This is a genomic window from Paraburkholderia sp. WC7.3g (genome assembly GCF_050436345.1).
In the GTDB taxonomy this organism is placed as follows: Bacteria; Pseudomonadota; Gammaproteobacteria; order Burkholderiales; family Burkholderiaceae; genus Paraburkholderia; species Paraburkholderia podalyriae.
On sequence record NZ_JBNDMA010000002.1, the window covers coordinates 3,153,779 to 3,211,449 of the forward strand.

Genomic DNA, 57,671 nt, shown 5'->3' on the forward strand with positions numbered 1-57,671 from the left:
GTTGCGTGCGACTTCAAGTGCGGCTTCGATCGCGACGATCCGCGCTGGGCGCGTCTTGGCCTGCCGCCTCATCTGTTCGCCGCCGATTACTCGGATTTTGAGCAGGAGATCAACCAGCTTCGTACCCACCAGGGCCAGAGCGATGTGTACGTCATCAACGATAACGGAACCATCCTCGCTCCGACCTTCGGCGGCGGCGCCAACTCGCTCGTCACCGAAATGCTGGGCGACGCCGCGATCATCTCGTCGGATTTCGGCGGCAATCCGCCTTACGCGAAGATGAAGGAAGTGGCGCGCATCTGTTTCAGGCACTGGCTCGAACAGGCGAACGTGCTCTTCATCATCGGCGGCAAGTCCAATAACACGGACATCTACGAGACGCTGCGCGCCATGGCCGACGCCCTGCGCGAGCACTTCAGCGAGCACGGACCGACGCCGCTCTATGTCGTGCTGGGCCGTGGAGGTCCGAACCTCGTGCGGGGCATGTCGGCGCTGAGGGACACATGCGACTCGCTGGGCCTGCCTTATCGGCTGTTCGGCTTCGACTCTGACATCAGCGAAGTGATTCAGTACGCACGCCGGGCGGACGCCTGGATGCGCGCCGGCGGCCGCGCCGAGATCGCTGCAAGGATCGGCGCGTCGGCGAGGCAAACCGAAACGGCTCGTGCCTGAGGAGATCGACATGTACAAGCAAGGCAGCAATACGTTCAAGTATTTCGTTGGCGTCGACTCACTCGCACAGATCGCCACGCGCGAGGATCGCGTGTGCGTGCTCAATATCCTGGGCGGTGAATCGTCGGACGTGACGCCCGTGAGTCACGCATTCTCGGGCGGTAACGTCGTATTCGGCACGGCGCCGGGCAAGGGCGGGCAAGTGCTCGCGACGCCGGCCGGCGATATCCCCGTGTACAACAACGTCCGTGAGGGGCTGCAGGCGGGACACCGGTTCAACTGCGGCGTCGTTTACCTGCCGCCGTCCGCGGCCCGCGACGGCGTCGCTGAACTGATTCGCGTGAATCCCGAGTTGCGGAAGATTTTCATCATCACCGAAAAGATCGCGGTCCACGACGCCCGCGAAATTCGCGCGATGGGCCAGCAGGCGGGCATCGACATCTTCGGCGCGAACGGGCTCGGCGTCGCCGATTCGTGGAATCGCGTGAGGATCGGCGGAGCGCTCGGCGGCGACAATCCTGACGATTCGTTGCGCAAGGGCTCGATCGCGATCTTCTCCAACTCCGGCGGCTTCAGCACGACGATTGCGCAATACCTGCGCATGGGTGGCTGGGGCACATCGACGGTCATCTCGAGCGGCAAGGACGTCTATATCCACTATGCCGCGCCGGAATTCGCGTTCGCACTCGCCAACGATGTGCGCAGCAAGGCTGCGGTACTTTACTGCGAACCGGGTGGCTATTACGAGGCCGATGCGGTCTTCACGAAGCCAGTCGTCGCGTGCGTCGTGGGACGGTGGAAGAGCCGCCTCACGCGGGCAGTCGGTCACGCCGGCGCGATGGCCGGCGGCAACGACGATGCGCAAGCCAAGGAACGCTGGTTCATGCAGAAGTTCGGCGTCGAGCGCCTCTTCACGCCGGATGATCCATGCTGCTCGACGAAGGGTGCCGTGGTGACGAACATCGCGCACATCCCGGCCGCGCTGAGCGCCGTGATGCGCGCCAACGCGACGATGCCCGATTTCGAGTCGGAGGGCAGTCTCGCACTCAAGCCGTGGTTCGGCTCCGATCAGGGCATCGCGCTGCCGGACGGCCTCGCCATTCCGGTCGTGGAAGCTATTGCGCCGTATAACGAGCAGGTCCATCAGGTCAATCGCCAGATCGGCGTGATCGCTCCGCGCCAGGCGCTCAAAGACGCATCGGGCGCGTCGCAGATGGACGCGAAGACGCAAGTGAGCAGCCTGCACGGCGCGTCGATGCTGGAGGCCGCGACGCGTTCGCTCGAAGCGAACGTCGGCCTTGCCCTGCTGCACGAATTCGGCGGCGAGAATGACGAAAAACTCATCGATGTCGCGATCGCCGCATTCGTCAATCTGCACGGCAGGCCGGAACTCGCGGCGGCGCAGGCAGCACGCGAAGCGGACAACGCCCCGAATGCAATTCTCGCGGCTGCGGCGTCGATCGTCGGGCCGAAACGTCAGCGCGCGGCGCGGGACGTCACCAAGTGGCTGATCGATCGTTTTGCGGCCGCTGGTCTTGCCGACGCGCTGAATGAAACCTTCGACGTCGCACGCATCGACGCAAGCGGCTGTGAACAGTGCTTCGCCGACTCTCACGATCCGCTCGCCGAAGCAATGCTCGCGGGACTCGCCGCGCGCGGCGCGAAATCGGCGTTCGTCCGCTGGCTGACGTCGCAGCCCGCTCACCCGACCGGCGACGCGGTGCTGGCCGCGATCACGACGACGCTGGCGTGGGGCCCGCTGATGCGCAAGCGTATCTCGCGCGTGACCGCCGAAAGCCTGCCCTGGTGGAGCATGCTATTTGGGACGCTCATCGGTGCATCGGCCGATGCGTCGCGGCATGGCCCGGACGGTTTCTGCGGCTTCTCCACCGACGAATTGCTGAACGAGCGCTGTCTCACCGAAATCGGCTTCGCCGCGCTGCTCAACCTGAGGCCCGGCCCCGACGACCTGTTCGCCTTCAAAACGCTCGTCGGCCTGCTGCTCACCAACGGTCCGGGTGCGATCTCGGCGCAGGGGGCGAAGGGCGCGGTATCCGCCGACGGTCCGGAAGGCCCCGAGCGCGTGCAGCTCAACAAGGCGCTTGTCGGCTTTCTCTCGCATACCGGCTACACGCACGGCGGGAACGGGTACGAGGGCATCGCGTTCCTGATTGATGCTTTCAAGGAAACCGCGCTGGACGATCCGTCGAAGCCCGGCCACGGCGTGGACCTGCGCTCGCTCGCCGAGCGCTCCGTCGAGCGATACGCGCAGTACAAGGCGCGGCAGAAGCATGCGGGCAGCCTCGACATCGCGAAGCTTCCGGGCGTGAATCATCCGGTGTTCAAGGACAGACCGGTCAACCACGACCCGCGCGAGGTGTTCATTGCGGACCTGTGCGAAAAGCGTGGGGAATACAACGTGTTCCATGCGTTCTATCGCGAGCTGGTGCAAGCGTTGTTCGAGGCAGGCGTCTCGCGCAACGTCTATTGCGTCAATGTCGATGCGGTGATCGCCGCATTGCTGCTGAAGATGCTGTGGCAGCCGCTGCGACGCGGTGAATTGAGCGAGTCCGATCTGGAGACTGCCGCGTTCACGATCTTCCTTTATCCGCGCATGCTCGGCTGCGCGGCGGAAATCGACGATCACCTCAACCGCGGACGCAACATGGACACGCGCACGCCCGCGTCCCAGTGCCGCTTCGTGGCCTGAGCACGGGTCTTACCGGCGCGGGGCAAGGCAACCACGTGGCTGCTGTGCTTTAGGGCCGTTGCGGGCTTTCCCCCGCGTCCATTGATAACCAGCGGACATCGATCGTTCCGAAGACAACGTTCGCTCGAAATGCCGCACGCGGATTGCGTGCTCGAGCTTGTCGAAAGGGCGGCTCAGCGCCGGCCACAAGATGCTGACCGCCTCGACGGCCTTTCGGAAGCCGCCCAACTATACGACGGCTCGAAACGCCTGCAAATCATTCAGGTCGAAGTTGACGCCCACAGGCCATCCTCTGCGTAGTACAGCGGCTATTGTGGATGGTGCAGGCCAAAGTGCCCATCGGGACCGACGTTGGACAGCGCCGACAGTTGCTGCTGGACCGAATTGCGAACGTCCGTATTCGGCGGGCCAAGCGGCCATTCATGCTCGAGATGTGGGAGTCAAGTCGGGCTGCGCCGCAGCAGCAGGCAGGAGCAGGCGTTCTGAATTTCAAACGGACGGCCGAGGCGCCCAGCCCGTTACACTACCACCTTGGTATTACGTGGCTAGTCTGCGCCGGCAGGCTGGCGTGGCATAGGGCTTGAGTAAATGAATCACCACACCCCAGATCGTATATCAATACGTATATTGTTATCTGAATAAAATACAATATTCGTTTTAAATCAATACATTACGCCATTTATGAAAATCGCCACCTGGAACGTCAACTCCCTCAAGGTCCGCCAGCAACACGTGATCGACTGGCTCGCGAGCAGCGGCACGGACGTGCTGTGCCTGCAGGAACTCAAGCTCCCCGACGAAAAATTTCCGCGCGCCGAGCTCGAGGCGGTCGGCTATCGCAGCTGGTACGCGGGTCAGAAAACCTATAACGGTGTCGGCATTCTGGTGCGCGAAGGGTTGAACGTCGACGAAAGCAGCATCGTGCGCAACATCCCCGGTTTCGAGGATCCGCAGCAGCGCGTGATCGCGGCGACCATCGACGGCGTGCGCATCGTCTGCGCGTATTTCCCGAACGGCCAGGCGCCCGGCACCGACAAGTTCGCCTACAAGCTGCGCTGGCTCGACGCGCTGCACGACTGGCTCGCCACCGAGATGACGCTGCATCCGAAGTTCGCGTTGCTCGGCGACTACAACATCGCGCCCGACGATCGCGACGTGCACGATCCGAAGGCGTGGGAAGGTCAGAATCTCGTGTCGCCCGAGGAACGCGCGGCGTTCGTGCGGCTGATCGGCCTCGGCCTGCTCGACGCGTTCCGCCAGTTCGAGCAGCAGGAAAAAATCTATTCGTGGTGGGACTACCGGATGATGGCGTTTCGTCGCAACGCGGGGCTGCGCATCGATCACATCCTGCTGTCGAAGGCATTGGCCGACATCTGCTCGGCGTGCGACATCGACAAGGTGCCGCGCAAGTGGGATCAGCCTTCCGATCACGCGCCGGTGTTCGCGCAGCTCGGTTGATCCACCCCGCAGCGAGGCAGCGCTGCCTCGCCCGCGGATCGCTTCAAGCGCCGCCCAGCACACCCCACAGGAAGCCGAATACCATCGCATCATGCTCGGCCTGCTCCAGCTCATCGGAGCCGCCGTGTCCGCCTTCGGTGTTCTCCCGATACCACACCTGTTGCGCGCCCAGCGCCTGCATGCGCGCGGCCATTTTGCGCGCGTGGCCGGGATGCACGCGATCGTCGGCGGTCGACGTCGTGAATACCACCGGCGGATACGCGACGCCCGCCGCGAGGTTGTGATAGGGCGAATAGGCGGCAAGCGCGCGCGCTTCATCGGGTTCGTCCGGGTCGCCGTATTCGTCGATCCACGACGCGCCCGCATGCAACAGGTGATAGCGGCTCATATCGAGCAACGGCACCTCGCACACGACCGCGCCGAATAGCTCCGGCCGCTGCACCATGCAGGCGGCCACCAGCAGACCGCCGTTGCTGCCGCCCTGAATGCCGAGCTGCGCGGCGCTCGTCACGCCGGTCGCGATCAGCGCTTCGGCGACCGCGATGAAATCATCGAACGCGCGCTGGCGATGCTCGCCCTGCGCCGCCGTGTGCCAGCGCGTGCCGAACTCGCCGCCGCCGCGAATATGCGCGACTACATACACGCCGCCGCGTTCGAGCCAGCCGATGCCCTGCCCCGTTAGATAGCTCGGCAGCAGCGGAATCGCGAAGCCGCCGTAGCCGCTCAGCAGACATTGACGCGTCGGTTTTTCAGCGCCCGGCGATGACGACGCTTCGCCGGGCCCGATCACTGTGTACGGTACGCGCGTGCCATCGGCCGATACCGCATGCCCGCGGGTCACGACAACGCGACTCGCGTCGAACTGCGTCGGCCAACGGTCGAGCAACTCCCATTCGGCGGACCCCTCAGGCGCGAGATCGGAGAGCCAATAGGCGGGCGGTTGCAGATAATCGTCGGTGTCGACGAACACTTCGTCGTTCAGCGTCGCCTCGACCGGCGACACGTCGACCTGCGCATCGTCGCGCGACGCGAACACCCGCTCGCGCCACCGCCATGTGCTGTCCTCGCGCTGCGACGGCGTCCAGATCAGGGTCTTGCCGCGCACGTCGTCGAGATACGACACGATCAGATGATGGCGTGTATGCGACCACTCGCAGGCCGAGGTCAGCGGTGTCGGCGTGAAGAGCGGCGTCACGTCGCGCTCACCGCGCAAAAACGCATCCTCGCGAATCGCGAGCAGCGCACCGCCCGGATAGCGCGCGAGATTGCCGTGCCACTCGCATTCCCAGTCGAGCCGCGGCTCGAGCAACAGCCAACCCTGCCACGCCCCCACCGCGACGTGCGGCGGCACTTCGTAACGATGCCAGGCATCGCTAGCGTCGTCGAGGTAATACGTGTGGGAATCGAAAAAGTCGACACTGCTCGTCACCGTATGCCGGCGATCGACCGGATCGTAATGCGCTTCCACGCCGATGTCGCCAAACTCGCCACGGAACACGACGGGCGCATCGGCGAGCGCGGTGCCGCGCGTCCAGCGCCGCACGTCGCGCGGATAGCCGGAACGCGTCAGCGTCTTGCGCCCATTGTCCCAGCCGACGTACAGCGTATCGCGATCGATCCACGACACCGTGTGCTTGCCCGCCTTCGCAATCACGAAGCCATCGTCGACGAAACGCCGCGCGTCGAGATCGAACTCGCGCGCGACGAGCGCGTCGGAGCCGCCCGGCGACATCGTGATCAGCGCGCGGTCGCCGTCCGGATAAAGGATGTCGAGATCGGCGCACACCCACGGCGTGCCTTCGGCCGCGCCGAGCGCGTCGAAGTCGAGCAGGTTCTGCCACACCGGCACGCCGCTGCGCCATGCGGCCCACGCGGTGCGTCGCCAGATGCCGCGTGGATTGCGCTCGTCCTGCCACAGATCGTAGGCCCAGTCTTTCCAGCGATCCGGAATCACGGGACGCTCGCGCGGCAGATAGGCATCGGCGAGCCGGCGTCTGAGCGTGTCGAACGACGCGCCGCTGCACCACGCGGCGCGTGTGCGCGCATTCTGCGCGTCGACCCACGCGAGTGCGTCAGCGTCGTCCAGTGCTTCGAGCGACAGGAAGGGATCGGGGGAAAGCGGCCACTCGAACGTGGCGGGAGAAGCGGAAGAAGCAGGCATCGTTGGCTGTCGGATCGGAACAGCGTTGATTATGCCTTGTGCGCGCCGATTGCCGGTTTGGTGCGGGGGCTCGGTGCAAAAGCGACGAAGGCGGCCTGAGCCGCCCTCGCCTGCCATCCAGCATCGTTCGACCCGAGCGCATCAAGGCTCGATATTGAGTTCCTGAATCTTGCGCGTAATCGTATTGCGCCCGATGCCGAGCCGCTCGGCCGCCTCGACTTTGCGGCCGCGGGTGAAGTCGAGCGCCTCGCGGATCACGGCCGCTTCGAAGCGGCGCGCAAGCTCGTCCATCACGTCGGCCGCGTTCTCGCGCAGCATCCGCGCGACCTCGGTGCGCAAGCCGCCTTCCCACGCGCTCAGCGCGGTCGCGACCGATACACCGGCCGCAGCCCCAGGATGCACGACCGTACCGCCGCTCACGCCAGCGAGCGGCGCGCTACCTGCGAATCCGACGTTGTTCGTCGCAGTGGCGTCCGCCGTCGCGCTGATAGCGGCACCGGCACCGAGCTCGCTCGCGCCGACCTGCGCGGGACCGAGGTCGGGCGGCAGATCCTTGATCTCGATCGTCTGCGCGGGCGCCATCACCGTGAGCCAGTTCGCGAGGTTCTCGAGCTGCCGTACGTTGCCCGGAAACGGCAGCGACGCGAGATAGGCGAGCGCCTCGTCGGACACGCGCTTCGATTCGACGCCGAGATCGCGTGCGCTCTTCTGCAGGAAATGCCGTGTGAGCAGCGCGATGTCCTCGCTGCGCTCGCGCAACGCGGGCAAGCGTAGACGGATCACGTTCAGACGGTGATACAGGTCCTCGCGAAATAGCCCCTGCCGCACGCGCGATTCGAGATTCTGGTGCGTCGCCGCGATCACCCGCACATTCGCGCGCAACGGATTGTGGCCGCCCACGCGATAGAACTGGCCGTCCGACAGCACGCGCAACAGGCGCGTCTGCAGATCGAACGGCATGTCGCCGATTTCGTCGAGAAAGAGCGTGCCGTTCTCGGCCTGCTCGAAGCGTCCCTGGCGCAACGCCTGCGCGCCGGTGAACGCGCCGCGCTCGTGACCGAACAGTTCGGACTCGAGCAGATCTTTCGGAATCGCGGCCGTGTTCAACGCGATGAAGGGACCGTTCGCGCGTGGGCTATGTCGGTGCAACGCACGCGCGACCAGTTCCTTCCCGGTGCCTGATTCGCCGGTAATGAGCACGGTCGCCGCCGAATGCGACAGGCGGCCAATCGCGCGAAACATGTCCTGCATCGCGGGCGCCTGACCGAGCATCTCGGGCGCTTCGGCGACGCGCTCATCCCACGTCTGCTCGCCCCGCATGCTTTCGTCGACCGCGCGGCGAATCAGCTCGACGGCCTTGTCGACGTCGAATGGCTTCGCGAGATACTCGAACGCGCCGCCCTGGAATGCCGCGACCGCGCTATCGAGATCGGAGAACGCGGTCATGATGATGACCGGCAAGCCCGGCACCTTGTCACGTACGGTTTGCAGCAGCTCCAGCCCGGAACCGCCGGGCATGCGGATATCGGAAACCAGCACCTGCGGGCTGTCGTGATCGAGCGCGGCCGACGCTTCGCGTACGTTCGCGAAGCTGCGCGTCGCGAGGTTCTCGCGCGCCAGCGCTTTCTCGAGCACCCAGCGAATTGATTGGTCGTCGTCTACTATCCAGATCGGCTTCATATAGTTCGGTCAGAAGTCTTGAGGTGCTTGTGGTCTCTATCAGTCGATCAGTCGAGCGGCAGCAGAATCTGAAACTCGGTATGGCCCGGCCGGCTGTCCACCTCGATCAGACCATCGTGCTGCTGCACGAAGGTCTGCGCTAGCGTGAGACCGAGACCGCTGCCGTCCTCGCGCCCCGACACGAGCGGATAGAAAATGCGGTCGCGAATCTCATCGGGAATGCCTGGGCCGTTGTCGATGATATGCAAGTCCAGTGCCAGCTTGCACAGGCGTTTCGAAATGGTGACTTTGCGCGCGATGCGCGTGCGCAGTTCGATGCGCGCATCGCCCCGCGAAATCCGCTCGCGCAACGCCTCGGCGGCATTGCGCACGATGTTCAGCAGCGCCTGGATGAGCTGCTCCTTGTCGCCGCGCAGATCCGGCACGCTGACGTCGTAGTCGCGCTCGATCGTCAGGCCGCGCGGAAACTCCGCGAGAATCAGCTGACGCACGCGCTCGCACACCTCGTGAATATTCACGTCGCCGACGATGTGCGGATGCCGGTGCGGTTCGAGCAGGCGGTCGACCAGCGTCTGCAGCCGGTCCGATTCCTTGATGATGACCTGGGTGTACTCGCGCAACTCGTCGCGCTCACGCTCGCCGAGTTCGAACTCGAGCAGCTGGGCGGCGCCGCGAATGCCGCCGAGCGGATTCTTGATTTCGTGCGCGAGATTGCGGATCAGATGCTTGTTGACCGCCGTCAGGTCGTTGATGCGCTCTTCGCGGTCGGTGCGCAGATGCCGCTCGTTCTCGAACAGTTCGAGCAACACGTAGTCCTGCGCGCTTTCCAGAAAGCCAACGATCGCATGCGCGTGCAGCGGCTCGTGGCCCGGGCGCTCGAGCACGGCGTCCAGATGCGTCGCATGAAAACGGTGCGCGGCAATCGCGGTGATCGTCGCGACCAGTTCGTCCGCGTTCGAAAAGATGTCTGGCCACGCCATCTGCGTGAGTTGCCTGCGCGACATCGCGAGCATCGACTCCGCCGACGGATTCGCGAACGCGACGCGCAGCGTGCGCTTGTCGAGCACCAGCACGACGGTCGGCAGCGCCTCGAAGCCGGGCAGCAAGCCGGAACTCACGAGCTGCATGTCGTCCGACAGCGTCTGTTCGTGTCCTTTCCTTGCCTTGATCAGATTCTTCAGAACCATCTTGCAGTCTGGCCGGTAGGAAATGGTGGTAAATCAGGCGTGCTGCTTTTTTATGCCTGGCCGAATGGCATATTGCCCGCGCGCGACCGGCCGTACGTGCGGCCTAACAAAAAAGGGACGGCGCCGCCGTCCCTTCGTGACCGATCGCGAGCGTCGGGCAAAGCGCTTCGCCGGGTGAAGGGCGAAGCGCCATGGCCGCTTACAGCGAGTAGTACATTTCGAATTCGATCGGGTGCACCGACTGACGATAACGCTGCAGTTCCGTCGTCTTCAGTTCGATGTACGCGTCGAGCATCGCATCCGTGAACACGCCGCCGCGCGTCAGGAACTCGCGGTCCGCGTCGAGCGAGTCGAGAGCCTGGTCGAGTCCCGCGCACACGGTCGGGATCTTTGCATCCTCTTCCGGCGGCAGGTCGTACAGGTTCTTGTCGGCGGCTTCGCCCGGGTGAATCTTGTTCTGCACGCCGTCCAGACCCGCCATCATCAGCGCAGAGAAGCACAGGTACGGATTCGCCAGCGGATCCGGGAAACGCGTTTCGATACGGCGGCCCTTCGGGCTCGACACGTGCGGAATACGGATCGATGCCGAACGGTTGCGAGCCGAGTAAGCGAGCTTGACCGGTGCTTCGAAGTGCGGCACGAGACGCTTGTACGAGTTCGTACCCGGGTTCGTGATCGCGTTCAGCGCGCGAGCGTGCTTGATGATGCCGCCAATGTAGAACAGCGCGAATTCCGACAGACCTGCGTAGCCGTTGCCCGCGAACAGGTTCTGGCCGTCCTTCCAGATCGACTGGTGAACGTGCATGCCCGAACCGTTATCGCCGACGACCGGCTTCGGCATGAACGTCGCCGTCTTGCCGTACGTGTGCGCGACGTTGTGGATGACGTACTTCATCTGCTGGAGCCAGTCGGCGCGCTGCACGAGCGTCGAGAACTTGGTGCCGATTTCGTTCTGGCCCTGACCCGCCACTTCGTGGTGGTGCACTTCGACCGGAATGCCGATCTGTTCGAGCAGCAGACACATTTCCGAGCGGATGTCCTGGAACGAGTCGACCGGCGCGACCGGGAAGTAGCCGCCCTTGGTGCCCGGACGGTGGCCGGTGTTGCCGCCTTCGAATTCCTTCGCCGACGACCACGGTGCTTCTTCCGAACCGATCTTGATGAAGCAGCCCGACTGGTCCGTGCTCCACTGGACCGAATCGAAAATGAAGAATTCCGGTTCCGGACCGAAGTACGCGGTGTCGCCGAGGCCCGAGTTCTTCAGGTACGCTTCGGCGCGCTTCGCGAGCGAGCGCGGGTCGCGTTCGTAGCCCTTGCCGTCAGCCGGTTCGACGACGTCGCAGGTCAGCACGAGGGTCGATTCTTCGTAGAACGGGTCGATGAACGCCGTGTTCGCGTCCGGGACCAGCAACATGTCCGATGCTTCGATGCCCTTCCAGCCGGCAATCGACGAACCGTCAAACGCATGGCCGCTTTCGAACTTGTCTTCATCGAATGCCGACACCGGCACCGAAACGTGTTGCTCCTTGCCGCGCGTGTCGGTGAAACGGAAGTCGACAAACTTGACGTCTTCGTCTTTGACGAGTTGAATGACGTCGGCCACGGATTTACTCATAACCTATCTCCTGATTAACGAATTCGGCGGGTTCAGCCGCCGCCCAATCTAGCTGACCCGTCCCGGCACGTCCACTCAAACGGCGTCGCAGGGCGGAACATTCTGCCGGGACAAATCGATCGGCACCAATAAAGCAGATAGTGTGCCACCTACTATCGAATCTGCCAATCCACGCACACCCGTTGCTGCGCTTACGATTGCGGGCCGCGCGCGGAGCGCGGGAGACTCGCGAAAAAATGCGCAAGTCGTCTGACGCACCAGTTTCGTGCATTCACTGATTTGGAAATCGCGATGGTTTCCATTCTGGTGCATGTCGAACAAAATGCACCATATTTGCGCATCGAAGTTTGAACGGCGCCCATCGACATCCCCGGCGCCATCCAGTCTACAGGTCTGCACGGTGCCTGCCGCGCGCTAGAATGGTCATTTGGTCCGAAGGAGATTGACCTCATGAGCACGCTCGAACAGCTTTACGCGAAGGCGGACGCCCGCCGCACCGAGAACCAACTGCCCTACGCGGGCGCGGTATCGCCGGCCGAGGCGTTCGAACTGCTGGAACTCGATCCGCGCACGCGTCTCGTCGACGTGCGAACCCGTGCCGAGCTCGACTGGGTCGGCCGGCCGGTGATCGGTGATGGCCAATACGCGCACGTCGAATGGACGCGCTATCCGGGCGCGGTGCCCAATCAGGAGTTCATGCAGCAACTCGCGCAGGTGGCCTCGCCCGACACGCCGGTGCTGTTCTTGTGCCGCAGCGCCGCGCGCTCGAAGCTCGCCGCGATCGCCGCGACCCAGGCCGGCTTCACGAAGGCGTACGACCTGCTGGAAGGCTTCGAAGGCGACAAGGACGGCCAGGGGCATCGGAAGACGGTGTCAGGATGGTGTTTTCGTGGCTTGCCGTGGATCGGCGCCTGATGGCGGTTCCGAGCCCGGCCCCCAGATGCGCAAGCCCGCGGGAGCGGGGCTGAAGCAGGCTGATTGAAACGGCGCGCGCATCGTGGCTTGCCGTGGATCGGCGCCTGATGGCGGTTCCGAGCCCGGCCCCCAGATGCGCAAGCCCGCGGGAGCGGGGCTGAAGCAGGCTGATTGAAACGGCGCGCGCCGAGCACGCATTGATTGCATCCTCGGCGCGGGTTGTGACACGGCGATGTCGCGGCTCGCGCCAGCCTGGCCTCCAGGCGCGGGCCGCTTGCGTCGTCGGGCGCCGCGTGCCCGGCGCCCCATCGGTTCAGGGCGCGGCCGACATTCCGAACACGTGCAACTTGCCCGCGCTGACCTGTTTCGGCAGCGTGACGCTCGCCACAAGGTTGCCCGGCGTCAGCGGCACGGTCTGCGCGAACAGATAGGTCTTGACGCCGTCGTTGCTGCCGCCGCCGGCATTGCGATACGTCGTCGTCAACGCGATCGGGTCCGCCGGCGCCGCACCGCCGCCATTGAGCGTCCGGTGTCGAACGACAGCGTGACCGAACCAGTCACGCCCGTTTGCGTGTTCGTGTAGGTCGTATCGAGCACCAGCGTCGACGACCCCTGAGCCGGATACGTGAAGCGGCCGAAGCCGGTGCGCAGCGTCGCCGTCAACTCGACCTTGATCGGGTTGTCGAGCAACACGGAATAAGCGCCGGCTGCCGCCATCTCGTTCGCGTAGCTGAACGCTTGCGCGAGCGGCCCCGCGGCATCGCGCGTCGGCATAACAGGGAATTCTCCGTCGTTGCCGGAGCAACCCGCGCCGCTCATATGCGCGAGACTGACGCTCTGGATCGAGCCGATGTCGTAGTAGCAACCGGCCGGCGAACCGGGCTCCGCGCTGTTGGAAGGAGCCGGCGTGGTGTTCGTATCGGGCGCCCATTTCACCATGCCGTTCGGCAGACCCGCCGCTGGCACGACGCTGTCGGCTTGACCTGCGTGAACCGGATTGGGCGAGGCGCTCGCCAGCGTGCCGATTAATGGATTGACGTATTGAGTCAGGCGCAGGCTTGCGTTGTTGGCCGCGGAAGTTTGCGCGTTATCGTTCGTTGCATTGGCGACCGACCCGTTGGAATTGGCATTTGCATTGCTCTGAGTCGCACCACTATCCAATTATTGGATTAATTGAAGTAATGGAATAGACCGGGTCTGGAAAAGCACCCGGTTATGCATAATGAAGCTGGTTTAGCGAAAAGCGGAAAATGACCTGAATGCCGCCGATCAGTTGGCGTCCATCGAGATTCAGAAGAAAGCGGCGGTTAGTTGCGCGGCTTACCCGTGGCCGCTGCCGCGGCTTCCAGCTCGACGATATCGCCGCCGAGCAGATGCACTCCCTCGCGCAGCTTCACGAACGCTGCGGCGACCGCTTCCGGCTCACCCTTCACGCCGAGATCGATGTGATGCCGCGCATACACGCCGCCGCGCTCCGCATCCCCGACGCTCGGCAGGCTGAACACCCGCACGCCCGGAAAATCGCGCTCGATTTTCTCCATCAGCGGCGTCACGCGTGACTCCGGCAACTCGAACACGAGCAGCGACTTCTCCGCGTGCGGCGTCGTGTGATGCAGATGCGCGTACTGCGTGTCGAGGACCCACTCGATCATCGGCCAGGCCATCACCGGAAAGCCCGGCACGAAATGGTGCTGGCGAATCGAAAAGCCCGGAATCTTGTTGTAGCCGTTCGGAATGATGTCGGCGCCCTGCGGGTACGTGCCCATATTCAGGCGATGCCGGTTTTCCGGCGAGTTCAGGTCGAGCGGCGCCGGCGCGTTCGCCGGATGCATGTCGCGGATGCGCTGCTGGATCAGCTTCGCGGCCTCCGGATGCAACTGGAGCGGCACGCCAAGCGCGGCCGCCGCGCACTGGCGCGTGTGGTCGTCCGGCGTTGCGCCGATGCCGCCCGTCGAGAAAACGATGTCGCCCGACGCAAACGTGCGCCGCAGCGTCGCCGTGATGCGTTCCGGATCGTCACCGATGTACTCCGCCCAGCCGAGCGACAAGCCACGCGCGCCGAGCAACTCGATGACCTTCGGCAGATGCTTGTCGACGCGTCTGCCCGACAGGATTTCATCGCCGATGATGATGACGCCAAATGCCATTGCCGCCTCTTTCGTTTGATCAATAGGAAACCGGCGCGACCTCGCGCGCGCCGCCAGGCGCTTGCGCCCGCATGCGCTGCAACGCGCGCAGGCAGTAGTTGCCGAACCATAGCGCCGAGAACACGAGGATGAACGCGTAAATCCAGATCGTCACCGTCGTGATCACCGGGAACAGCACAATCAGCCATACCGACGACGCCCACAGCAGCGTCGGCACCGAACCAAGCAGCCCGCTCACGATACCGATCAGCAGCAGCGGCAACCGGTGGCGCCGCAGCAGTTCGCGCCGCTCGTCGCGCGTCGCGTGCAACGCGAGCGCGTCGTAGGTCATCACGCGATACGTGAGCCAGCCCCACAGCAGCGGCGGAATCAGCGCGAAGAACGGCGGCACGAGCCACAGCGGCAACGTGACGATCAGCAGCACGACACACATCAGCGTGGTCCATAGCGCCTGACCGAGGCTACCGTACCACGTTCCGCCGCGGCGCATCTCCAGCCCGGCGAACTGGCGCGCCGCGAGAAAGCGGATCACGGCCGGCATCGACAGCATGGCGATCAGCAGCAGCACCGTGACGACGATCAGCGGAATCGCCATCGCGATCACGATGAACGGCGCGATGACCGCGTGCAGCGCCGAAAAACCGAGCACGTCGAACAGATGATAAAGCGTGGCGGTGAAAGACCAGTCGTCGAGCCACGTACGGGTCGCGCCGGTCAGCGTCTGCCAGAAGAACCACAGGAGTACGCCCCAGCCGACCGTCGCGACGATAAACGGTTTGAAGGTCAGCCAGAGCATGCGCGGATGCAACGCGCTTGCGAGCGCGCGCCCGAACGAGCGCAACAGATCATTCATGCGAGCCAATGCCTGCGAACGAAACGATGGACGGGAAATAGCGCCGCGCGCCGGCCACGTATGCTGGGGCACTGGAGCGCGCACGAACGTGCACAGCATAAACCAGCGGACGCGCCGCCAGCGGAAGTGGACGGCCCGGCAGAGTGCGCGCTCGGATGATCCAGAAAGGACCCGGAACGGACTCGGAACGGACTCGAAAGAGACTCGAAACGGACTCAAACGGCAGCGGTGTCGTTGCCGGGTGCGCGGCGCTTCGGCACAAGACGACGCGCGATGCGCACGAATGCGAACCAGTGCTGCGCCCAGAAGCCGTCGCCATATCGGCGGCCTTCAAGCTGATCGCCGATACCGGTCGGCTCCATGTCGCGGCTCCACGACACGCTGTGGAACAGCATGTCCCACCACGGGAACAGCACGCCGAAATTGCAGCCGTACTTGAGTCCTTGATGACCGTAGCCGATCGCATGGTGACGGCGGTGGAACGTCGGGCTGACGAGCAGCCGCTCACCGAGCCAGCCATAGTACAGGCGGATGTTCGCGTGCTGCACGCTTTGGGCGAGGTTCGTGATCGCGACCAGCACGACGAACTGCGATGGCGGAACACCGATCGCGAGCGCGATCACCGCGAAGAACGACGCCTGCAGTAGATCGTCGAGCAGGTGATTACGGTCGTCGGACCACAGCGACATCTGCCGCTGACTATGGTGTACCGCATGCAGTTCCCACCATACGCCGATACGGTGCTGCCAACGGTGATACCAATAGCCTGCGAAGTCGAGCACGAGCACATACATGACGAACGTGACGAGCGGCTGCGTGGTCACGCCGGGCCACAGGTTGTCAAAATTCAGGTTGGCGATGCCGTGAAGCCGCAACCAGCCTTGCACGTTGTCGAAGAGCGGCTGCAGCGCGAAGAAAAAGAACAGATTCAGAATGCCAAGCTTGGCGATCCACGTGTACAGCACGTCGACGCGCACGGCCTTGCGGTTCTCCCATTGCTCGACCGGGCGCAACGCCTCGAGCGGACGCAGGATCGCGTACATCGCGAGCACCTCGAGCACACCGACGATGACCCAGTACAAGCTGTCGTAGGTGTCCTCGTCGTAGTCCATCAGATTGAAACGGAACAGCAGCGGCTGCACCACGTCGACGTACAGCCATGTCTGCACGGCTGAAACGAAGCTGTCGAGTGAGGAGAAAATCAGATGGAACATGATGCTGGCCTGTTACTTCATCCATGATGACCCGCGGCGCCCTAGCCCTACCCTGTTGCCCCTCAGGCACTCTCGGGCGCCCTCGGGCCCTTGGGGCCCTCAAGCACCGTTCGGCGCGGTGACCGGCGCGCGGTTGAAGAAATAGATGCCGTGCGGCGAGCGGCCCACCGCAATCGTCTGGATCAGTTTGCGCGTGTTGAGGTCGATGATGCCAATGTGCTTCGCGAAGCGGAACGTAACCCACAGATAGCGTTTGTCGGCGGAAAGTTCCATGTCGTCCGGTCCTGGCATCAGGCCGGTGATGTCGCCGACGTTGGTCAGCGCGTCTTCGTCGATGATGCTGATCGTGCTAGCTACGCGGTTCGACACCGCGACGTGCTTGCCGTCCGCGAGTGAGCGGAAGTTGTGCGCGCCCTTGCCCGTGTGAATCGTCTTGACGACCTTCTGGTTGCGCCAGTCGACCACGGCGACGTAGTCCTCGCCGGTCATGCCGACGAGCAGGTACTTTTCGCCCGGTGTCATCCAGAGACCCGCTGGCACCTTGCCGACCTTCATCTTCCATTTGACGGATTGCGTGGGCAGGTCGATGGCGGCGAGCTCGCCCGATACCTGTAGCGTGACGAACACCGTCTTGCTGTCGTTCGTGAACGCCATGTGGCTTGGCATGACCGCGAGCGGCAGCCGCGCAGCCAGCGTCATCTGGTTTTTCTGGCCGTCGTAGTGATAGATGTCGAGGCGGTCGAGCCGCAGGCCCGTAGTGACGAGCCACTTGCGATCCGGCGAAAAACCGATTTGATAGGGATCTTCGATGTTCTCGACCCAACGTTGCGTCTGCCCCGTTTTCGGATCGACGAACATCAGGTTGTTCGACACCGAATTGGCGACGATCAGCGAGGAATTGTCCGGCGTGGCCATCAGGTGATGCGGTTCCTTGCCCGTTGGCACGGTGCCGACGACCTGGCGGCTGTTCTCGTCGATCAGGCTCAGCGTGGCCTCGCCGGAGTTGAGCACGATCACGTTATTGGCGCGCGCCGCCGGAGAAAAAAAACCTGCGGCGACGACCAGCGCCACAGTTGCGGCGAACGTGGCAGTCAAGCCGGGAAGAAAAAATTTACGCATGAAAACTCGCTTCGAGAACAATCCTCATTGTAGAACGTTTGCCGGCCCGAGCGGTTGACGTAAGTCCCCGCGCGACGTCAGAAAAATGACGGGTGCATGAAGTGTGGCTGCATGCGGGAAAGTTCGTCTTGCGCACCCAGTTTCATGTTCGCGCTGCGCGTTTCGAGTGAGCAATCATCGAGCGAGCAATCAACGTGTTCTCCCCATCAGGATCAATCATGCACCTGTCACACGTTAAAATCGCGCAAATCATTAGCGAAAACAATAGGAATTATTCCTTTTTTCTTATCAATAAAAAGTTACCCGTATTAATATATTTTTTAGCTCGATTGAATTTCGGAGTTCGCTGATATCCGAATCGAACGCGGACATCGGAGAATTCTCCTTACGCACCGCCCCTCCCGCGCTTCTTACGCGAAATCCGAGCGTACAACGCCGGGGCCGGCGCGCGCTCGACCAAATAACGCAGGTCTTCCCAACGACTGGTGTTTTTATATTTTCAAATTTTCAAACCATCCGGCAATGACATCTCGTTAATGTCGGATTACGCGCTGCGTACCATCAACCACAATATTGCGGAGAATCATTAATTGATGAAAAACAATATTTCGATAATTTGCCGTGCACCGTCTCAAATCAAAATCGCGGCGCCCCGAACGGCCTGCCTGCAAGTACACCGCGCTTGCGCGCGCCAGAAAAGCATCGCCCGCGCGGTTCGAGGTACCGCGGGCGTGGCTATAGCGGCGGCACTTTACGTCACCGAAGCGACCGGAGCCGGCGTCGATTCCGTCGAGGTAGGCACGGCCAGCGCGCCCGGCGACGTCGCGGTCGCGATAGGCGCACAGGCCACCGCGAGCGGCAACTCATCGCTGGCGCTGGGCTCGCAGGCGACCGCGCAAAAGATCGACGCGATCGCGGTAGGAGCGAACGCCAGGGCGCAGGGCGACGGCGCCGTCGCGATAGGGCCCTCCACTTCCGCACGAGGCGAAGGTGCGAGCGCCTTAGGGCCCTACGCGAACGCGCAGGCGGACCGCGCGACTGCGATCGGCCTCAACGCGTCGGCGCTCGGCGTCGACTCGGTCGCGTCGGGAGCCGGTTCAATAGCGGCTAGCTCGGCCGCCTCCGCGTTCGGCTCTCAGTCCACGGCTTCCAGCATCGGATCAACCGCGCTCGGCTATGTCGCGCAGGCCGGCGGCACCAACTCGCTTGCCGCGGGAGCATGGGCGTCGGCGCTGGCGGACTCGAGCGTCGCGCTTGGCAGTAATGCTCTCGTCAGCGGCGTCGGCGCCATCGCACTCGGCGTAGCCGCGCAGGCGAGCGGCGCCTATGCGAGCGCAATCGGATTCGGCGCAACGGCCGTGGGCGCCGGTGCGATCGCGCTCGGCACCAACGCGAATGCGAGCGCCGACAATAGCGTCGCGCTGGGCGCCGCTTCCAGCACCACGACAGACCTGTCGCAAAGCGCGTTTGCGCCGGCGGGAACGGGCGCCACGCCGATCGCAGCGGCCAGCGCGTCAGGCGAAGTCTCACTCGGCTCGGCGAATAACGAGCGTCGCCTGACCAACGTCGCCGCGGGCGCGGCGCTCACCGACGCGGTAAACGTGAGCCAGTTGAGCGCGGTCGACGGCAAGGTCGATGCGCTTGCTCAAAGCAGCGCGCTGCATTACTTCGACGCTGCTGACCCGGCCGACGGCTCGAACGACGCGCTCGCAGACGGCACGCACGCACTCGCCGCGGGCAGCAACGCCAGCGCCGTGGGCACCAACGCATCCGCCTTCGGCACCAGCGCCAAAGCGAACGGGACTGACTCGACCGCGATCGGCGCGGGCGCCGTCGCCGGCACGGCCAACACGACTTCGTTGGGCGCATCAGCGTCGGCCTACGGCACCGGGGCGACGGCGCTCGGTGCCAACGCCACGGCGAATGGCGTCGGCGCGCTCGCGCTCGGCTCCGGCGCCAGTGCGGCCGCCGACAACGCGCTTTCGCTCGGTTATAACTCGAGCGCACTAGCCGCAAACTCCGTCGCGCTCGGTCAGGGTTCGATCGCCGATCGCGCAGGGACCGTGTCGGTCGGTTCAGCGGGCAACGAGCGTCAGATCACCAACGTGGCAGCCGGAACCGCCGACACCGACGCGGTCAACGTCGCGCAACTGAAAGTAGTGAGCGACCAGAGCAGCGCGACCGCGGCGAAACTCGACGGCGCGGTCATGTACGACAAGAACGCCGACGGCAGCATCAACCGGAACAGCGTTACGCTCGACGGCGACCCAACGGAGGGTACCGTCATCCACAACGTCGCGGACGGCGCAGTGGCGTCCGACGCGGTCAACCTCGGTCAACTGAACGCGGCGCTCGAAGGCGCGATCAATAATGCGGCGATCGGTTCGCCCGACGCGTTGTTCAGTGCGGCAGGCGATAGCGCGAGTGAAAGCGCGCAGGCGACCGGCGTGCACGCGATCGCGGCCGGAGCGAACGCGCAGGCGGGCGGCGCCAACGCCATTGCGGTCGGAGCGAATGCACAAGCGAGCGGCGCCAATGCGGCAGGCATCGGCGCGAACGCCGTCGCCAGCGGCAACAACGCCACGGCGCTCGGCGCCGCAGCCAGCGCGAGCGCCGACAACTCGGTGGCCTTAGGCCAGGGTTCCGTCGCGGACCGCGCGAACACAGTGTCGGTTGGCGCCGCAGGCCAGGAACGGCAGATCGCCAACGTCGCGGCCGGCGTGCGAGGCACCGACGCGGTCAACGTCAATCAGCTTCAGCAAAGTGTGAGTGACGCGATCAGCGACGTGAACCACTATACCGACGACCAGATCCGCTCGGCCCGCCGGGATAGCTATGGGGGCACGGCATCGGCGCTCGCGATGGCGGGCTTGCCGCAAGCGGTCATGCCGGGACACGGTATGGTCGCGATGGCGGGCGGCACGTACGGCGGCCAATCTGCGCTCGCGATCAGCGTGTCGCAGTTGTCGGACACCGGCAAATGGATCTACAAGGTCCAGGGCAGCACCGACTCGCGCGGGCAGTTCGGCGCATCGATCGGCGCGGGGATGCATTGGTGAAGTCAGCTGAAGCGATCGTGTCGGACAGCGACCGGCCGCGACGTTGCGCAGCGAACGCTCGGTGCACCGCGCGCATCGGTGCGCCGGCCGCTCGTCGCCCGCCGTGCACGCGTAGTGTCCAGCGTCCGCGAATGAGCGGCCTGAGCGGCCTGAGCGGCCTGACTTTAGCGCTGCATCGACTCCCACACCTTTTGCAGGCGCTTCACCGAAACCGGCATCGGGGTGCGCAGCTCCTGCGCAAACAGCGAGACGCGCAACTCCTCGAGCAGCCAGCGGAATTCCGCGAGCCGTGGATCCACGACGCCCCCGCGCTGCGACACCGCCCGCTGGTAGTGCTGCAGCAGCGGCTGGAATTCGGCGAACTGCCGCGCGTCGCGCATGGCGTCAGCGCGCAGCTTGTCGATACGCAGCGCCATCCCCTTCAGATAACGCGGGAAATGTGCGAGCTGGGCATACGGCGTATCGACGACAAAACGCTTGCCGATCAGCCCATCGAGCTGACTCTGCAGATCGGCGTACGCGGCCGCGAACGGCTTCGCCTGCAGCAGCTTCTTCGTCAGGCTCGCGTATTCGCCGAGGATCTGCCCGACCAGCCGCGAGATTTCCTGCGCGAGCAACGTGAGGCGGCTACGCCCTTCGTCACGTCGGGTATGGAAGCTCGCATCGTCGTCGGGCAGCGGATCCTGCAGACACGCCCGGTCGAGTGCGGTGTCGATCAGCTGATCGCGCAGTTCTTCCTGCGTGCCGCGCGGCATGAACTGCATTGCCATCTCGCGCAGGCACGGCAGATTCTTCTCCAAATACTTGATCGGCTCCTTCAACTGCAGCGCGAAAAGCCGACGCAAGCCCGCCCGATGAATCCGTGCGGCTTCCTCCGGCGAATCGAACACCTCGACGTCGCAATGCGTGCCGCGATCCACCAGCGCTGGGTATCCGAACAGCGTCTGACCGCCGCGGCGAATTTCGAGCAACTCGGGCAGCTTGCCGAAATTCCACGTGGTCAGGTTTTCGTACAGCGCGGTGGCCGGTGCGGCATCCGGCGTCGCGGACCGTGGAGCCGCTGCGCCCTTGCCGCGCGACGCGCCGCTCGGGGCCAGATCCGCGGACTGCGCAGGTGTCGCGACGCCGCCGCCCGCATCGGCCAACGCGGCGCCCGCCGCGCCCGAGACGAGCTTCTGGAAGTGCTGCTGCGCCTGAGCGCCGAGCTCGGCGCGCAGTTGCGACAGATTGCGCCCCATCGCGAGTTGCCGGCCATGTTCGTCGATGACCTTGAAGTTCATGAACAGATGCGCGGGCAGCGTCTCGAGCTTGAAGTCGGACTGCTTCATCGCGACCTGGGTCTGCTCACGCACGTCGGCGATCAGCGCCTCGAGCAGGCCCCCTACTCCAAAGCGCTGCGCGTTGTGCCGTTCAGCGAAGCCCGCCGCGTACTCGGGCAGCGGCACGCAATGCCGACGCAGCTTCTGCGGCAGCGACTTCAGCAGCAGCTGCGCCTTTTCCTTCAGCATCCCCGGCACGAGCCACTCACAACGGCGCGCGTCGACCTGGTTCAGCGCAAACAGCGGCATCGCGAGCGTCACGCCGTCGCGTGGGGTGCCCGGCTCGAAGTGATAGGTCAGCGCCATCTCGATGCCCGCCATCGTCAGCCGCTTCGGGAACAGATCGGTCGTGACACCCGCCGCTTCGTGCCGCATCAGATCGTCGCGGGACAAATACAACAGCCGCAGCTTGTCTTCCGCCTGGCCGCTCCTTTTGACCTCGTCGCGGTACCAGCGCTCGAACGACGCGCCGGTATGGATGCCGTCCGGCAGCGCCTGATCGTAGAACGCGTAGATCAATTCGTCGTCGACCAGCACGTCCTGGCGGCGCGACTTGTGCTCGAGCTGCTCGATGTCGGCGAGCAGCTTGCGGTTATGCGCGAAGAACGCAAGCTTCGTGTCGAACTCGCCATCGACGAGCGCACCGCGAATGAACAGCTCGCGCGCCCGCGCCGGGTCCCGCTTGCCAAACGCCACCCGCCGCCGGTGATAGATCGGCAGGCCGTACAGCATCGCGCGCTCGAACGCGGACACCTGCGCCGCGCGCTTCTCCCAATGTGGCTCGGACAGCGACTTCTTCAGCAGATGCGCGCCGACCTTCTCGACCCACTCCGGCTCGATTTTAGCGATACAGCGCGCGTACAGCCGGCTCGTTTCGACGAGCTCGGCAGCCATCACCCACTTGCCCGCTTTTTTCACGAGCGCCGAACCGGGCCACAGATAGAACTTGATGCCGCGCGCGCCGAGGTAGTACGGTTCGTCGTCGGCCTTCAGGCCGAGGTTGCCGAGCAGACCGGTCAGCAGCGCAAGATGGATCTGCTCGAACGTCGCCTCCGCTTCGTTCAGCCGCCAGCCGTGCTCGCGCACCACGGTCAGCAGTTGCGAATGGACGTCGCGCCACTCGCGCAGCCGCAGCTGCGACAGGAAATTCTTGCGGCACTCGTCCTGCAGTTGCCGGTTCGATTTCTTGTGCGCGATCGCTTCGTCGAACCAGTTCCAGATCTTCAGCCACTGCAGGAATTCGGAGCGCTCGTCGGCGAAACGGCGATGTGCCTGGTCGGCCTGCTCCTGCGCTTCGATCGGGCGATCGCGCGGGTCCTGCACGGACAGCGCACTCGCGATGACCAGCACTTCCTTCAGCGCCTGCTGGTCACGGGCGGCGAGAATCATGCGGCCGACTCGCGGATCGAGCGGCAATCGCGCGAGTTCGCGGCCGAGCGGCGTCAACTGATTGTCGTCGTCGACGGCGCCGAGCTCGTTGAGCAACTGATAGCCGTCGGAAATCGCACGGCCCGGCGGCGGCTCGATAAACGGGAACGTTTCGATCGCCGTCAGATGCAGCGACTTCATGCGCAGAATCACCGAGGCGAGCGACGAACGCAGAATTTCCGGATCGGTGAAGCGCGCGCGGCCCTGGAAGTCGCTCTCCTCGTACAGACGAATGCAGATGCCATCAGCGACCCGGCCGCAGCGCCCCGCGCGCTGGTTCGCGGCGGCCTGAGAAATCGACTCGACCTGCAACTGCTCGACCTTATTGCGATACGAGTAGCGCTTCACGCGCGCGAGACCGGTGTCGACCACGTAGCGGATGCCGGGGACCGTCAGCGAAGTTTCGGCGACGTTGGTCGCGAGCACGATGCGGCGCGCGTTCGACGCACGGAACACGCGCTCCTGCTCAGCGGCCGAGAGCCGCGCGAACAGCGGCAGAATCTCCGTATGGGGCGGATGATGTTTGCGCAGCGCCTCGGCCGCGTCGCGAATCTCTCGCTCGCCGGGCAGGAACACCAGTACGTCGCCGGGGCCTTCGCGGCACAGTTCGTCGACGGCGTCGACGATTGCCTCCATCAGATCGCGATCGGTCTCGCGCTGCGTCTTCGTGCGCTCGCGGCCAGACGACGTTGCACCCGAGGTCCCTTGCGCCGCCTTGACCGCCGGGCTGTCCTCGACGACCGGACGGTAACGCATCTCGACCGGATAGAGCCGCCCGCTGACTTCGATGACCGGGGCGGGCTTGTCGTCGCTGCCGAAGTGGCGCGCGAAACGGTCGGCGTCGATCGTCGCCGAGGTCACGATCAACTTCAGGTCGGGGCGCTTCCGAAGAATCTCCTTCAGGTAGCCAAGCAGAAAATCGATGTTCAGGCTGCGCTCGTGCGCTTCGTCGATGATCAGCGTGTCATATGCGTTCAGCAGCGGATCGGTCTGCGTTTCGGCAAGCAGAATGCCGTCGGTCATCAGCTTGACCGATGCGCCGGGCGCGAGGTTATCGTTAAAGCGCACCTTGTAGCCGACCACGTCGCCGAACGGCGTGCCGAGCTCCTCGGCGATACGGCGCCCGGTCGCCGACGCGGCGATCCGGCGCGGCTGCGTATGGCCGATCAGACCATTGCCGCCGGCACCGAGACCACGGCCGAGCGCGAGGCAGATTTTCGGCAGCTGCGTAGTCTTGCCCGAGCCGGTTTCACCCGACACGATCACGACCTGATTCTCCGCGATCGCCCGCCCAATCTCGTCGCGACGACCGGAGACAGGAAGCGCTTCGGGGAAGGTGATCGGCGGAATCGGATTCGGCTCGACGACCCGCGACTGCCGCGGTTCGCGCCGCGCGCCGCGCGCGCCCGCGTGCTCTTCGCGACCTTCGCGACCTTCACCGCCCCGTTCCGGCGGCATGTTTCGCGCAGATGCGTCCGCCCCCCGACGCGCGTCGCGCGCCTTGTCGGGTCTCGCATCCTGCGCTGGGCGGCGCATCGTATCGCCGGGCTTGGCCGGCTCGCCGGCGGGCGCCGGTTTCTCGTTCGCCCGAGCGGGACTTTTGGGTACATTCGACATGGGGGCGCATTATAATCCCCGGCATGAATTCCCAAACCGACCTCGTCCCTGCGCCCGCGAGCGTTCCGGCCCCCGCCGACTCGCCGGAACCACTGGCCCAGCACGCGCAATTCGTCGACTGGATGCGTTCAGTCGCTCCGTATATCCACGCGTTCCGAAACAAGACCTTCGTGGTCGGTTTCGGCGGCGAAGTGGTGCATCAGGGGCTACTGAATGCGCTCGTGTCCGACATCGCGCTGCTGCAAGCAATGGGCATCCAGATCGTGCTGGTGCATGGCTCGCGCCCACAGGTTGAGGAGCAGATGAGCCTGCACGGCGTCGAATCGGAGTTTTCGCACGGCATGCGCATCACCGATGCGCGCGCGCTCGAGTCCGCGAAGGAAGCGGCCGGCGAAGTGCGTCTCGACATCGAGGCCGCGATCAGCCAGGGTTTGCCGAACACACCAATGGCGCACGCGCACATCAGCGTCGTGTCGGGCAACTTCGTGACGGCGCGCCCGGTCGGCATTCTCGACGGCGTCGACTTCCAGCACACGGGCCTCGTGCGCAAGATCGACGCGGATTCGATCCGCCACTCGCTCGCGAGCCGCAAGCTCGTGCTGCTGTCGCCGCTCGGCTTCTCGCCCACCGGCGAAGCGTTCAATCTGTCGATGGAGGACGTGGCCTCGGCCGCGGCGATCGCGCTGCGCGCCGACAAGATCGTGTTCCTGACCGAAACGCCGGGCCTGATGGAAACCGGCGAAAGTGCCACCGAGCTGATCCGCGAACTGTCGCTCGACGACGCCTACAAGCTGCACGAAAGCGGCGAAGTCACCGGCGACGCCGCGTTTTACCTTAAGCATTCAATCCGCGCCTGTCGCGGCGGCGTGCCGCGCGCGCACATCATCCCGTACGCGCTTGACGGCAGCCTGCTGCTCGAACTATTCCTGCACGATGGCGTCGGCACGATGATCTCGTACGAGAATCTCGAAAGCCTGCGCGAAGCGACGCCGGACGACGTCGGCGGCATTCTCTCGCTGATCGAGCCGCTCGAAACAGACGGCACGCTGGTGCGGCGCGGCCGTCACCAGATCGAACGCGATATCGACCATTTCTCGGTAATCGAGCACGACGGCGTGCTGTTCGGCTGCGCAGCGCTGTATCCGTATCCGCAGGAGCGCATCGGCGAAATGGCGTGCCTGACCGTCGCGCCCGAAGCGCAAGGCACCGGCGACGGCGAGCGCCTGCTCAAGCGCATCGAACAGCGTGCGCGGGCGCGCGGCCTCACGCGCATTTTCGTGCTCACCACGCGCACCGAACACTGGTTCCTGAAGCGCGGCTTCGTCAAGGTTACGGTCGACGACTTGCCTGAAGACCGCCGCCGACTCTATAACTGGCAGCGCAAATCGCTCGTGCTGATGAAACAGCTTTGAGTACTTCGTGATCGCCCCCATCTGATCCGAACCGGCGTCTGCCCGCCCCAGGTTGATACAGAAACCATTTTTCATGGGACCGGAGTAAGTGCTAAAGCACCAACTCCGGTCGACACAGGAGAAGCACAGCATGACTCGTATGGTTCAATGCGCGAAGCTCGGCAAGGAAGCCGAAGGCCTCGATTTCCCGCCGCTGCCGGGCGAACTCGGCAAGCGGATCTACGAAAGTATCTCGAAGGAAGCCTGGCAGAGCTGGTTGAAGCAGCAGACCATGCTGATCAACGAAAACCGCCTGAACATGGCCGATCCGCGCGCGCGGCAGTATCTGATGAAGCAGACCGAAAAGTTCTTCTTCGGCGAAGGCGCGGATACCGCGTCGGGCTACGTGCCGCCGTCGGCCTGAGCTTGCCTCGTCCGGGACGACGCAACGCGTCGCCCGAACCCGATGAACGCACGCCCAAAATCCGCGCCGCGAGCGCGGATTTTTTTCGCCCCGACGTCGGCCGCGCATCGCGTCCTCCGCTCGCGTCATCTTCGCGTCGAAAAAGGCGCTCGCCAATGTTCCAGGCAGTCCGTTTTGAGGGCCGTTCCGGCCCCGCCAAATCTCCCGTCCCGCAACGGATCGAGTCGCATCGGCGGCCCTACCCCACAAGCCAGATTTGCACGATCCTCTGGCATCGTGCTAACATGTGCCCTCGTTTCAGCCACAATTCACCTTCATTCGTGTTCTTTTTAAGTTGGCTCGCCTTGCGTTTTCCGCGCACGCGCCATCCTGAATTGGACTGTTTTTAAACAAGAAGGCTCGTCGGTCGTTTCCCCGCCTGAAGCGGAAAATTCAAGACCGGCCTTTTTCGTTTCAAGCCTTCAGTGACGCATGGGTCATCCTTCCCGGCCAGCCCAGCGTCCTTCATGCACCTGCCCCCCTTCCACGGCCACGCAGGTGCAACAGTCAGCACAATTTAGACGAGTGTTTTTTCGCGAACTTATCGCGAGGCACGGGCGTTTGCTTCTTTTCGCCATCTGTTCCGCCGCCGGATAACCGGTGTCGCGAATAGCCTCGGCTTCCTCACGAAATTGCACTTCCCAGCAACCGTGGCGGAACGCATCACGTGTTTCGTCGCAGTCATTGGAGTTTTAACCTTGACCGCTTCCAGCAACGGCTTCTGGCGACATCACCAACAGGAACAGCGCCTTTCCCTCGACGACATCACCGTCGTCGATCACTCCCTCCTGAAACGGGCCGTCGGCGCAATGGCGCTCGGCAACGCGATGGAATGGTTCGACTTCGGCGTGTACAGCTATATCGCGGTCACGCTCGGCAAGGTGTTCTTCCCTTCGTCGAGCCCGTCGGCGCAGCTCATTGCGACCTTCGGCACGTTTGCCGCCGCATTTCTCGTGCGGCCGGTCGGCGGCATGGTGTTCGGCCCGCTCGGCGACCGCATCGGCCGTCAGCGTGTGCTGGCGATGACGATGATCATGATGGCCGCGGGCACCTTCGCGATCGGCCTGATCCCCAACTACGCGACGATCGGCATCCTCGCGCCGGCACTGTTGCTGCTTGCGCGCCTCGTGCAGGGCTTTTCGACAGGCGGCGAATACGGCGGCGCAGCGACCTTCATCGCCGAATTCTCGACCGACAAGCGCCGCGGCTTCATGGGCAGCTTCCTCGAGTTCGGCACGCTGATCGGCTACGTGCTCGGCGCGGGCACGGTCGCGCTGCTGACGGCGACGCTGTCGAACGACGCGCTGCTGTCCTGGGGCTGGCGGGTGCCGTTCCTGATCGCCGGACCGCTCGGCCTGGTGGGTCTGTACATCCGCATGAAGCTCGAGGAAACGCCCGCGTTCAAGAAGCAGGCCGAAGAGCGCGAAGCCGAAGACCGCGCGCTGCCCAGCCAGTCGTTGCGCCAGTTGCTCGTGCAGCAGTGGAAGCCGCTGCTGCTGTGCGTCGGCCTCGTGCTGATTTTCAACGTGACCGACTACATGGCGCTGTCGTATCTGCCGAGCTATCTGTCGGCGACGCTGCACTTCAACGAAACGCACGGCTTGTTCCTCGTGCTGCTCGTGATGATCCTGATGATGCCGATGACGCTCGCCGCCGGCCGTCTGTCCGACGCGATCGGCCGCAAGCCCGTGATGCTGCTCGGCTGCGTCGGTCTGTTCGCGCTGTCGATTCCCGCGCTGCTGCTGATTCGCATGGGCACGATGCTGCCGGTGTTCGGCGGTCTGATGATTCTCGGTGTGCTGCTGTCGTGCTTCACGGGCGTGATGCCGTCGGCGCTGCCGGCACTGTTCCCGACCAGGATCCGCTACGGCGCTCTCGCGATCGGCTTCAATATTTCGGTGTCGCTGTTCGGCGGTACGACTCCGCTCGTGACCGCATGGCTCGTCGAGCGCACCGGCAATCTGATGATGCCCGCGTACTACCTGATGGGCGCATCGCTGATCGGCATCGCGTCGGTGCTCGCGCTGCGCGAAACCGCGCGCAAGCCGCTGCTCGGATCGGGGCCGTGTGTCGCGACGCGCGCCGAAGCGCACGCGGTGCTGCGCGGCGAGCGCGAGGCCGAGGAGATGGATGAACGGTTTGCGGCGGCTGCGACCGCGCGTGCCTGATCTGCGCAGTCATCCCGCGCAAGTGTAGTCTCGAAGCGGGCCGGCGAAATTCGCCGGCCCGCTTTTTTTTACGTCAGCAGCGAATCGAATGTCGCGCTGACCTGCGCGCCTTCGACCATCAGCCTGCCCGCGCACACCGGCAGCTTGAAGCGCCGCGGCCCCGCACTGCCCGGGTTCACGTACAACACACCGTCGCGCTCCGCGATCGACGGCTTGTGCGAATGACCGCTGACCACGACGCGAATGCCGTCGTGCTGCGGCACGCAGTCGAGCCCGGCGATATCGTGCACGACGAGAATCGTCACCTGCTGCACGGTCAGCCGCGCGTGCGTCGGCAGCGAGGCGGCCCAGTCGCCGGTATCGTTGTTGCCGCGCACCGCGGTTAGCGGCGCGATCCGCGCGAGCGCGTCGAGCACGTCCGGGTTGCAAATATCGCCCGCATGAATGATCGCGTCGCAACCGTCGAGATAGCGCAACGCTTCGGGACGCACGAGGTTGTGCGTATCGGAGATGAGCCCGATGCGTGCAGCAGTCGAAGCTAACGAGCGTGAAGTCATGCGCGGTCTCACTCCGCTTGCGGGCGGGACATTTCTCGCGCCGCCGCCTGAGCGCTGCGCTGCCCGGACAGCATGCGCCGCGTCAAACCCTGCACGACGACCGACACCACCGCCGCGCACGCAAACCCCATCGCCACGCCGTACAGCGGCAGCAGCATTGCCGTCACCGCGAAGAACGCCGCGAACGAACCGCGCCCGACCACCATGCCGCGCATCAGCAGCGCGACGAAGTCCGCGCCATGCGCACGCTGCGCCGACACCGCGAGCACGCTGCCGAGCAGCGGAAACACCGACAGCACGCCACTCCACGCCGGGCCCATCGATGCCGAGGCCGTCGTCACCGCGAGCGTCAGCAATGCGCCGGCGAGCATCCGCACGGCCAGATCCGCGCGGCCCACGCGCGCCACCGGCACATGGCCCGTCGCGCGCGGCATGCTGCCCTGCGACACCGCGACGGCCACGCATGCGGCCGCCACCGCCCACCCCAGCGAGCCGGGCATCCGCACGATCAGCAGCGCCGAGCCGAGCCAGCCGGCCATGCTCGCGACCAGCGCAAGCGGCCAGTCGAAGCGCCGGCAGGTCCACCCATAAGCAAGATTGAACGCCTCGGACGCGGCGATCGCGGCAATCGAGGCCGTCGACGCCTGCGCCGCGAACGCCGGCCCGCGCTCGAGCGCGAGCAGCAGCACGATCGGTCCGGCGACGACCGGCAGCCCCGCGAGCCATCCCGCGACCGAGGGTCCCCAGATGCGCGCGGCCGCCGTCAGTGCGGCGAGAAAGGCCGGCACCAGCACCAGCTTCAAGGCGAGCAACATGCTCAGGCCTCCAGCACGTGTTCGATACGCCGATCCGGCAGGAACCACCACGCGGCGGCGAGCGCGTACAGCGCGGCCGACGCCCATGGCACGACGAACGCGAGCCCGATGCCGGTCAGGTAAATGACGACGGAGACCTTGCCCTTGAAGTCGTTGCCGAGCGCTTTGGCCAGCGTCGAATCGTGACCGTGCTGGGCGATCAGCGCGCGCGTCAGGATGAAATACGCGATCGCCGACATGAACAGCACGATGCCGTACAACGCGGTCGGCCACGCGGCCAGATGGTTTTCGCCGACCCAGTGCGTGACGGCCGGCAGCAGCGACAGCCAGAACAGCAGATGCAGGTTCGCCCACAGCACCTTGCCGTTGACCTTCTGCACCGCATGGAACATGTGATGGTGATTGTTCCAGTAAATCCCGACGTAGACGAAGCTCAGCACGTACGCGCAGAACACCGGCACGACCGGGCGCAGCGCCGCGAGATCGTGGCCTTCGGGCACCTTCAGTTCGAGCACCATGATCGTGATGATGATGGCGATTACGCCATCGCTGAAGGCTTCGACGCGTCCCTTGCCCATGCTGCGATGTCCGGAAGATGAATGCGGTGGGGCGCACAGCCCGCCCGCGCCTTGCAGGCGAGCCGCGCCGCTGCCGATTATCCGCGATGGTGCGAGGCTTTGTCGATGCGCGGGAGCCGGCCGCGCGGATCGCTCGATCCGCCGCGACTCACGGGTAATACACGGCGAGCCACACGCTCGGCTCGGTGTCGCTCGTCCATGCGACGCGGTGCCGGCAATGCGCTTCGATCATGACGTGATCGCCGGGCTTCAGCGGATGCGGCCTGGGGTCGCCGGCGAATTCGAGCACCGCGGCGCCGGTGAGCAGCACGACCCATTCGGCGCGCGGGCTGTCGTACCAGAAGCCGGGCGGACTCGCCTGCCCGGTCGAGACGATCCGCTCGATCGTCACGCCGCTCCGTTCGACGAGCGCGTCGACATGCTCATCGAGGGTGCTCCCTGACTGCGCGACGGCTTCGAACAGGTTGCCGCTGCTACGTGCGGGTTTGGTCGAGCTTGTCATAGGCGAGTCGTGCCAGCGTCAATGCGCTTCATTGCATCGGCTTCAGCCCATCGAGCAGCGTCGGCACGAGCTCGCTGATCGTCGGATGCACGTGCATCGCGTATTGCAACGTCGGATACGGCGCGCCCGCGGTCATGATGTCGACGAACGTATGGATTGCCTCGTCGCCCTCGATGCCATGTATCGCCGCGCCGAGTATCTGTTTGCTGTGCGCGTCGACGAGCGCCTTCATGAAGCCGTCGGTTTCGCCGCGCTCGCTCGCGCGGCCCACGCGCGACATCGGCATCGTCGCGATCAGCGCCTCGCGGCCGCTCTCGCGCACCGCCTCCTCCGACATGCCGACCCGCGCGAGCGGCGGATCGACGAACACCGCATAGGTCATGATCCGCGTGTCGACGCTGCGCGCGCCGCCGTCGAGCAGGTTTGCAGCGACGATCTGGTAATCGTCGTAGGACGTATGCGTGAACGCGCCGCGACCGTTCACGTCGCCGATCGCCCAAACGCCCGGCACGCTGGTGCGCAACTGGCCGTCGACGAAGATCGTGCCGTGCCGGTCGACCTCGATGCCGGCGGCGTCGAGACCGAGGTCGTCGGTATTTGGCCTGCGGCCGGTGGCCAACAGCAGGTGCGACGCTTCCATGGCCGGGATGTTTTGCTCGAAGCCGATGCACACGTCGTTCGCGTGATGCGGATGCGGCTCGACGCGCGTCGGCTGCACGCCGAAATGAAACTCGACGCCCTCGCGCGCGAGCACCTTCTGCACCGACTCCGCGAAATCGGCATCCTCGCGGTTCAACACGCGCTCGCCGCGCACGAGCACGCTGACGCGGCTCCCGAAGCGACGAAACACCTGCGCGAATTCGAGCGCGATATAACTGCCGCCGACGATCACCAGATGATCCGGCAACGCGGTCAGTTCGAGCAGCGTCGAGTACGTGTAGTACGGAATCCGCTGGATGCCTTCGAGCGGCGGCACGACGGCGCGCGTGCCGGTATTGATGAAGACCTCGTTGGCGCTGAGCTCGTTCAGCAGTTGGCCGTCGCGCCCGCAGATCGCGAGCGTGCGCGCGCCGGTGAAGCGCGCGTGGCCGTTGAGTACCGTGATGTTTTCCGTGCCGCGCAGCCATTTCTCGACGCCGCTGCGCGCCTGTCCGATGATCCGGTCCTTGCGGGCCTTCACCGCCGCGAGATCGACGGCGACCGAGCCCACCTGCACGCCGAGCTCCGCCGCATGGCGCGCCACGTGCGCCGCGCGGGCGCTCGCCACATAGGACTTGGTCGGCGTGCAGCCAACGTTCACGCAAGTGCCGCCAAAGTCCAAGCGTTCGATCACCGCGGTGCGACGGCCGCTTTGAGCGAGGCGCACGGCCAGCGGCGAACCGCCTTGTCCGGTACCGATCACGACTGCGTCGAAGTGCTGTGGCATGGCAACTCTCCCCGGGCTGGGTGCAGGTCGTAGCATCTTACGCTTAGTGCCGCGCGCTGCCATGTCATGTGTCTGATTGTGCGGGCGCATTGGCGACGGCCCGTGTTCCCACGCGCCCGCGCGCGAGGCGGCGCAAATCAGTTGGGATTACTGCGTATGCTGCGCGGGACTTCTCAGGCGTGGCAATGAACCGCGCAAATCAACTCGCGCGAACGTTGCAGTGCGGCCTGCGCGCCGCGCGCCGCGAACACCCAGCCAACCTGGCCGAGATTGAAGTCCTGTGACACCATCACCTGCATCAGCGCGACCATCGGCAGTACGACCGCTGGCCGGTAAAGCTGGTTTCTGATCAACTCTGACATGACGACCCCCAACGCGGGGCGCCGCTTCGGCACCGCGCACCAATAACGTTTCGATGGGGGAATTTTAGGGAGTGCGTCGCCGCCGATAAATAGCGGCAACGCGAAGTCACTTGTTCGGCAATCTGAACAATCGCATCAGGACGCCTTCGCCATGTCGATCATCTGCGCGTCGCACAGCGTGCGCGCATACGCGCTTGCGCCGACCGGGCGGCTGTACAGATAGCCCTGCTGCTTGTCGCAATCGATCGCACGCAGAAACGCCGCCTGCTCGGCGGTCTCGACGCCCTCGGCGGTGACGTTCATGCCGAGCGAGTGCGCCATCGCGACGACCGCCTGGGTGATCGCGACCGAATCGCGATGATCGGGCAGCCCCGCGACGAACGAACGGTCGATCTTCAGGTTATGCAGCGGAAAGCGCTTCAGATACGACAGCGACGAATAGCCGGTGCCGAAGTCGTCGACCGAGACGCGCACGCCCATCGCGTTCAGCGCGCTCAGCATCGGCAGCACGGTGTCGCTGTCGCTCATCAGCAGCCGCTCGGTGATCTCGAGTTCGAGCGCGGCCGGTTCGAGCCCCGACTGCGCGAGACAGCGTTCGATGCGCTCGAGCAGCCCGTCGTTGAACTGCCGCGGCGACAGGTTCACCGCGACGATCAGATGGGGCGCCAACGTGCGCCGCCACTGCGCGACCTGCTCGCAGGCGCGCTCGAGCACCCAGTCGCCGATCTCGACGATCAGGCCGGCATCCTCGGCGACCGGAATGAATTCGCCCGGCGACACGTTGCCAAGCTCGCTGTTGTACCAGCGCAGCAGCGCTTCCGCGCCGATCGTGCGGCCGCTGTGGCTATCGACGATCGGTTGGTACACGAGGCTCAGCTCATTGGCGGCGAGCGCGCGCCGCAGCGACTGTTCGATCGTGAAACGCCGCTGCAGATGCTGGTTCAGCTCGGCGGTGAAGAACTGGAAGTTGTTGCGCCCGCGCTGCTTCGCGTGATACATCGCCGAGTCGGCGTTGCGCATCAGCGTCGCGACGTCCTGGCCGTCTTCGGGAAACAGGCTGATGCCGATCGACGCGCCCAGGTAGTACTCGTTGCCCGCCACTGCGAACGGCACCGCGATCATGTCGAGAATGCGGTGCGCGAGGCCGATCAGCTCGCCGGTATTGCCGTACGCGCTGACGACGATCACGAACTCGTCGCCGCCGACTCGCGCAAGCGTGTCGCCGCGCCCGACGCAGGCCGACAGCCGCTCGGCGACGCTGCACAGCAACGCGTCGCCGGCCTCGTGACCGGCGGTGTCGTTGACCTTCTTGAAGCCGTCGAGATCGACGAACAGCACCGCGACGCTGGCGAGCTCGCCGCCATGGTCGCCGCTGGCACGCGGCGCGAACAGGTCGCGCATCCGCTCGGTCAGATAGGCGCGGTTGTAGAGGCCCGTCAGCGAATCGCGCGTGGCGAGGAACTTCAGCTGGCGCTGCGCCTCACGCACCGGCCCGATGTCGGAAAACGAAATCAGCACGGAGTCCGGCTCGCTGTCGCCGGGCCGCAGGATCGGCACGACGTTCTGCGTGATCCACACGACGTCGCCGCTGATCAACTCGAGGCCGACTGTCACGCCGAGCATCGGCTTGCCGGTCGCAAAGACCTCCGAGACCGGACGGTTGACTTCGCCGATGACCGAACCGTCCTCGCCGAACGCACGTGTCATCACGCTGCGCATGCTGCTGCCGACGACCTGCGGAGTCACGTGCAGCATGCGCTGCGCACTCGGATTGCAGGCGAGCACGATGCCGCCGCGCGACTGCACGACGATGCCCTCGCTCAGATGATCGACGACGAGCCGGTGACGCTCCTCGCTATGCGCGAGGCGCTGCGCCATCGTGTCCTGATGGACCGCAAGGCCGACGCTGCTGCCGATGTCGCGCAGCATCGCCTCTTCCTCGGGGGTCGGACGGCGGGTGGCGCGGTAGTAGACGGCGAAGGCGCCGAGCACGCTGCCGGCGTCGTTTTCAAAAGGCACGGACCAGCATGCGCGCAGGCCGTGCGGCAACGCGAGATCCCGGAAGTTTTCCCACAGCGGATCGGATTCGATGTCGTCGACGATCACCAGACGCCGCTCGAACATCGCGGTGCCGCACGAGCCGACGCGCGGACCGATCGCGGCGCCCTCGATCGCGGCGCTGAACGCGGGCGGCAACGACGGCGCGCCGCCGACGCGCACATGCTCGCCGTCCGGGTCGAGTAGCAGGATCGAGCAGCACGCGCCGTCGCCGAGCAGCGCCTCGGCGCGACGGCAGACTTCGTCGAGCAGCTCGGGCAGCGGCGTATTGCGGGTGATCAGCCGCAACACGCTGCGCTCGGATGCGAGTACTTCCTCGGCCCGTTCCGGCCGATAGCGCGCGCCGTCCGGCGCGGCTGTCGTCGTGCCACGTAATGTCGCTTCGCAAATCATAGTTGCGCCCCCCCAACCCAACATCGGCAGGTTAGTCTACGCGGCACACCGGGGTTTACGCTAAGCCCAGCGTGAAAATCTGCCATGCATCGTAGCCGCGTCAATGCCTCAATGGTTGCCGCCGCCTCCCGGAGGGTGCGCGAGCGCCGATCGAAGCTGCTTCGTACCGCCGCCGCACCGCGCCCGCGGTGCCCACGCACGGCACATGGCCCGCAGGCAGCCTGTGCGGCAACATCTGGTAACGACCCCCGCCCGAACTCCCGCGTTGTTCGGAACTCCGCGACGCGCGTGACCGGTCGATCATCGGCGGCATGATCAATCGATGCACCACCGGAACCCCGATGAACCTCTTGCGCCCACTTGTGATCGCCGGATTGCTGCTCGCGCATCCCTATGCCAACGCCACGAGCTTCGACTGCCAGCGCGGCCGCTCGCCGACCGAGCGCATGATTTGCGGCGACTCCGCACTGTCGACGCTCGACGACACGTTGGGCCAACTCTACTGGAAAGCACGTCGGCGAGTTGCCCAGCGCCGCGCGTTCATCGACGACAGCGACAGCAAGTGGGCCTGGCGCGAAGCTAACTGCCGCGGCGCCGCGTGTTTGCGCACGTGGTACGCGACGCGTATCGACGAACTGCAGCGGCTGCTGGCGAGCTTGTCGAGCGGCGCGCGGCACGCGGCGTCCGTGGATGCGGAAGCGAACGCGGACGCGTCGACGCTGCAATGCACGGCCGCGAAGCCCGGCCTCGTCGTGAACGAGCAGTGTGCGAGCGTGATCGGCCACTCCGGCAAGCGGTGGAAGTATCAGCCGCGTGATGCCGACTGGTTCTGCGGCGTGGCCACACTCGAGGCGGCGGACATGGCGCCATTGCAAGCCCAATCGCAGATGCAGATGCAGATGCAGCCGCAGGTGCAGGCGAGCGCCGGACAATGAAACGGCGACACGCACAGGCAAGGATGGCTGTCATCGCGCGCGCCGGATGGTTGGCGCGTCGGTGGCGGTTGCGCCGCGTGGCCTAGTCGGCGGCGGACGGCTCGCCGCCCTGTTGCGTGCCGAACAGTTCCGCGCAAAGCTGCGCACCGATTTCGCTCAGCGACGCGGCGCCGGTGCCGTCGTCGTTGAACGTCGTGTCGACGAGACCGCCGCCCGAGAGCGCCGTCAATTGCCGCCGCAGGCTGCTCATCGGCACGCCCGCCTGCTTCGACAGCTTCGCGAACGACCACGAGCGCCGGGGCGTCTCGCGATGCGCGCGCCATAGCTGCGCGAGAATCGCGGCGAGCTGCGGGTCGATGTCGTCGTCGTTCATGCAGTCTCCTCGTTGTGGTGTGTCATCTGCGTTGCCGTGGTGCCGCTCACGTCATCCCCGCAGCAAGCTCACCGAGCGTCTTCAACGCCGCCTCGGCCTGCGCGGTCCACGGGTAGCTGTAGTTGAGCCGGACGAAGTGCCGAAAATCGTTGCGCGTCGAAAACATCATGCCCGGCCCGACCGTGATGCCGCGTTCGAGCGCCGCCCGATAAAGCCGCATCGAATCGATTGCCGCGGGCAGTTCGACCCACAGCACGTAGCCGCCCCGCGGCGTCGACACGCGCGTGCCGACCGGGAAGAAGCGCAGCACCAGTGCGCTCATGATGCTCGCCTGCTGCCGGTACACGCGGCGCAGGTGCCGCAGATGCCGGTCGTAGCCGTCCTGACGCAGATAATCGGCGACCGCGACCTGCGGCACCGACGGCGTCGTCAGCGTATTCAGGAACTTGAGCTTCTCGACCTGCGCGCGATACCGCCCGGGCAGCGCCCAGCCGATCCGGTACGACGCCGTCAGGCTTTTCGAAAACGACGCGCAGTGCAGCACGAGCCCTTTGGTGTCGAAGGTCTTCAGCGTCGACGGCCGGGTGTCGCCGAAATACAGCTCCTGGTAGACGTCGTTCTCGATCGCCGGAATCTCGTGCGCGGCTAGCAGCTCGACCAGTTGCCGCTTGCGCTCGTCGGTCATGCAAAAACCGAGCGGATTCTGGAAGTTCGGCATCACCATGCACGCCGCGATCTTCTGCCGCGCGATCACTTTCGCGAGCGCGTCGATGTCGATACCGTCGACCGGATGCGTCGCCACCTCGATCGCGCGCATGCCGAGGCGCTCGATCGCGTGCAGCATCGCGTAGTAAGTCGGCGATTCGACCGCGACGGTGTCGCCCGGTTTCGCCACCGCCTGCAGGCTCAGGTTGATCGCCTCGGTCGCGCCGAGCGTGATCACGATCTCGTCCGGATCGACCGGCAGACCGTTTTCCGCGTAGCGCCGTGCGATCTGCCGGATCAGCTCGGGGTTGCCCGGCGGCAGATCGTCGATCAGGTTCCAGCTTGCCTGACGCCGCGCGATCGCGTTGGCGTACTGGTTGATGCGCCGCCACGGGAACAACGACGGGTCCGGATACGGCGAGCCGAACGGCACGGCGTCGTGCGCGCGGATGCTGCGCAGTGTCGACAGCACGAGTCGGCTGACGTCGACCGTCGCCGGCACGGACGGCGGCGCCGTGGACTTGCGGCCCGCGCGTGCTCCGGCGGGCGCCGCTGCGAGCGCGCGCGCGGCCGCATCGCGCACGAAATAGCCGGACTGCGGCCGTGTCTCGACGATGCCGCGGCTCTCCAGCAGCGCATACGCGTGCAACACCGTCTTGATGCTGACGCCGTGCTGCTGGCTCGCCTGACGCACCGACGCGATCCGCTCGCCCGCCGCGAACACGCCACGGCGCACGGCTTCGGTGATTTCGTCGGCGAGTTTTTCGTAGAGCTTCATGCGATTCGGGCGGGTTCGGGCGGGTTGGGGTGGAGGCGGACGGATGCCGGCGGCTTCGGATACCGCCGCGCAACTGTACTCCTATTCTTTCCGATTTTCTGTATGCGACGGGATTTGTGGAACACAGTACGCTTGTGGGCATTGGTCTGCAAAGCCTGTCGAACCTGTCCATCGCCACGTCATGAAGAAGAACGAAGCACAAGCCGAAGCCCGCATCGAGCCGTACAAGCACCCCGCCGCCGGGTGGGGCGCGCTGAAGTACGTCGCCATCAGCCTGCTCAAGGAGAAGGTCGCGGGCGGCAACTACCGCACGCTGCTCAAGCAGAACCAGCCTGACGGCTTCGACTGCCCCGGCTGCGCGTGGCCGGATCGCGAGCACGCGTCGACGTTCGAGTTCTGCGAAAACGGCGTGAAGGCCGTGGCCGCCGAGGCTACGGCCAAGCGCGTGACGCCCGCGTTCTTCGAGCGCCACAGCGTCGCCGAGCTGATGACGCAATCGGACTTCGAGCTCGAGCAGCACGGCCGCCTGACCGACCCGCTGGTCTACGACTCCGCGCGCGACCGCTATGTGCCGATCGGCTGGGACGACGCGTTCGATCTGATCGCAAGTCATCTGAAGCGCCAGGGCGATCCGAACCGCGCCGCGTTCTATACGTCGGGACGCGCGAGCAACGAAGCCGCGTTCCTGTACCAGCTGTTCGTACGCATGTACGGCACCAACAATTTTCCCGATTGCTCGAACATGTGCCACGAGGCGACGAGCCGCGGCCTGCCGCATACGGTCGGCATCGGCAAGGGCACGGTCACGCTCGACGACTTCGAACACGCGGACACGCTGCTGATCTTCGGCCAGAACCCGGCCACCAATCACCCGCGCATGCTCGGCGAGCTGCGCGAATGCGCGAAGCGCGGCGCCACGATCGTGTCGATCAATCCGCTGAAGGAGCGCGGCCTCGAACGCTTCGCGAGCCCCCAGCATCCGGTCGAAATGCTGACGATGGGCAGCACCAGGATCAGCTCGGTGTTCATCCGCCCGAAGCTCGGCGGCGACTTCGCGCTGATCAAGGGTGTCGCCAAACGCGTGCTCGAACTCGACGACGAAGCGCGCGCGTCGGGCCTCGAGCGTGTGCTCGACGCGGGCTTCATCGCCGAACACACGGTCGGCTTCGCTGCTTTCGCCGACGATCTGCGCGCCGAGCGCTGGGACACGATCGTCGCCGAGGCAGGCGTGCCGCTCGACGAGGTGCTAAAGCTCGCCGATATCTATGTGAAAGGCCGCGCGGTGATCTCGACGTGGGGCATGGGTCTCACGCAGCACAAGAACTCGGTCGCGACCGTGCAACTGCTGTCGAACCTGATGATGATGCGCGGCAATATCGGCCGCCGCGGCGCGGGGCTGTGCCCGGTGCGGGGCCACTCGAACGTGCAGGGTGACCGCACCGTCGGTATCGAAGAGAAGCCGACCGACGCGTTTCTCGACCGCCTCGGCGCGACCTACGCTTTCGAGCCGCCGCGCGAGCACGGACTCGACGTCGTCAACACGATTCAGGCGATGCTTGATGGCAAGGTGAAAGTGTTCATCGGCCTGGGCGGCAATTTCTCGATCGCGACGCCGGACACGCCGCGCACGTGGGACGCGATGCGCGCGTGCGATCTGACCGTGCACGTGACGACGAAGCTCAATCGCAGCCATCTCGTGCACGGTCGCGACGCGCTGATCCTGCCGACGCTCGGGCGCACCGAGATCGATGTTCAGAACGGCGTGGCGCAAGGCGTCAGCGTCGAGGATTCGATGAGCATGGTGCACATCTCGTATGGGATCAACAAGCCGGCGTCGGACAATCTGCTTTCCGAAGTGGCGATCGTCGCGCGCATGGCGCATGCGACTTTGGGCAGCGGCAAGGTGGACTGGCTCGCCCATGCGGCCGACTACGCGCTGATTCGCGACGGCATCGCGAAGGTGATCGACGGTTTTGGCGACTACAACGAGCGCCTGAAGAATCCGGGCGGCTTCCATCTCGGCGTTGCGTCGCGCGATCGCATCTGGAAAACGCCGAGCGGCAAGGCACAGTTCCTCGTGCACGCGATCGCACTCGACACGCCGATTCATCAGGCCCGCAAGCTTCACGGCGAACGCCTGATGACGCTGATGACCACCCGTTCACATGATCAGTACAACACGACGATTTACGGTCTCGACGATCGCTATCGCGGTGTGTACGGACAGCGGCGCGTGCTGTTCGCCAATAAGGACGATCTCGCGATGCTCGGTTTCGCGGCCGGTCAGCGCGCGGACATCACAAGCGTGTGGGCCGATGGCATCGAGCGACGTGTGGATGGTTTTCTACTCGTCGAGTACGACATTCCGCGCGGCTGCCTCGGCGCTTATTATCCGGAGACCAATCCGCTGGTGCCGCTGTCCTCGGTCGCGGATGGCGCGGGTACGCCGACGTCGAAGTCGATTCCGGTGTTGTTGACGGCATCGGTGGCTGCAGATGCCGCTGTTCTGGCGGTTTAAATCAGCTCTACCTTCCGCGCCTGCCGCGCGGCCCATTTCACGCTGTCTTTTTCGCCAGATCGCGATGCGTCAGATAGAGACGCAGATCGAATTCGATCTGGTGGTAACCCGGCTGCATGAACTCGCACAGACGATAGAACGCCTTGTTGTGATCGCTCTCTTTCAGATGAGCGAGTTCGTGCACGACGATCATCTTCAGAAACTCCGGCGCCGCGCCCTTGAATAACGACGCGATGCGGATTTCCTTCTTCGCCTTCAGCTTGCTGCCCTGCACGCGCGAGATGCTCGTGTGCAGGCCGAGCGCGTGACGCATCACGTCGAGCTTGCTGTCGTACGTGACCTTGTCGATCTGCTCGGCGCTGCGCAGGTGTTCGCGTTTGAGCTCCGCGCAGTACTCGTAGAGAGCGCGGTCGGATTGCACGTCGTGCGTGTTCGGGTATTTCTGCGCGACGTAGGAGCCGAGCTGATCGGCGGCGATCAGCGTTCTCACCTTGTCTTGCAGAGGTGCGGGGTAGCCGGTGAGGTATTTGAGGGGGGACATGAAGGCGGATTCGGTTTTGCGGGGCTGATCTTACGCATAGTCGCGCTGATGGACAAGGTTGGGCATTTTCCGGATGCCGCCCCGTTCGAAGTACCGAAGACATCTTCCGCAACCGTTTTGTCATTGTCGCAGCCCAGCACACGAGATCGGGCTGCTTGTCAGCAAACGCCGAAACCTTATCGCGGTCGACGGCGCGTCACCCGCCCGCGCGTGGCGCGAACACGAGAGCCGTGGAGATTTTGGGCTGTCGCCCATGTACGGACTGCCTGTCGCACGGTAATTATCTGACTGCTGTCAACCTCGGCAGCGACTTCAGATAGATCATCGACACACCTATGTCCCTGTCCGTATTTGAAATGCACTCCGTGGAGCTGTTCTGCCAGCGGCCACCGGGTGCCTGTTATGTCATCTGCGACGAATGGCACTACAAGGCGTGCCTCGGCAAGGCCGCAGACCTTCAGACGGCCAGGGCAGAGACCCGGGAATTTCTTGCTATTGCCCAACTGAATCACAGGAAGTGGGAGGAGGACCGGAAACTGGTCAGGAATCTCATTGGCGGTCACTGGCTGTTTTTTCATCATGTACGGGACCGGAACCCTGACACCGATGGCTGGTGGGTCATCCTCGCGCTTCTCGAAGAGGTGCGCCGGGGTGCCCTGCTTGCCATTAAAGGTCCGCGTAATGGCCTGTTTCGGTCACCCTACAGCAGCGCGCCGTTGAGGGATATCGCAACGAGGGCCGGTAATCGCCCGGACGGCGAACCTGTGCTGTCCGTCCAGTATGATGCGGCCACCTGGCAAGCCCGGTTGAACGCTGCGCGCGCGACCAGGGCTGGCGATAGAGGCGCATCAACGTTGCTCGGCGACGCGCAGCCGTTTGAGTATGTGCCTGACGCGTTGAGCGGTGATGTCGTTGAACTCGCCGCGAGCACGAACAATCCAAACTACGCGGCGAGGATGCTAGGGTATGACCGCGACACGTTTGGCGACATGGTCCACGCGATGAAATATGATCTCAAGCTGCGAGGCGATGACAATGTCATTTGGCACGATAGTGGGGACGTTGAATTTAGAAAAAACATCATCGGCAATATGCACGACTATGCAAACTGATCTTCATACGATGAACACACATCAACTCGCACATGTATCATTTTCGATAGCCGGGGATGATTTAGATCCCGAAGTTTGGACCGGATATTTCGGCGTTCCGCCGGACACGACGATAGTCAAGGGGAAGCGGTTTATGACTCCGTCGGGGCGATTGAGCAGCGTGCCGGGGCGTACCGGCGTATGGGGGGTGAGAAGCAAAGCCGCCGTTCATAGCGACTCGCTGGAACCGCATCTCCGCTATCTTATTGATCGCCTGAATTTGCCGCGAGATGACTTGCGCCAGCTACTCGCAGACAAGGGCGCACAGATGCGTTTCTTCTGTTATTGGGACAACGAGAGCGGCGACCGCGTGCCTGATGTGCCCGACGATATTCGCACCATGATGGAAGCCATGGGCGGCACGGTTGAGATTGATGAATATCGATAGAGCCTCGCTCGAATGCACAAGCCGATCCTCGCGAGTCGGCTTTTTTGTGCGAGCTTGTAAGGCACAGCGCGAGTGTTATGGGCCGCACTTCTGAATTAATCCTCTATGCCGCATACATGCCCGGCCCACGCTTCCATCATTGGGCGGCGCTGTTCCAAAAGATTGTCCCGCTGAGGTAGTCAGGTGACCGTCCCGCCTTTGATCGGAATGACTTCGCGATCTGCGCCCATTCAGCCTGTCTCAGTTCAGTATTTGGTGCCGGGGACCGGACTTGAACCGGCAGGCCCGAAGGCGGCGGATTTTAAGTCCGCTATGTTTACCAATTTCATCACCCCGGCAGGGGTCGCAATCGCGCGTGGACGCGAATTCTACCATCGCGTCGCGGCAGCCCCAAAAAGCGCCCGACACCCGCATTCATCCCCAAGTCATAAACGTTTCCGATAATCCGCTCACGAAAACGATTACAGCGGGCAGAAAACCGATGACCCCGACGATCAAGGATGTCGCCGCCCACGCCGGCTTTTCCATCGCCACGGTATCGCGCGCGATCAACGCGCCGCACACCGTGAACCCCGTCACGCTCGACAAGGTGCGCCAGTCGATCGACGCGCTGAACTTCCGGCCGAGCCCGCTCGGCCGGCAATTGCGCGGCGAGCGCACGCGCCTCGTCGGCGTCGTTCTGCCGACGCTCGCGAACCCGGTGTTCGCCGAATGCCTGCAAGGCATCGACGATCTCGCGTCAGCGCAAGGCTATCGGCTGATGCTGATGACCACACAGTACGACGTGGACCGCGAACGTCACGCGATCGAAACGCTGCGCGAGCATCGCGTCGAAGGGCTGATCCTGACGGTCGCCGATGCCGACACGCATCCGCTGCTCGACGAACTCGACCGCGACGGCCTGCTGTACGTGCTGATGCACAACGACACGGTGCGCCGCCCGTCGGTGTCGGTCGACAATCGCCTCGCCGCCTACGACGGCGTGCGCCGGCTGATCGCGCACGGCCATCGCCGCATCCTGATGCTGGCCGGCTCGTTCGCCGCGTCGGATCGCGCGCGCCAGCGGCATCTCGGCTACACGCAGGCAATGCAGCAGGCCGGCCTCACGGCCGCGCCCGCGCTCGAAGTCGATTTCAATGCCGAGGAACTCGCGCCGTCCGTGCTCGCGCACCTGACGCACGGCGCAAACCGTCCGACCGCCCTCTTCTGCAGCAACGACCTGCTCGCGATGGTCGTGATGCGCGGCCTGCGCCGCGCGCGTCTGAAGATTCCGCAGGACATGTCGATTCTCGGCTTCGACGGCCTCGCGATGGGCGAACTGCTGTCGCCGGCGCTCGCGAGCATCTGCGCGCCGAATCGCGAGATCGGCTGCGCGGCGTGGCAGCGTCTGCTTGCACGGATCGGCGGCGCGCGCGACCAGCGCGCGTTCTCCGCAAGCTCGCTCGCGTTGACCTTGCCGCACAGCGTGCGCGAAGGCGCGACGATCGCGGCGCTCGGCTCGCACCCGAATCTCGACGGAGCGTCGCCGGCCCACCCGCCGAGCGCTGCGGCAGCCACGGAAAAGCCGTTCGCATAAGAAGCCAAACGAAGGCACGCGCATACGCGCGCCCAGCTGTCATCACCAACTCGCGTAACCCATCCGACCCAGGAGACCCGCAGTGATCCGCTCACCCTCACGGTTCGCATCCTCGCTCAAACCGCTGTGGCAGAAACTCTCGCACGCCGCCGCGACCGTACTGCCGGCGAGCCTGCTCGTCGCCGGCGCGGCGCTCGTCGCGCTCGCGCCGCAAACCGCGCGCGCCGACGAAACCGCGATCTGCTACAACTGCCCGCCCGAATGGGCCGACTGGGCGAGCCAGATCAAGGCGATCCAGCAAAATACCGGCATTCGCGTGCCGTTCGACAACAAGAACTCGGGACAATCGATCGCGCAACTGATGGCCGAGCAGAAAAGCCCGGTCGCCGACGTCGTCTATCTCGGCGTGTCGTCGGCCTTCCAGGCTAAGAACAAGGGCGTGGTCCAGCCGTACAAGCCCGCGCACTGGGACGACATCCCCGCCGGCCTGAAAGACCCGCAAGGCTACTGGTTCACGATCCACTCCGGCACGCTCGGCTTCTTCGTCAACAAGGACGCGCTCGAAGGCAAGCCGGTGCCGCGCTCGTGGGCCGACCTGCTGAAGCCCGAATATAAAGGCATGATCGGCTACCTCGATCCGTCGAGCGCGTTCGTCGGCTATGCGGGCGCGGTCGCGGTCAACCAGGCGCTCGGCGGCACGCTCGAGAACTTCGAGCCGGGCCTCGACTGGTTCAGAAAGCTCAAGGCGAACGCGCCGATCGTGCCGAAGCAGACGGCGTACGCGCGCGTGCTGTCCGGCGAAATTCCCATCCTGCTCGACTACGACTTCGACGCCTATCGCGCGAAGTACAAGGATCACGCGAACGTCGAGTTCGTGATTCCGAAGGAAGGCACGATTTCGGTGCCGTACGTGATGAGCCTCGTGAAGGGCGCGCCGCACGAAGCGAACGGCAAGAAGGTGCTCGATTTCGTGCTGTCCGACGAAGGCCAGAAGCTGTGGGCGCAGGCGTATCTGCGGCCGGTGCGCGCGAGCGCGATGAGCGCCGCGACGGCCGCGCAGTTCCTGCCCGCGAGCGAATACGCGCGCGCGAAACCGGTCGACTTCGCGAAGATGGCCGACAAGCAGTCGAGCTTCGGCGAGCGCTATCTGCAGGTGATGCATTGAACGACGTCACGTTCCCGCTGCGCTGGCGCATCGCGTTGCTCGCGCCCGCGCTCGCGGTGTTCATCGCGTTCTGGCTGCTGCCGATGGGCGCGCTCGCGCAGCTCTCCGGCGGCGGCCACGGATTCGCGACCTATCGCGCGATGGTGACGAATCCGCGCTATATGTCGAGCCTGGGCGCGACCGTGGTGCTGTCGGCGGCGGTCACGGCGGCCACGCTGGTGCTGTCGGTGATCGCGGGGCTGCTGCTCGCGCGACGCGAATTCGCCGGCAAGCGCACGCTGCTTGCGCTGCTGACGTTTCCGCTCGCGTTTCCGGGCGTCGTCGTGGGCTTCATGGTCATCATGCTCGCTGGTCGTCAGGGGCTGATCGGCGCACTGTCGATGAAACTCGCCGGCGATCGCTGGGTGTTCGCGTATTCGATGAGCGGCCTGTTTCTGGGCTACCTGTACTTCTCGATTCCGCGCGTGATCGTCACCGTGATGGCGTCGGCGAGCAAGCTCGATGCATCGCTCGAAGAGGCCGCGCGCTCGCTCGGCGCATCGCCGTGGCGCATCATGCGCGACATCGTGCTGCCGGCGCTGTCGCCTGGACTGATCGCGGCGGGCGCCGTCTGCTTCGCGACCGCGATGGGCGCGTTCGGCACGGCGTTTACGCTCGCCACCGACATCGACGTGCTGCCGATGACCATCTATACCGAGTTCACGCTGAACGCGAACATGGTGACGGCCGCGGGCCTGTCGATCGTGCTGGGCATCGTCACGTGGGCGGTGCTCGCGATCGCGCGCAGCGCGAGCGGTTCGGGCGTGGCGGCGAGCGCATGAGCGGCACGTTGCCGGAGCCCGGCGTTCCCGAACAGAACGACCCCCTGCCTATGAACTCAATCACCGCCCGTTCGCCGTCTTCGCAGCGGGCAGCGGGACCGCACACGCGACGCGCGTGGCCTTCCACGCGAAGCTGGCTCGCCGCGGGCCAATGGTTCGTCACGCTGCTGCTGTGCGCATTCCTGATCGTGCCGGTCGTCATGTCGATCGTCGCGGGGCTGACGGTCAACTACTTCAAGGGCGTGTCGAGCGGACTCACGTTGCGCTGGCTCGTCGAAGTGTGGACCCAGTATCACGACTCGGTGTGGCTGTCGCTCGAAGTGGCCGCGGCGACCCTCGTCGTCACGCTGCTGACCGGCGTGCCCGCAGGCTATGTGCTCGCGCGCGGCAAGAGCCGCTTCGCACGCGTCGTCGAAGAGTTTCTGGTGCTGCCGATCGCGCTGCCAGGCCTCGCATCGGCGCTCGCGCTGCTGGTGGTTTACGGCGGCTTCACGGCGTTTCGCATGAGCGCGGCATTCATCGTCGTCGGGCATGTGGTGTTCACGCTGCCGTTCATGGTGCGCGCGGTCGCCGCGGTCTGCGCGAGCAGCAATCTGCGCACGCTCGAAGAAGGCGCGGCCAGCCTCGGCGCGGGCTTCTTCACGCGCTTCGTCACGATCGTGCTGCCGAACGCGCGGCCCGGCATCGTCGCGGGCGCGCTCGCGGTGCTTACACTGTCGATCGGCGAATTCAACCTCACGTGGATGCTGCACACGCCCGATACGAAGACGCTGCCGGTCGGCCTCGCCGATACCTACGCGTCGATGCGCATCGAGATCGGCAGCGCGTACACGATCCTGTTCTTCATCATGACCATGCCGCTGCTCGTCGCGATGCAATGGCTCGGCGTCGATGCGACCGGCCAGCGCAACGCGTCGAGGAAGCGCGGCGCTACCTTTTCCGCGAAGCCCATCGACACGCCATGAAACTGACATCGGTTCCCATCACGCTCACGCAGTGCGCCAAAACGTTTCGCGGCACGCGTGTGCTCGAATCGCTCGATCTGTCGATCGGCGCGGGCGAAACCCTCGTGCTGCTCGGACCGTCGGGCTGCGGCAAGACGACGACACTGCGCCTGATCGCGGGTCTCGAAACCCCCGACGCAGGCGGCCGCATCGCCTTCGGCGACGACGACGTGACCACCCTGCCGATCGAAAAACGCGCGGTCGGCATGGTGTTCCAGAGCTATGCGCTGTTTCCGAACCTGACGGTGCGCGGCAACATCGGCTACGGTCTGAAGATCAAACGCGTGCAGGCCGCAGCCGCGCGAGAACGCGTCGACGAACTGCTCGGCATGATGCGGCTCACCGCGCATGCCGACAAACCGATCGATCAACTGTCCGGCGGCCAGCGCCAGCGTGTCGCGCTCGCGCGCGCGCTCGCGGTGCAGCCGCGCGTGCTGCTGCTCGACGAACCGCTGACCGCGCTCGACGCGCGTCTGCGCGACGCATTGCGCAGCGAGATGAACGTGCTGTTGCGTGAACTCGGCATCACGACCGTCTACGTGACACACGACCAGGCGGAGGCGATGGAACTCGGCGATCGCATCGTCGTGATGAGCGCGGGGCGGATCGAGCAGATCGGTTCGCCGCGCGACATCTACTATCGTCCAGCCAATCGCACGGTCGCGCAGTTCGTCGGCACGATCAACCGTGTCGCGGGCGAGCCGCGCGACGGCATGCTGACGACGACCGGGGGCGGCGTGCCGTTACCCGCGCATGCGTCGAACCCCGGCGGCCAGCACGAAATCTTCTTTCGCCCCGAGGACGCGCGGCTCACCGACCCCGCGCTCGCGCAGCTGCGCGGCCAGATCGAAAGCACCGCGTTCCTCGGCGAACGCACGCGTCTGACGATTGGCGGCGCCGCGCCCGAGCCGCTCTTCGTCGACGTCGCGGGCCGTATCGAGCTCGCGCGCGGCACGCCGGTCGGCATTTCGATCGGGCAGGACGCACTCATTGCGCTATCGTAGGTAAAAGCGGCGCCGCATCCTGGCGCTCAATACGAAGGAACCCGAAGGACCTCTGTCATGCTGCTGGCTCAAATTAGCGACCTGCATATCAAGCAACCCGGCGTGCTCGCGTATCGCCGCGTCGATACCGCCGCCTATCTCGCGCGCTGCGTCGACGCGCTCAATGCGCTGACACCGCGCCCCGACGCGGTGCTGATCACCGGCGACCTCGTCGATCAGGGCGATCCGCAGCAGTACGCACACCTGAAGACGCTGCTCGCGCCGCTCGCGATCCCCTACTTCCTGATGGTTGGCAATCACGACGAACGCAATGCGTTGCGCGCGGCGTTTCCTGAGCGACAAGAACTGCTAAGCGGTGGCGAGTTCGTGCAGTACGCACTCGATGTCGGCCCGCTGCGCGTGCTCGCGCTCGATTCGCTGGTGCCCGGTTCGAGCGCCGGCATGCTGTGTGACACGCGGCTCGCGTGGCTCGCGCAGCAGCTCGATGCGGCGCGCGGCAAGCCGGTCGTGGTCGCGCTGCATCATCCGCCGTTCGCGTGCGGCATCGGACATATGGACGAGATCCGGCTCGATCAGGCGGCGTCGGACCAGCTCGCCGCGTTGATCGCCCGGCATCCCAACGTCGAGCGGGTGCTTTGCGGGCACGTGCATCGGTCGATGTTCGTGCGCTTCGGCGGCACGATCGCGAGCGCGATTCCAGCGCCCGCGCACCAGGTGGCGCTCGATTTTCGCGAGGACGGACCGTCGATGTTCGTGATGGAGCCGCCCGCCTACGCGCTGCATGACTATGATCCGGCGACCGGCATCGTCACGCATCATGCGTATATCGACGCGGCCGACGGCCCCTATCCGTTCTACGACGCTGGCGCGTTGATCGACTGAATCGATCGACACGCTTCGCTCCAGCCCGATGCCGGACGCGCGGGGAGCCTCGCCGGCTCGCGTCCGTTTCGGCGCTCGCGCAGGCCACCGCGGGCCGTCGTGGCCGTCAGCATGAACCCCGCCACTCCGGTATGATCGGCACGCTTGAGGACCGCGCATGGGCCGGTCCGTCGATCCGCCTCTGTCATGTCCACTTCCGACGCTTCCACTTCCGCTTCCTCCGCCCCGTCGTTGCGCGGCCTGTTGCTGCTGCTCGCGACGATCGCGGGTGTCTCGGTCGCGAACATCTATTACAACCAGCCGCTGCTCGACAACTTCCGCCGGTCGTTTCCGGGCAGCGCGTCATGGGTCGGCGCGGTGCCGGCCGTCACGCAGCTCGGCTACGCGGCCGGCATGCTGCTGCTCGCGCCGCTCGGCGATCGCTTCGACCGGCGTCTGCTGATCCTGCTGCAGATCGCCGGGATGTGCGTCGCGCTCGTCATTGCGGCGTCGGCGCCGACGCTCGCTGTTCTGATCGTCACGAGTCTCGCAATCGGCGTGCTCGCGACCATCGCGCAACAGGCCGTGCCGTTCGCGGCCGAACTCGCGCCGCCATCCGAGCGCGGCCACGCGGTCGGCACCGTGATGAGCGGCCTGCTGCTCGGCATTTTGCTAGCGCGGACCGCGGCGGGCATCGTCGCCGAATACTTCGGCTGGCGCGCGGTCTTTGGCGCATCGGTCGTCGCGCTGCTCGCGCTCGCGGTCGTCATCATCCTGCGTTTGCCGAAGAGCCAGCCGACCTCGACGCTGCCGTACGGCAAGCTGCTCGTGTCGATGTGGCATCTGGTGACCGAGCATCGCGCGCTGCGCGAGGCATCGCTGACCGGTGCGGCGCTGTTCGCGGCGTTCAGCATTTTCTGGTCGGTGCTCGCGCTGCTGCTCGCGGGCGCGCCGTTTCATCTCGGGCCGCAGGCGGCGGGGCTGTTCGGCATCGTCGGCGCGGCCGGCGCGCTGGCCGCGCCGCTCGCCGGCAAGTTCGCCGACCGGCGTGGACCGCGCGCGATCATCACCGTGTCGCTGGTGCTGGTCGTGATTGCGTTCGTGATTTTCGGCGCGTCGGCAAAGAGCATCGCGGGCCTCGTGGTCGGCGTGATCATTCTCGACATTGGCGTGCAAGCCGCGCAGATTTCGAATCAGTCGCGCATCTACGGGTTGAAGCCCGATGCGCGCAGCCGCGTGAATACCGTCTACATGGTCGCGTATTTCATCGGCGGGGCGCTTGGCTCGGGTGTCGGCGCGATCGTATGGCCGGTGTTCGGGTGGATCGGCGTCAGTATCGCGGGGATCGTGTTTGCCGGGCTCGGCGCGTGGAATCATTTGCGGTTGCCGGCGCGGGCTGGGCATTGATATCAGGCTGACCAGCGCCGGATAAGAACCGGCTTGTCGATTTGCCACCGCTGGGGGCAGCCTGGCAACGCCTGTCGCATTCCGTCGCGCGGAATCATCCTGCGCCCATTTCATAATTCGTCGTTACTGGATAGCTTAACGGACCGGTGTGGCACGAGTCGAAGACTCGCGCCATTGTTCATAGACGTGTTACGCGTCGTCCCCTGCCCGATCAAGTCTGCACGCCGGTATGTCGAATACATATAACTACGGAATACACAGCGAACTAACCCCTTCGCAACTTTTCCTTCTAATCGCCGTGGATGAAACCATGGCCGAAATCGGGATCAGCGATGCCGTCGGTGCCGCCATGATCGTCGCAGGCTCGCGCTTCATTCCGACGCGAGGCAAATTTGGCGGGGCGGTAAAAGGCACGTCAGTGGCGTCGAAGCTATCCCGCTCGCTATTGCCCTTCGAGTTAAAGCATCGAATTCTGCCTACCTTCACGTCATGGACCAGCGTCGTACTACTGCGCGTGAAGTTGACGAGCCATCTGGGCGTATTCGTCGGTCGAGCAATTCCCGGAGTGGGGTGGATAATCACCGCATCTGACGTGGCAATAATCGGCTACAAGACGGTTAATGCATATAACCGCCTGGTGAAACCGGAGGATCGTCTGTAATGAACGATGTATGGCTCGATCTCGCTCAGTTCATCCGCGAAATGCGCACTCCCGCCGGGCTGCCTCTCGACGACAAGCTGACCCGCGACATGGATCTGTATCACGATCTGGATTGGGAGCCAGCGAAAATCGTCGAGGTGATGCAGGCATGGGCTGAGCGCTTCCATGTGGACCTGCGCGATTTCGACGTCGCTTACCACGTTCCATCCGCCAACATGCGAAAGCGCGACATCGTCGCCGCCGCATTGAAATCCCCGTTCAGTTCCAGCGCGCGAGAATTACTGGGTGGACGTTCGCTTACCCTTGGGATGCTCGAAGAAGCGATGAAGCGCGGAGCGTGGAAACCTGACTAGATACATCCGCCCGCGCAGATTCTTACACCCCGCCGCCCCGCCCCAACGCATACTCATGCAGCGCATCGAGCACGCGATCGAACTCGAACGATTTGTCGTAGAAGTGCCGCACGCCATACTGCTCGCAACGCTCGCGGTACGCGGGCAACGCGTGATTGGTCAGCACCGCCGCGAACATCGAATCGATCAGCCCCTCGCGCTGCAGATGCGCGAGCACCGGCACGCCCGAGCCCTGCTTCAGCTGCAAATCGACGATCACCGCGTCGAACGCTTCGTCGCCGAGCAACGCGATCGCCTGCTCGGCCGAATCGGCGTAAGCGGCCACCCGCAGCAGGCCCGACGCATCGATCGCCTCGACGAGACTGCGGCGGATCAGCGGCGAATCCTCGATCAGCAGCACGCGCAACGGCGCGCGGTTGGCTGGCTCGGTAGCGGGGTTCGGTTCGCTGTTCATCGGGATGTCTCGATCGTCCGTCATTCGATCAGGCCGTTCTTGATCGCGTAATACGTGAGGTCCGCGTTGTTCGCGAGACGCATCTTCTCGAGCACCCGCGCACGATACGTGCTCACCGTTTTGACTGACAGATGCAGCTCTTCGGCGATCGCGGTCGGCAACTGGCCGGCCGCGAGCTTGCGGAAGATCTGGAATTCGCGCTCCGACAGCGCTTCATGCGGACGCCCAGCGGCGGGCTTGTCGAGATTGTCGGCCAGCGTATCGGCAACCGCCTCCGACAGATAGCGATGCCCACGCGCGACCGAGCGGATCGCGCGCACGATTTCTTCCGGCTCGCAGTCCTTGTTCAGATAACCGTTCGCGCCCGCACGCAGCAGATTGATCGCGTACTGGCTCTCGGGATAGCCCGATAGAATCAGCACGCCCTGCTCGGGACGCACCTGCTTGATCACACGCAACGTATCGATGCCGTTCTTGTCAGGCATCGCGATGTCGAGCAGCACGACGTCGAATGCCTGCTCGCGCACGAGGCCGATCGCTTCCTCGCCGGTCGCGGCCTCGGCGGCGACGCACATGTCCGGCTCGTCGGCGACGAACTGTCTGAAACCACCTCGAACGATCGCATGATCGTCAGCTATCAGCACTCGAATCATCGGTTGGGTATCCGTTGCAAAGGGAGTCGCTCCTATCGCTTCGCGCTGCTACTCCCGCGCTGCTACTCCCGACCTGACAGCAGATCCGCCATATCGTCGGCATGCTCTTCCTCGACCGACAGAATCTCCTCGAACAGCCGGCGCGTGGTCACGTCCTTGTCGCCGAGGTAGCGGATGATCTCGCGATACGTATCGATCGCAATGCGCTCGGCGATCAGATTCTCGCGGATCATGTCGGTCAGATCGGTGCCTTCCTTGTATTCCGAATGCGCGCGCGTCTTCAGGCGATCCGGCGCGAAATCGGGCGCGCCGCCGAGTTGCACGATGCGCTCGGCGAGGCGGTCGGCATGCTCCTGTTCCTCGCTCGCGTGCTCGGCGAACTCGGTCGCCACCGCTTCCGAGTTGATGCCCTTCGCCATGAAGTAGTGCCGCTTGTAGCGCAGCGTGCAGACGAGCTCGGTCGCGAGCGCGTCGTTGAGCAGCTTGAGCACGGTGTCGCGGTCGGCGCCATAGCTCGAGGTGACGGGACCGTCCGATATGTGCTTGCGCGCATCGTCGCGAATCTTCTGCAAGTCCATCACGAACGAGCCGCTGGACTGCGATGCCGTGCCATGGGCGCCAGATTGCTTTGTCATCGAACTTCTCCTTTATCCGGTACGGGGAATCGCGCATCGGCATGAATCACGCAGATGCGCCGATGGGACCGACGGCGCTTCGGGCGCGGGCGTCTCGATCAGGAAGATTCAAACGCCTCGCGTCCGCGCGCCTTGTTGCCTGCCTACGTATTACGTGCCTATGTATCGCGTTCATCCAGACCGGTCCAGCTAGGTTCGGAACACGCCGAGCAGCAGCGTGACCACGAACACGACGAGGAAGATGTAGAACAGGATCTTCGCGATTTCGGCCGCGCCGGCCGCGATGCCGGTAAAGCCGAACACCGCCGCGATGATCGCAATCACGAAGAAGACGATGGCATAGTGAAGCATGGCATTTCTCCCTTTTGTTGGCCTTCACATCGACTACAAGCAAACTGCTCGCCTGCTAACAAGGCGCGGCCCGCCACCACGGCGATGGCTGCGCTAATCGATCATTTTCTTCGTCACGACGAAGCCCAGCACGAGGAACACCACGCACAGCACGACAAAGACGAAGAACAGGAACTTCGCGATCGCCGCCGCGCCGGCCGCGATGCCGGTAAAGCCGAGAAGACCCGCGATCACCGCGATGATCGCGAAGAACAGTGCCCACTTCAGCATGATGGCCGCCTCCCGAAACATTGAATGAACGATCGGATCCATGCTATCGATGCGCGGCGCCGCGCGCATTCCGACGTCCGCCGTTTTTCGTGTGAGAATCCGCTTACATTGGATTACGACGACGTTACGCGCGCGGTTTCGCGCGATGCTGGCGTCGATGCCCGTTCTGGAGCCGAAAGTGTCGAATGTGCGGAACCTGCCGGAACAACAGTGCGCGCGCGCGACGGCGCGTCTCGCCGACTGGATGCGCAATCGCAGCTGGGCGATCGCGATGACGGTGGCGATCGTCATCACGGTGGGCGGCCTCGTGATTCTCGAGACCGCGCGTCAGCGCATCACCGCCGAGTACGAGACCGCGCTCGAAGCGCGCGACGTCACCGTGCGACTGAGCACGCTCGCGAGTGACCTGGCGCGTCTGGACGCCCAACAGAACCGGTTTCTTCTGACGAAGGACGACGCGTCCGCCCACGCATTCTGCGCGAGCGCCACGCGCATCCGCGACACCACGCAGCAGCTGGACCACTTCTATCGCGGCGGCCGCGCGGACGGCGCGGAACTCGCCAGCTTCACGCAGATTCTCGCGCTGATCGACGCGCGCATCGGCGCGGGCGCCGCCGCGATGCAGCGCGCGGCGCCACATCCGCTCGATCTCGGCGTATGCGGGCCCGCGAGCGACGTCAATCCGGCGGACGCGTCGCTGATCGACAGCACGCTCACGCTGTTGCGCGACAACGAGGAGCGTCGCGCGCAGCACGCGCTGGCCGCGAGCCGCGCCGATCAGCGGCTGTCGACGCTGTGCGCGGCGGGTTTGTCGGCGCTGAACATCGTGCTGTTCATTCTGCTGTTTCGCAATCTCGGCATCCAGATCGACCGGCAGGCGCGCGCGCAGCGTCAGCTGATTACGCAGCAGGAGGAACTCGACCAGCTCGTCAATGAGCGCACGCGCCAGCTCGAAGCGCTCGGCTGGCATCTGCAGGCGGTCAGCGAAAACGAAAAAACGCAGCTCGCGCGCGAGTTGCACGACGAACTCGGCGCGATTTTGACCGCCTGCCGGATGGACGTTGCGTGGGCGCGCCGCAAGCTGAAGGACAGCGAGCCGGACATCGCCGACAAGCTGCAGCGCGCGCTCGCCAATCTCGACCAGGGCATCGCGTTGAAGCGGCGCATCATCGAAGACATGCGACCGACCGTGCTCGCCAATTTCGGGCTCGTCACCGCGCTGCGCACGCTCGCCGACGAAGCCGCGCAGCGCAACAACTGGACGCTCGAGCTGCACCTGCCCGCCGACGATGTCCAGCTCGACGAACAGACCGAGATCGCGCTATTTCGCGTCGCGCAGGAGTCGCTGACGAACGCCGCGAAGTACGCGCGCGCCTCGAAGGTCGGAATCGCATTGCGGGTCGGCGACGGCGAGGTCGCGCTGCATATCGCGGACAACGGTGTCGGCATCATGCCGGCCGATCTGAAGCGCACGCATACGCACGGCCTGCTCGGCATGCGCCAGCGCGTCGCCGCGCATGGCGGGCGCTTCGAGATCCGCCGTGGCGCGCTGAACGGCACCGACATCGACGTCGTGATGCCGAGCGCGAGCACCGCGACGCCTTCGGTCGATCTGCCGCTGGCGTCGCCGGCCGCGCCGACCACTTCGTCGCAAAGCCCCGTCTGAGTGGGTCCCGGCGCGGCGCCGCGGAGCCGCTGTAGGAGTGCGCCGACGCAAACACCGGAGCACGCCTACAACAAAATCGCGGCACGGCCGACAGCGCCGCCCCTGCCCTTTTTTTACCATGCAATCAGGCCGGTTCGAAACCGGATCGAGACCTCATCGACTGGCATGGCCCCGGTCGGACGACATCAACCGATGCATTCTCGACTAGGAGAACTTTCATGACTCGACTGATCGCTTTGCTTGTGCTCGCAGGAACCGCCATGCTTGTCACGGGTTGCAACACGATGGCGGGCGCGGGCGAGGACATTTCGAAGGGTGGCCACGCCATCACGAACGAGGCGGAGAAAGCGAAATAAGCCGGCACATGGCAGCAGGAGTTGGAGAGCCCGTCGCGGGATGCCGAGGCGGGCCTTTTTTATGATTCGTTTGCTTGCCGGCTTTCGACGCGAAGCGTTGTCGGAACGCGGTAAAACAGAACGGCGACCCACTCGCGTGGATCGCCGTGCCGTCCCCCCCAACTTCCGATCGTCCGAAGTCCTTTTATTGTCTGGCTAGCGCGTGCGGCCTATCGACGCTCGGGCCACGACGCTCATCCGGCGATCGGCGGCCCTCGTCATTGCCCGGTCAAGGTATTCGATAGTTCCACGCTCGGCGTGCTCGTGTTGCCGTTCTGCGCGATCAGAAGATGAATCTGCCCCGGCACCAGCTGGCTCAGCGGGCCCGCGATCGGCACCGACGTGATCAGCCAGTCGGCGTTGTTCGCCAGCGAGAACGGGTTCGACTGGAAGATCGGCGTCTTGCTGCCGGCCACGGTCGCGATCAGCACGTACTGGCCGCCCGACACGTAGATCGAATCCTGGCCGCTCGCCGGCACCGCGTTCTTGAACGACACGCCGGGGATCGTCGGCGACACGCTCGTGATGCTGGTGGCGGTGGCCTGGACGAGGTAGAGGTCGAGGTCCGTCGCGTTCGCCGACGCGTTGAAGCCGCGCACGCGCGCGCTACCGGACAGCAGGCCCTTGTCGAACGGATCGTCGATCAGGCCGATGTCCGGCGCGGACAGACCCGGCAACGCGAGCACGGTGTACACGTGGCCCTTCGCGACATCGGGGAAGTTACCGCTCGCGAGCGCGGTCTTCGTGCCGGTCGCGGCGTACGCGACGCTCGTCGCTCCCGTGTCGATATTGGTGAGGTTGGTCACGCCTTTATACGAGACGTTGGTTTGCCCGGATGGCGCGCTGCCGTTGACGAGGAAGTCGACCGCGGGTCCGCCTGGAATCGCGTGAATGAAGTGGATCTCGGGATTGGTCAACCCAAGCTCCTTGCCTGTATCGCTGCCGCCCCCGCCGCCGCATGCGCTCAGGACCGCCGCGGTCGCAACGACCGCCACCATGGTTCGGATCATTTTCATTGTGTTCACCTGTCTTTATGTCGGGCATGACGCCCATCTCCCATTGACACGTGGGCGAGCGCGGGAAACCTCGCGCTCGCCCCCTCCCGTCCACGCCGCAGGCGCGCGGGTTTTGTCGGTTGG

The 57,671-nt window shown here is 64.8% G+C and carries 49 protein-coding genes, 1 tRNA gene and 2 pseudogenes (1 of these 52 cut by a window edge); 23 read left to right on the plus strand and 29 right to left on the minus strand.

Going from position 1 to position 57,671, the window contains the following annotated elements; genetic code table 11:
• On the plus strand, positions 1–672 hold the 3' portion of the coding sequence (locus tag OKW43_RS25890) for an ATP citrate lyase citrate-binding domain-containing protein (protein WP_429450596.1). Its footprint begins 627 nt before the window's first position; only the last 672 of its 1,299 coding nucleotides appear in the window; its start codon lies beyond the left edge, outside the window; its stop codon occupies positions 670–672.
• Positions 673–682: 10 nt separating this feature from the next.
• Positions 683–3,382: a CoA-binding protein gene (locus OKW43_RS25895; protein ID WP_429450598.1), complete on the plus strand. Its 2,700-nt coding sequence runs from the start codon at positions 683–685 to the stop codon at positions 3,380–3,382.
• Between the two features lie 87 nt (positions 3,383–3,469).
• Here the strand turns inward: OKW43_RS25895 and OKW43_RS25900 are convergent.
• A pseudogene (locus OKW43_RS25900) lies at positions 3,470–3,610 on the minus strand (LysR family transcriptional regulator); the annotation flags it as partial.
• 453 nt (positions 3,611–4,063) lie between these two features.
• Between OKW43_RS25900 and xth the strand changes: the two are divergent.
• Complete coding sequence (gene xth / locus OKW43_RS25905; RefSeq protein WP_187638024.1) at positions 4,064–4,840, plus strand: exodeoxyribonuclease III; 777 nt, start codon at positions 4,064–4,066, stop codon at positions 4,838–4,840.
• A 43-nt stretch (positions 4,841–4,883) separates the two neighbouring features.
• On the opposite strand, the gene OKW43_RS25910 is transcribed toward xth, so the two are convergent.
• From OKW43_RS25910 to glnA, 4 genes are all read right to left on the minus strand, one after another.
• Positions 4,884–7,001 carry a prolyl oligopeptidase family serine peptidase gene (locus tag OKW43_RS25910; RefSeq protein ID WP_429450600.1) on the minus strand — a complete coding sequence of 706 codons (2,118 nt, stop codon included), beginning with the start codon at positions 6,999–7,001 and terminating at the stop codon, positions 4,884–4,886.
• Between the two features lie 141 nt (positions 7,002–7,142).
• The gene (ntrC, locus tag OKW43_RS25915; RefSeq protein ID WP_429450602.1) at positions 7,143–8,681 is read right to left on the minus strand and encodes a nitrogen regulation protein NR(I); all 1,539 of its coding nucleotides are present in this window, start codon (positions 8,679–8,681) and stop codon (positions 7,143–7,145) included.
• Positions 8,682–8,728: 47 nt separating this feature from the next.
• Positions 8,729–9,868, minus strand: a complete 1,140-nt coding sequence (gene glnL / locus OKW43_RS25920) for a nitrogen regulation protein NR(II) (protein WP_187638021.1) — start codon at positions 9,866–9,868, stop codon at positions 8,729–8,731.
• 199 nt (positions 9,869–10,067) lie between these two features.
• The gene (gene glnA, locus OKW43_RS25925; protein WP_187638020.1) at positions 10,068–11,483 is read right to left on the minus strand and encodes a type I glutamate--ammonia ligase; all 1,416 of its coding nucleotides are present in this window, start codon (positions 11,481–11,483) and stop codon (positions 10,068–10,070) included.
• A 450-nt stretch (positions 11,484–11,933) separates the two neighbouring features.
• Here glnA and OKW43_RS25930 point away from each other — a divergent pair, with 450 nt between their 5' ends.
• Positions 11,934–12,398, plus strand: a complete 465-nt coding sequence (locus OKW43_RS25930; protein WP_187638019.1) for a rhodanese-like domain-containing protein — start codon at positions 11,934–11,936, stop codon at positions 12,396–12,398.
• 313 nt (positions 12,399–12,711) lie between these two features.
• Here the strand turns inward: OKW43_RS25930 and OKW43_RS25935 are convergent, their stop codons facing one another.
• The 6 genes and pseudogenes from OKW43_RS25935 to OKW43_RS25960 form a co-directional block, all read right to left on the minus strand.
• Positions 12,712–12,882, minus strand: a complete 171-nt coding sequence (locus OKW43_RS25935; RefSeq protein WP_187638018.1) for a hypothetical protein — start codon at positions 12,880–12,882, stop codon at positions 12,712–12,714.
• 59 nt (positions 12,883–12,941) lie between these two features.
• Positions 12,942–13,559: pseudogene (locus OKW43_RS25940) on the minus strand (GH92 family glycosyl hydrolase); the annotation flags it as partial.
• A gap of 146 nt (positions 13,560–13,705) precedes the next feature.
• A complete protein-coding gene (locus OKW43_RS25945) occupies positions 13,706–14,545 on the minus strand; it encodes a competence/damage-inducible protein A (RefSeq protein ID WP_187638016.1) in 840 nt (279 codons plus the stop codon).
• A 19-nt stretch (positions 14,546–14,564) separates the two neighbouring features.
• Positions 14,565–15,398 carry an EI24 domain-containing protein gene (locus OKW43_RS25950; RefSeq protein WP_187638015.1) on the minus strand — a complete coding sequence of 278 codons (834 nt, stop codon included), beginning with the start codon at positions 15,396–15,398 and terminating at the stop codon, positions 14,565–14,567.
• Positions 15,399–15,613: 215 nt separating this feature from the next.
• Positions 15,614–16,612 carry a sterol desaturase family protein gene (locus OKW43_RS25955; protein WP_187638014.1) on the minus strand — a complete coding sequence of 333 codons (999 nt, stop codon included), beginning with the start codon at positions 16,610–16,612 and terminating at the stop codon, positions 15,614–15,616.
• A 99-nt stretch (positions 16,613–16,711) separates the two neighbouring features.
• On the minus strand, positions 16,712–17,731 hold the full coding sequence (locus OKW43_RS25960) for a beta-propeller fold lactonase family protein (protein WP_187638013.1): 1,020 nt from the start codon (positions 17,729–17,731) through the stop codon (positions 16,712–16,714).
• 593 nt (positions 17,732–18,324) lie between these two features.
• Between OKW43_RS25960 and OKW43_RS25965 the strand changes: the two genes are divergently transcribed.
• On the plus strand, positions 18,325–20,790 hold the full coding sequence (locus OKW43_RS25965; protein ID WP_429450606.1) for a YadA family autotransporter adhesin: 2,466 nt from the start codon (positions 18,325–18,327) through the stop codon (positions 20,788–20,790).
• Positions 20,791–20,954: 164 nt separating this feature from the next.
• Here OKW43_RS25965 and hrpA read toward each other — a convergent pair whose 3' ends face one another.
• Positions 20,955–25,154, minus strand: a complete 4,200-nt coding sequence (gene hrpA, locus OKW43_RS25970; RefSeq protein ID WP_429450608.1) for an ATP-dependent RNA helicase HrpA — start codon at positions 25,152–25,154, stop codon at positions 20,955–20,957.
• 23 nt (positions 25,155–25,177) lie between these two features.
• On the opposite strand from hrpA, the gene argA reads away from it, so the two are divergent.
• The 3 genes from argA to proP all read left to right on the plus strand — a co-directional run bounded on the left by argA (position 25,178) and on the right by proP (position 29,176).
• A complete protein-coding gene (gene argA / locus OKW43_RS25975) occupies positions 25,178–26,566 on the plus strand; it encodes an amino-acid N-acetyltransferase (protein ID WP_429450610.1) in 1,389 nt (462 codons plus the stop codon).
• A gap of 130 nt (positions 26,567–26,696) precedes the next feature.
• Entirely contained in the window at positions 26,697–26,969 is a 273-nt protein-coding gene (locus OKW43_RS25980; RefSeq protein ID WP_026225286.1) for an oxidative damage protection protein, read from the plus strand.
• Positions 26,970–27,706: 737 nt separating this feature from the next.
• Positions 27,707–29,176 (plus strand): glycine betaine/L-proline transporter ProP, encoded by a 1,470-nt coding sequence (gene proP, locus OKW43_RS25985; protein ID WP_187638009.1) that lies wholly within the window; start codon positions 27,707–27,709, stop codon positions 29,174–29,176.
• A 68-nt stretch (positions 29,177–29,244) separates the two neighbouring features.
• On the opposite strand, the gene OKW43_RS25990 is transcribed toward proP, so the two are convergent.
• From OKW43_RS25990 to OKW43_RS26020, 7 genes are all read right to left on the minus strand, one after another.
• Complete coding sequence (locus OKW43_RS25990; protein ID WP_429450613.1) at positions 29,245–29,733, minus strand: metallophosphoesterase family protein; 489 nt, start codon at positions 29,731–29,733, stop codon at positions 29,245–29,247.
• A gap of 8 nt (positions 29,734–29,741) precedes the next feature.
• Entirely contained in the window at positions 29,742–30,548 is an 807-nt protein-coding gene (locus OKW43_RS25995) for a hypothetical protein (protein ID WP_429450615.1), read from the minus strand.
• Positions 30,549–30,550: 2 nt separating this feature from the next.
• Positions 30,551–31,126 carry a TMEM175 family protein gene (locus tag OKW43_RS26000; RefSeq protein ID WP_187638006.1) on the minus strand — a complete coding sequence of 192 codons (576 nt, stop codon included), beginning with the start codon at positions 31,124–31,126 and terminating at the stop codon, positions 30,551–30,553.
• Between the two features lie 148 nt (positions 31,127–31,274).
• Positions 31,275–31,628, minus strand: coding sequence for a cupin domain-containing protein (locus OKW43_RS26005; protein ID WP_187638005.1), 354 nt, complete (start codon positions 31,626–31,628; stop codon positions 31,275–31,277).
• A gap of 28 nt (positions 31,629–31,656) precedes the next feature.
• On the minus strand, positions 31,657–33,054 hold the full coding sequence (locus tag OKW43_RS26010) for an FAD-containing oxidoreductase (RefSeq protein ID WP_429450617.1): 1,398 nt from the start codon (positions 33,052–33,054) through the stop codon (positions 31,657–31,659).
• Positions 33,055–33,227: 173 nt separating this feature from the next.
• Positions 33,228–33,416, minus strand: coding sequence for a hypothetical protein (locus OKW43_RS26015; protein WP_062129896.1), 189 nt, complete (start codon positions 33,414–33,416; stop codon positions 33,228–33,230).
• A 135-nt stretch (positions 33,417–33,551) separates the two neighbouring features.
• Positions 33,552–35,867 carry a putative bifunctional diguanylate cyclase/phosphodiesterase gene (locus OKW43_RS26020; protein WP_429450619.1) on the minus strand — a complete coding sequence of 772 codons (2,316 nt, stop codon included), beginning with the start codon at positions 35,865–35,867 and terminating at the stop codon, positions 33,552–33,554.
• A gap of 341 nt (positions 35,868–36,208) precedes the next feature.
• Between OKW43_RS26020 and OKW43_RS26025 the strand changes: the two genes are divergently transcribed.
• Entirely contained in the window at positions 36,209–36,802 is a 594-nt protein-coding gene (locus OKW43_RS26025) for a lysozyme inhibitor LprI family protein (RefSeq protein WP_187638002.1), read from the plus strand.
• Positions 36,803–36,884: 82 nt separating this feature from the next.
• Here the strand turns inward: OKW43_RS26025 and OKW43_RS26030 are convergent, their stop codons facing one another.
• Both OKW43_RS26030 and OKW43_RS26035 read right to left on the minus strand, forming a co-directional pair.
• On the minus strand, positions 36,885–37,175 hold the full coding sequence (locus OKW43_RS26030) for an ArsR family transcriptional regulator (RefSeq protein WP_429450622.1): 291 nt from the start codon (positions 37,173–37,175) through the stop codon (positions 36,885–36,887).
• Positions 37,176–37,221: 46 nt separating this feature from the next.
• The gene (locus OKW43_RS26035) at positions 37,222–38,658 is read right to left on the minus strand and encodes a PLP-dependent aminotransferase family protein (RefSeq protein WP_187638000.1); all 1,437 of its coding nucleotides are present in this window, start codon (positions 38,656–38,658) and stop codon (positions 37,222–37,224) included.
• A gap of 181 nt (positions 38,659–38,839) precedes the next feature.
• Between OKW43_RS26035 and OKW43_RS26040 the strand changes: the two genes are divergently transcribed.
• Positions 38,840–41,176 carry an FdhF/YdeP family oxidoreductase gene (locus tag OKW43_RS26040; protein ID WP_429450624.1) on the plus strand — a complete coding sequence of 779 codons (2,337 nt, stop codon included), beginning with the start codon at positions 38,840–38,842 and terminating at the stop codon, positions 41,174–41,176.
• A gap of 37 nt (positions 41,177–41,213) precedes the next feature.
• On the opposite strand, the gene OKW43_RS26045 is transcribed toward OKW43_RS26040, so the two are convergent.
• On the minus strand, positions 41,214–41,717 hold the full coding sequence (locus OKW43_RS26045) for a M48 metallopeptidase family protein (protein ID WP_429450626.1): 504 nt from the start codon (positions 41,715–41,717) through the stop codon (positions 41,214–41,216).
• 335 nt (positions 41,718–42,052) lie between these two features.
• Between OKW43_RS26045 and OKW43_RS26050 the strand changes: the two genes are divergently transcribed.
• Both OKW43_RS26050 and OKW43_RS26055 read left to right on the plus strand, forming a co-directional pair.
• Positions 42,053–42,829, plus strand: a complete 777-nt coding sequence (locus tag OKW43_RS26050; RefSeq protein WP_429450628.1) for a hypothetical protein — start codon at positions 42,053–42,055, stop codon at positions 42,827–42,829.
• A gap of 10 nt (positions 42,830–42,839) precedes the next feature.
• Positions 42,840–43,256 carry a DUF4279 domain-containing protein gene (locus tag OKW43_RS26055; RefSeq protein ID WP_429450630.1) on the plus strand — a complete coding sequence of 139 codons (417 nt, stop codon included), beginning with the start codon at positions 42,840–42,842 and terminating at the stop codon, positions 43,254–43,256.
• A 253-nt stretch (positions 43,257–43,509) separates the two neighbouring features.
• On the opposite strand, the gene OKW43_RS26060 is transcribed toward OKW43_RS26055, so the two are convergent.
• Positions 43,510–43,594, minus strand: a tRNA-Leu gene (locus OKW43_RS26060).
• A 143-nt stretch (positions 43,595–43,737) separates the two neighbouring features.
• On the opposite strand from OKW43_RS26060, the gene OKW43_RS26065 reads away from it, so the two are divergent.
• From OKW43_RS26065 to OKW43_RS26105, 9 genes are all read left to right on the plus strand, one after another.
• Positions 43,738–44,832: a LacI family DNA-binding transcriptional regulator gene (locus OKW43_RS26065; protein WP_429450632.1), complete on the plus strand. Its 1,095-nt coding sequence runs from the start codon at positions 43,738–43,740 to the stop codon at positions 44,830–44,832.
• A gap of 82 nt (positions 44,833–44,914) precedes the next feature.
• Positions 44,915–45,997, plus strand: a complete 1,083-nt coding sequence (locus OKW43_RS26070; protein ID WP_429450634.1) for an ABC transporter substrate-binding protein — start codon at positions 44,915–44,917, stop codon at positions 45,995–45,997.
• Positions 45,994–46,818: an ABC transporter permease gene (locus tag OKW43_RS26075; RefSeq protein ID WP_187639008.1), complete on the plus strand. Its 825-nt coding sequence runs from the start codon at positions 45,994–45,996 to the stop codon at positions 46,816–46,818. The genes OKW43_RS26070 and OKW43_RS26075 overlap by 4 nt, the downstream gene beginning before the upstream one ends.
• A gap of 50 nt (positions 46,819–46,868) precedes the next feature.
• Positions 46,869–47,783 carry an ABC transporter permease gene (locus OKW43_RS26080; RefSeq protein WP_429450636.1) on the plus strand — a complete coding sequence of 305 codons (915 nt, stop codon included), beginning with the start codon at positions 46,869–46,871 and terminating at the stop codon, positions 47,781–47,783.
• Positions 47,780–48,826 (plus strand): ABC transporter ATP-binding protein, encoded by a 1,047-nt coding sequence (locus tag OKW43_RS26085; protein WP_429450638.1) that lies wholly within the window; start codon positions 47,780–47,782, stop codon positions 48,824–48,826. Before OKW43_RS26080 ends, OKW43_RS26085 begins: the two co-directional genes overlap by 4 nt.
• Before the next feature lie 57 nt (positions 48,827–48,883).
• Positions 48,884–49,708, plus strand: coding sequence for a phosphodiesterase (locus tag OKW43_RS26090; RefSeq protein WP_429450640.1), 825 nt, complete (start codon positions 48,884–48,886; stop codon positions 49,706–49,708).
• Positions 49,709–49,894: 186 nt separating this feature from the next.
• A complete protein-coding gene (locus OKW43_RS26095; RefSeq protein ID WP_187639004.1) occupies positions 49,895–51,094 on the plus strand; it encodes an MFS transporter in 1,200 nt (399 codons plus the stop codon).
• A gap of 229 nt (positions 51,095–51,323) precedes the next feature.
• Positions 51,324–51,755 (plus strand): STM2901 family protein, encoded by a 432-nt coding sequence (locus OKW43_RS26100; RefSeq protein WP_187639003.1) that lies wholly within the window; start codon positions 51,324–51,326, stop codon positions 51,753–51,755.
• On the plus strand, positions 51,755–52,108 hold the full coding sequence (locus tag OKW43_RS26105; protein ID WP_187639002.1) for a DUF1493 family protein: 354 nt from the start codon (positions 51,755–51,757) through the stop codon (positions 52,106–52,108). Before OKW43_RS26100 ends, OKW43_RS26105 begins: the two co-directional genes overlap by 1 nt.
• A gap of 22 nt (positions 52,109–52,130) precedes the next feature.
• Here the strand turns inward: OKW43_RS26105 and OKW43_RS26110 are convergent, their stop codons facing one another.
• The 5 genes from OKW43_RS26110 to OKW43_RS26130 form a co-directional block, all read right to left on the minus strand.
• A complete protein-coding gene (locus OKW43_RS26110) occupies positions 52,131–52,562 on the minus strand; it encodes a response regulator (protein WP_187639001.1) in 432 nt (143 codons plus the stop codon).
• Between the two features lie 20 nt (positions 52,563–52,582).
• Complete coding sequence (locus OKW43_RS26115; protein ID WP_187639000.1) at positions 52,583–53,215, minus strand: response regulator; 633 nt, start codon at positions 53,213–53,215, stop codon at positions 52,583–52,585.
• Positions 53,216–53,277: 62 nt separating this feature from the next.
• Positions 53,278–53,850, minus strand: coding sequence for a ferritin-like domain-containing protein (locus tag OKW43_RS26120; protein WP_187638999.1), 573 nt, complete (start codon positions 53,848–53,850; stop codon positions 53,278–53,280).
• Positions 53,851–54,039: 189 nt separating this feature from the next.
• The gene (locus OKW43_RS26125) at positions 54,040–54,201 is read right to left on the minus strand and encodes a DUF1328 domain-containing protein (RefSeq protein WP_006052455.1); all 162 of its coding nucleotides are present in this window, start codon (positions 54,199–54,201) and stop codon (positions 54,040–54,042) included.
• Positions 54,202–54,294: 93 nt separating this feature from the next.
• Positions 54,295–54,471 carry a DUF1328 family protein gene (locus OKW43_RS26130; RefSeq protein ID WP_027198173.1) on the minus strand — a complete coding sequence of 59 codons (177 nt, stop codon included), beginning with the start codon at positions 54,469–54,471 and terminating at the stop codon, positions 54,295–54,297.
• A gap of 157 nt (positions 54,472–54,628) precedes the next feature.
• Here OKW43_RS26130 and OKW43_RS26135 point away from each other — a divergent pair, with 157 nt between their 5' ends.
• A complete protein-coding gene (locus tag OKW43_RS26135; RefSeq protein WP_376776504.1) occupies positions 54,629–56,137 on the plus strand; it encodes a sensor histidine kinase in 1,509 nt (502 codons plus the stop codon).
• Between the two features lie 218 nt (positions 56,138–56,355).
• Positions 56,356–56,493, plus strand: coding sequence for an entericidin A/B family lipoprotein (locus tag OKW43_RS26140; RefSeq protein ID WP_184022056.1), 138 nt, complete (start codon positions 56,356–56,358; stop codon positions 56,491–56,493).
• A gap of 257 nt (positions 56,494–56,750) precedes the next feature.
• On the opposite strand, the gene OKW43_RS26145 is transcribed toward OKW43_RS26140, so the two are convergent.
• Positions 56,751–57,548, minus strand: a complete 798-nt coding sequence (locus OKW43_RS26145; RefSeq protein ID WP_187638997.1) for a DUF4397 domain-containing protein — start codon at positions 57,546–57,548, stop codon at positions 56,751–56,753.
• Between the last annotated feature and the right edge of the window lie 123 nt (positions 57,549–57,671).

Excerpts from the sequence above, each read along its gene's own strand:
- OKW43_RS25895 (WP_429450598.1), top strand. The coding sequence starts at position 683 with ATGTACAAGCAAGGCAGCAATACGTTCAAGTATTTCGTTGGCGTCGAC.
- xth (WP_187638024.1), top strand. The coding sequence starts at position 4,064 with ATGAAAATCGCCACCTGGAACGTCAACTCCCTCAAGGTCCGCCAGCAA.
- OKW43_RS25910 (WP_429450600.1), bottom strand. The coding sequence starts at position 7,001 with ATGCCTGCTTCTTCCGCTTCTCCCGCCACGTTCGAGTGGCCGCTTTCC.
- ntrC (WP_429450602.1), bottom strand. The coding sequence starts at position 8,681 with ATGAAGCCGATCTGGATAGTAGACGACGACCAATCAATTCGCTGGGTG.
- glnL (WP_187638021.1), bottom strand. The coding sequence starts at position 9,868 with ATGGTTCTGAAGAATCTGATCAAGGCAAGGAAAGGACACGAACAGACG.
- glnA (WP_187638020.1), bottom strand. The coding sequence starts at position 11,483 with ATGAGTAAATCCGTGGCCGACGTCATTCAACTCGTCAAAGACGAAGAC.
- OKW43_RS25930 (WP_187638019.1), top strand. The coding sequence starts at position 11,934 with ATGAGCACGCTCGAACAGCTTTACGCGAAGGCGGACGCCCGCCGCACC.
- OKW43_RS25945 (WP_187638016.1), bottom strand. The coding sequence starts at position 14,545 with ATGGCATTTGGCGTCATCATCATCGGCGATGAAATCCTGTCGGGCAGA.
- OKW43_RS25950 (WP_187638015.1), bottom strand. The coding sequence starts at position 15,398 with ATGAATGATCTGTTGCGCTCGTTCGGGCGCGCGCTCGCAAGCGCGTTG.
- OKW43_RS25955 (WP_187638014.1), bottom strand. The coding sequence starts at position 16,612 with ATGTTCCATCTGATTTTCTCCTCACTCGACAGCTTCGTTTCAGCCGTG.
- OKW43_RS25960 (WP_187638013.1), bottom strand. The coding sequence starts at position 17,731 with ATGCGTAAATTTTTTCTTCCCGGCTTGACTGCCACGTTCGCCGCAACT.
- OKW43_RS25965 (WP_429450606.1), top strand. The coding sequence starts at position 18,325 with ATGAAAAACAATATTTCGATAATTTGCCGTGCACCGTCTCAAATCAAA.
- hrpA (WP_429450608.1), bottom strand. The coding sequence starts at position 25,154 with ATGTCGAATGTACCCAAAAGTCCCGCTCGGGCGAACGAGAAACCGGCG.
- argA (WP_429450610.1), top strand. The coding sequence starts at position 25,178 with ATGAATTCCCAAACCGACCTCGTCCCTGCGCCCGCGAGCGTTCCGGCC.
- OKW43_RS25980 (WP_026225286.1), top strand. The coding sequence starts at position 26,697 with ATGACTCGTATGGTTCAATGCGCGAAGCTCGGCAAGGAAGCCGAAGGC.
- OKW43_RS25990 (WP_429450613.1), bottom strand. The coding sequence starts at position 29,733 with ATGACTTCACGCTCGTTAGCTTCGACTGCTGCACGCATCGGGCTCATC.
- OKW43_RS25995 (WP_429450615.1), bottom strand. The coding sequence starts at position 30,548 with ATGTTGCTCGCCTTGAAGCTGGTGCTGGTGCCGGCCTTTCTCGCCGCA.
- OKW43_RS26000 (WP_187638006.1), bottom strand. The coding sequence starts at position 31,126 with ATGGGCAAGGGACGCGTCGAAGCCTTCAGCGATGGCGTAATCGCCATC.
- OKW43_RS26005 (WP_187638005.1), bottom strand. The coding sequence starts at position 31,628 with ATGACAAGCTCGACCAAACCCGCACGTAGCAGCGGCAACCTGTTCGAA.
- OKW43_RS26010 (WP_429450617.1), bottom strand. The coding sequence starts at position 33,054 with ATGCCACAGCACTTCGACGCAGTCGTGATCGGTACCGGACAAGGCGGT.
- OKW43_RS26015 (WP_062129896.1), bottom strand. The coding sequence starts at position 33,416 with ATGTCAGAGTTGATCAGAAACCAGCTTTACCGGCCAGCGGTCGTACTG.
- OKW43_RS26020 (WP_429450619.1), bottom strand. The coding sequence starts at position 35,867 with ATGATTTGCGAAGCGACATTACGTGGCACGACGACAGCCGCGCCGGAC.
- OKW43_RS26025 (WP_187638002.1), top strand. The coding sequence starts at position 36,209 with ATGAACCTCTTGCGCCCACTTGTGATCGCCGGATTGCTGCTCGCGCAT.
- OKW43_RS26030 (WP_429450622.1), bottom strand. The coding sequence starts at position 37,175 with ATGAACGACGACGACATCGACCCGCAGCTCGCCGCGATTCTCGCGCAG.
- OKW43_RS26035 (WP_187638000.1), bottom strand. The coding sequence starts at position 38,658 with ATGAAGCTCTACGAAAAACTCGCCGACGAAATCACCGAAGCCGTGCGC.
- OKW43_RS26040 (WP_429450624.1), top strand. The coding sequence starts at position 38,840 with ATGAAGAAGAACGAAGCACAAGCCGAAGCCCGCATCGAGCCGTACAAG.
- OKW43_RS26045 (WP_429450626.1), bottom strand. The coding sequence starts at position 41,717 with ATGTCCCCCCTCAAATACCTCACCGGCTACCCCGCACCTCTGCAAGAC.
- OKW43_RS26050 (WP_429450628.1), top strand. The coding sequence starts at position 42,053 with ATGTCCCTGTCCGTATTTGAAATGCACTCCGTGGAGCTGTTCTGCCAG.
- OKW43_RS26055 (WP_429450630.1), top strand. The coding sequence starts at position 42,840 with ATGAACACACATCAACTCGCACATGTATCATTTTCGATAGCCGGGGAT.
- OKW43_RS26065 (WP_429450632.1), top strand. The coding sequence starts at position 43,738 with ATGACCCCGACGATCAAGGATGTCGCCGCCCACGCCGGCTTTTCCATC.
- OKW43_RS26080 (WP_429450636.1), top strand. The coding sequence starts at position 46,869 with ATGAACTCAATCACCGCCCGTTCGCCGTCTTCGCAGCGGGCAGCGGGA.
- OKW43_RS26085 (WP_429450638.1), top strand. The coding sequence starts at position 47,780 with ATGAAACTGACATCGGTTCCCATCACGCTCACGCAGTGCGCCAAAACG.
- OKW43_RS26090 (WP_429450640.1), top strand. The coding sequence starts at position 48,884 with ATGCTGCTGGCTCAAATTAGCGACCTGCATATCAAGCAACCCGGCGTG.
- OKW43_RS26095 (WP_187639004.1), top strand. The coding sequence starts at position 49,895 with ATGTCCACTTCCGACGCTTCCACTTCCGCTTCCTCCGCCCCGTCGTTG.
- OKW43_RS26100 (WP_187639003.1), top strand. The coding sequence starts at position 51,324 with ATGTCGAATACATATAACTACGGAATACACAGCGAACTAACCCCTTCG.
- OKW43_RS26105 (WP_187639002.1), top strand. The coding sequence starts at position 51,755 with ATGAACGATGTATGGCTCGATCTCGCTCAGTTCATCCGCGAAATGCGC.
- OKW43_RS26110 (WP_187639001.1), bottom strand. The coding sequence starts at position 52,562 with ATGAACAGCGAACCGAACCCCGCTACCGAGCCAGCCAACCGCGCGCCG.
- OKW43_RS26115 (WP_187639000.1), bottom strand. The coding sequence starts at position 53,215 with ATGATTCGAGTGCTGATAGCTGACGATCATGCGATCGTTCGAGGTGGT.
- OKW43_RS26120 (WP_187638999.1), bottom strand. The coding sequence starts at position 53,850 with ATGACAAAGCAATCTGGCGCCCATGGCACGGCATCGCAGTCCAGCGGC.
- OKW43_RS26125 (WP_006052455.1), bottom strand. The coding sequence starts at position 54,201 with ATGCTTCACTATGCCATCGTCTTCTTCGTGATTGCGATCATCGCGGCG.
- OKW43_RS26130 (WP_027198173.1), bottom strand. The coding sequence starts at position 54,471 with ATGCTGAAGTGGGCACTGTTCTTCGCGATCATCGCGGTGATCGCGGGT.
- OKW43_RS26135 (WP_376776504.1), top strand. The coding sequence starts at position 54,629 with ATGCCCGTTCTGGAGCCGAAAGTGTCGAATGTGCGGAACCTGCCGGAA.
- OKW43_RS26140 (WP_184022056.1), top strand. The coding sequence starts at position 56,356 with ATGACTCGACTGATCGCTTTGCTTGTGCTCGCAGGAACCGCCATGCTT.
- OKW43_RS26145 (WP_187638997.1), bottom strand. The coding sequence starts at position 57,548 with ATGAAAATGATCCGAACCATGGTGGCGGTCGTTGCGACCGCGGCGGTC.